The organism is Mycobacterium intermedium (assembly GCF_002086275.1).
In the GTDB taxonomy this organism is placed as follows: domain Bacteria; phylum Actinomycetota; class Actinomycetes; order Mycobacteriales; family Mycobacteriaceae; genus Mycobacterium; species Mycobacterium intermedium.
On record NZ_MVHT01000047.1, the window covers coordinates 1 to 48,988 of the forward strand.

A 48,988-nucleotide genomic window follows, 5' to 3' on the forward strand; every position below is an offset into this window, starting at 1 on the left:
TGTGCGCCGACCAGACGGCTCGGACCTCGGCCCACCCCGGCGCACCTCCCGTAGGGAGGCGCCGGGCTGGGGTCGAGCGCCGAGGTCGGCACGCGCTCGAATGGCCGTCTCATTCGTCCACGTCCCGCGCCGAGGTCGGGACAACTGCGCGATAACCTCTGGCGCCCCGTCGGCCTGACATTTCGATGAACCGTCCGGCGACGACCAGATCCGCGGCAGCGTCTCGGATGGCCTTGTCCTTGATCTGGTGACCTGCCCTGCGGACTTCGGCGTAGAGCAAGTCACTGGAACGGACCTCATGCTCGGGAAGCGCGGCGACGACTTCGTACACCGCGTCGGCCGGCTTGACCGTCGAAGCGTCCGGCCGCTTGTCCTCTTCGGGTTTCGGCGCATAGAGGGTCAGGAAGTCGGGAGTGGTGTCGGTGTCATCGACGACCAGCGTCCCGAGGTACACCGCGCCGCTGTCATTGTCGCTGCCGTGAAGTTCGACTTGACCGTTTCGGTCTTTCGTTGAGTACAGCAGTGCGCGACCGCGCCGGCGCCGGCCGAACCGTTCCTTACGGACCAGCGCGAACCGCACCCCGTCGACCACGTTGCCCTTATGGACCGTGCCGTAGGCGTCTCCACGTAGCGGGTCGGCGCTCAGCGGTAGATGGTCGCATTCGAGCACGGCCGCGCCAACCTCCTTGAACGGCACGATGAGCACACGCCGGACCACCGACCAGCCTTCGAGGTCGATCTTCTGGCCTTGCAGCACCATCGCTTCGTTCACGCCGTCGATGACGACCAGGGTCGGCCGGCGCGTCAGTAGTTCGTCGAGCCAGCCGCGGCGCAGCGGTTTGCTCGGTGCGACGAACATGAGCAGCTGCTCAATCGTGTCTGCGCGCAGCCCGATCTTTCGTAACCGTTCGACAGTCGAGGCAGCGCCCGATTCTTCGAAGTGCAGATATACGACGGGATTGCCGGCGAGAAGTTCGGCGGTCACGCACGCCAGCGCGAACCAGGTCTTGCCGGCGGCAGTGTGCGCGATGACGGCATGTTCAAGACCGGGATAGAGCAGCCGTTGACCGTCAGTGCGGCACGCGCCGACCGACGGCGTGATGGGGTCGACCTCGCCGCGCAGGTACGGCCCGAGGTCGATCGGCTCCCAGGTTGTCGCGGCGTCGGTTTCGTCGCCGGCGGATTCCGACTCGCCGGCGGGCTCAGGCGGGCCAGGGTCGTCGGGATGCCTGCCGTTGCGAACGGCCAGCTGGCGTCGCTGCTGCTCGGCTTCTTCCTCGGCGATCCACTCGGCGTACTCGTCGGAGCGGTCGACGTCGGTCATGGTCGCGGCCATCCATCGGTGCGTTCGCGCGGCGACAGCGGATCCCGCTTGCCGCTAGGCAACGGCGGTAGCCGGCGTGCGGCGTCCTGGCGGCGACGCAACTGCGCCAACAGCGCGGCGCCGCGGCCCTGTCGCTCAGGTGCGTTAGCATGGGCGCAATCCCCCACCAGAGGATTACTGGCCGTCCGGTTCCCCGCCGGGCGGCTTTCTCTTTCTTCGGTCATTGGGCCGTACCACCGGCGGCGCGGCGCTTACGTGCCTGTGCCGACTTGAGCGCCAGCCGTTTGAAATACGCCTTGCGTGCGTTCTCGGCGCGCTTGGCCCGCTCGGCCGGTGGAAGCTCCCCGTTGGGGTCGACTTCGCGTTCGAACCTGTCGAGCGCGGCTTTACGGGCCGCGGCGGTGCGAGCTGGACGGTCACTGGTCTTGGCCCACGATTCGTGGGCCGCGATCTGGCCGCGCATGGTGAGTTCGGAAGGGGTAAGCGGCATTCTGACCTCTTGGAATTACGAGGCGAGCCCTCCCGTCGGGAGTGCTCAGATACCGCCACCGGGTCCGGTGCGCGTACCGGGTCCATTTCTGCCCGGCGCAGATCGGCGCTGTGAGACGTCGACTCAGGTGATGCTAGTACAGCGCTTTGGCGATCTGGTGGTACAGCGCTTCGGTCGCGTGTCGTCGCGCCGGTTCGGCAAGTAGATGAAGCTCTGCCAGTCGCGCACCCTGTTGCGAGACAATGCGTTTGAGGTCATCGACGTCGATCGCGGTTCTGTTGTCGGCGTGCAACGCGTCGCAGATGGTGAAAAGGGTTCGCTTTGGAATGAGCAGGCCGTTCGTGATGCCCTCCGGCAGATCGAAAACAGACCCTTCTGGCGTGTCACGGTCCCAGCGGATCGGTGATTTCGTTTGACTTGCGGCGGAAAGCCTGGCGCCCAGTGACTGCCCGCGAACTTGCTGCTCTCGGCGCCAACCTCGCCACACTTGCCACCGGTGCATCACGTCGACGGCAGTGGGGTCGATCAGGTCGCAGGAGCGCAGTTTGCGCAGCCTGCCGCGTCCGACCGAAGCGGTGATCGTCACCCGGTAGTGAGCGGCCGACTCGCTCATAGCTCCCCCAGACCGAGCCCGCGTGCCTCGGCTGCCGCCCGCTCGGCAGCAGTAGCCCTGGTGTACCGGTCGATCATGTCGCGGGTCGACCATCCGGCGACGGCCATCAGGCCGCCTTCGGATCCGCCGGCGGCCAGCCACCGTGAGGCAGCGGTGTGCCGCAGTAGGTGCGGATGAAAGTTGGTCAGCCCGGCCAGCTGGGCGCGGTATTTCAGCGCGGCATGTAGGCCGTAGTACTCCAAGCTCTTGCCGCGGTCGCCGAGCCAGAGCGCTTCGGTGGCGGCTAGACGGTGAGCGCGCCGAGCGCGGACGTAACGGTCGATGGCGCGAGCTGTCTGGTCGCCGAAAGGCGCGACGCGACCCTTGCCGCCCTTGCCGCGGCGCACAGTGACCAGACCGCGGTTCAGGTCGACATCAGCCACCGTGAGCCCGCACAGCTCCCCGGCGCGCATCCCCGTCTCGGCCATCAGCCGCACAATCGCTTCGTCGCGCCGGTCGCGGAACTCTTTGCCGCCGCACGCCTTGATCAGCTTGCGCAACTCGACCTCGGTCAGCGATTCGGTGACCTTGGTATCCAACTTCGGCGACTTCAGCCCAAGCAGAGGGTCGGTGTCGACCTCGCCTTCTTCCTCAAGCCATGCCGAGAACCGGCGCACACCAAGTTGGCGGGCCCGCGCGGTCGCCGGTTCGGCTCCGGCGTCGAGCAGATCGGCCACGAACCCCTTCACCATGTCCCGACTCAGAGCAGGGGAGTGTCCATTGCTTTCACACCAGCGCACGAACGCGCGGACCCCATCGCCGTAGCTCTTGATGGTCTGCGGCGACTTGCGCTCGGCGCGCAACGCCAACTCCCATGAGGGCAGCAGTGCGGCCAAATCCAGGGCCGGCGGTTTGCGACGCGCCATAGCCGATATCTTGACTGGTAGCGCTGTGCATGTCTACTATTTCTGGACTGACCAGTAAATCCGCTGGTCAGGACGTTAAACCGGAGTGTCGCTCAGTCCAGGTAGTCGCGCAGGACCTGCGAACGGCTGGGGTGGCGCAGCTTCGACATCGTCTTGGACTCGATCTGCCGGATGCGCTCGCGCGTCACCCCGTAGACCTGGCCGATCTCGTCGAGCGTGCGGGGCTGGCCGTCGGTGAGACCGAAACGCAGTCGCACCACGCCGGCCTCGCGCTCCGAGAGCGTGTCCAGCACCGATTGCAGCTGGTCTTGCAGGAGGGTGAACGACACCGCGTCGACGGCCACCACGGCTTCGCTGTCTTCGATGAAGTCGCCCAACTGGCTGTCGCCCTCGTCGCCGATGGTCTGGTCGAGCGAAATGGGCTCTCGGGCGTACTGCTGGATTTCCAGCACCTTCTCCGGCGTGATGTCCATTTCCTTGGCGAGCTCTTCGGGGGTGGGCTCGCGGCCCAGATCCTGTAGCAGCTCGCGCTGAATGCGGCCCAGCTTGTTGATGACCTCGACCATGTGCACGGGGATGCGGATGGTGCGGGCCTGGTCGGCCATGGCGCGGGTGATGGCCTGGCGGATCCACCACGTCGCGTAGGTGGAGAACTTGTAGCCCTTGGTGTAGTCGAACTTCTCCACCGCGCGGATCAGGCCCAGGTTGCCCTCCTGGATCAGGTCGAGGAAGGCCATGCCGCGGCCGGTGTAGCGCTTGGCCAGTGACACCACCAGACGGAGGTTGGCTTCCAGCAGGTGGTTCTTGGCGCGATCACCGTCGCGGCAGATCCACATCATGTCGCGGCGCTGGGCGGCGGGCAGCTTCTCGCCCCGCTCGGCCATCTCGCTCATCAGCTGCGTGGCGTACAGACCCGCCTCGATCCGCTTCGCCAGCTCGACTTCTTCCTCGGCGTTGAGCAGTGCAACCTTGCCGATCTGCTTCAGGTAGGCACGAACCGAGTCGGCGGATGCGGTGAGTTCGGCATCCTTACGCGCCTGGCGCAGCGCCTCGGACTCGTCTTCATCCCAGACGAAATCCCCAGAGGCCTTGTCCTTTTCGGACGGCTCGGAGATCTCCTCGTCCTCGTCGGCAGCGGGGCTGGCGGGAACGACGGCAACGGCTTCTTCCTCGGCGTCCTCGGCGTCCGGCGCTACCCCGTCGTCCTCGAGGTCGTCGAGGACCAGCTCGGTGGCGTCGATGTCCAGATCTTCGACGGCCTCGACTTCAAGGTCGGGATCGGCGTCGAGGTCCTCGGCGCCCTCCAGGCCGGCGTCAGGATCGATGACCAGGTCATCGGCGGGGGCATCCTTGGGTGCCGCCGCTTTGGCGCCTCGGGTCGCTTTTGCGGGCGCCTTGGCCGCTCTGGTCCGCTTGGGGGCGCCGTCGGCCGCCTCCTCTTCGGGCTTGGCGGTGCGGCCGACTGCTTTGCTGGCCCGCTTCGCTGGGGCTGCGCCGTTACCCGCCTTGGCGGCCGTTCGCTTGGCCGCGGCTTTAGTGGCGGTCCGCTTCACCGGCTCATCGGTCGCCGGGCCTGCCTTGATCGCTGCCACTTACACCCTTTCGGTCGTACTCACTTCCGGTGGGTTTGGGCGTGCTGAACCGAAAGTGTCTGCTTATGTCGAATGTCGGCGTTTGATATCAGCGTGAATACTCGCGCGCTATCGGTTGGGCGGTCGCCGACGACCATTGTAACTTCCGTGCGCTGTGGTACTGGCCGAGCGCGAAAAATCAGTGCGTCACGTCGGTGACTGAGGCCATCGCCGCACCGACGATGCCGGCGGCGTTCTGCAGGGTTGCCGGCACCACGGGCGTGCGGTTTTCCAGCAGCGGCACCCACTTGTCGGCCTTGCGGCTGATCCCGCCACCAGCGATGAAGAGGTCCGGCCAGATCGCGTTCTCGATGGCGATCAGGACCGCGGTGACCTCCTTGGTCCACCTCTTGTAGCTCCATTCGTTGCGCTCTTTGACCGACGATGCTGCCCGGTGCTCTGCCTCCATGCCGCCGACCTCGATGTGGCCGAACTCGGTGTTCGGTATCAATGTGCCGTTGTGGATCACCGCAGAGCCGATACCTGTTCCGAACGTGAGCAGCACGACCAAACCCTCGTGACCCTTGCCTGCGCCGTAGCGTTCTTCGGCCAGTCCGGCCGCATCGGCGTCGTTCAGAATCGTGACATCTTGTCCTGGCAGTTCAGCGCTGATGACGTCGTGCGCATTGGTGCCGATCCATGCCTTGTCCACGTTGGCCGCCGTGCGCACCACTCCGTGGGTGACGACGCCGGGATAGGTCACCCCGAGCGGGCCGGTCCAGCCGAACCCATCGACGACTTCGGCGATGGTCTTGGCGACCGCCGACGGTGTGGCGGGCTGTGGTGTCGGCAGCTTGATCCGGTCGCCGATCAGAGCGCCGGTGTCGAGGTCGACAATTGCCCCCTTGATGCCGCTGCCGCCGACGTCGATGCCGAATCCGCGATTTTGTGGTGTGGCAGTTTCGGACGCGGGTTCGGCGCTGGTCATCGAATCTCCTCCGGCGAGAAGTGGGCTGTCGGGACTCACCTTATCCAGCGGAGCAAGCCTTCCGCGCTGGCTGTTGACGCATGTCCAGGAACAAACCTCGGGCGGGTCGCCCGGGACGGGCGAGTCCGGCGGGGAGCGCGGCAGATGTGATGCGATAGACGAGTGACGCGACCCGACGACGAGCCGGCGCGGCTGCGCGCTGTTGCCGAAACGTTGGCCGCGGAGGCGGCGGCGTTTGTCCGAAATCGGCGGGCCGAGGTGTTCGGCGCTGCCCCAGCGGCGGGCACGGGCCCGGCCAACTCGCCTGGCGACGAAGTGGTGCAGTCCAAGACCACCCCGACCGATCCGGTGACGGTGGTCGATACCGACACAGAGCTCCTGTTGCGCGATCGGCTGGCCCAACTGCGGCCCGGCGACCCGATTCTGGGCGAGGAGGGCGGCGGGCCGGAGACGGCGGCTCGGGACGGCGAGATCACCTGGGTGGTGGACCCCATCGACGGCACGGTGAACTTCGTCTACGGCATCCCGGCCTACGCGGTGTCCGTCGCGGCGCAGGTGGCCGGTGTGTCGGTGGCGGGCGCGGTCGCCGACGTCGTCGGCGAGCGGGTGTACTCGGCGGCCGCCGGACTCGGTGCACACGTCACCGACGCCCGGGGGAGCCGGCCGCTGCACTGCACGGGCGTCGACAAGCTGTCAATGACGCTGTTAGGCACCGGCTTTGGCTACTCAGCCCGCCGCCGGACCGCCCAGGCGGCGCTGGTGGCCCGAATGCTGCCGCTGGTACGGGACGTGCGCCGGCTCGGTTCGGCGGCCTTGGACCTGTGCATGGTCGCTGAGGGCCGGCTGGATGCGTACTACGAACACGGCCTGCAGCCGTGGGATCGCGCGGCGGGAGGCCTGATCGCCGCCGAGGCGGGGGCGCGGGTGGTGTTGCCCGCCCCGGACGTGCAGGGCGCCGGGATCACCGTGGCTGTCGCGCCCGGGGTCGCCGAAGAGCTGCTGGCAGTGCTGGAGCGGTTCGGCGGCCTGGAACCGATCGAGGCGTGATCGTCAGCAACTGCTGGCGTGGATCTTGGTCAGCAGTGCGGGATCCGAAGGTTCGGTAGCGCCGGGGCGCAGGGCAGCCAGAGCGGAGTCGATGTTGTCGCTGTGGGCCAGCGCAGTGAATTCGGTGCCGAGCACCAGATCGACGGAGTCATCGGCCCTGCCATCGTGGTAGAGCTCGGTGCACGGCGCCACCAGCCAGACGGCGGCCGCAGCCGCTTGCCCGGCAGTGCCGAACCGGATCTGGCCTTGGCAGGTGAGCCGGGTGCCGGCATAGACAGGGTCGTTGGCCGCGGTCGGCTGGGCGAACCCCAGGTCCTGTAGCGCACCGGCGACGTCGGCGGCTTGCCCGCCACGCCCACTGGCGTTGAGTACGCGGATCTTGGTGTCGGTGAGCTTGGCCGGAGTGACGTCGGTCATCTCTGTGCGGGTGACTTGCTCGCCGAGGCTGGGCGGTGCGGTGGCGCCGGACTGCGGTGGCGGTGGCGGGCACGTCGCGGCCTCGCGAACGTCAGACTTCCGTGTCAGCGCGGCCGTCCAGACCGCTGCCGTCGCCGCAAACAACAGGATCAGGACCACGATCGCCGGGCGCGGGTTGCGCCGGCGGAAGGGTCGGCCGTGCTTGTCGAAGGCAGTGCCTTCTGTGATTTGTGCGACCACACAAGCACTCTAATCGCACCCTGATCTCGCCGTTCCGCGCCGTTTGCCACGGCCAGCGGTAGTCTGTGACGTAAATCACACTCTAATAGCGGCAGATGCGGGCACGAATCATTTGGTGGATGCGTTCGGCACTGGTACAAAGCGTTGCTTGGACTAAAGGCTTTAGGGGATGAGACGGGGAGATGAAGATGCCTACCGACTATGACGCTCCGCGGCGTACCGAAACAGACGACGTCTCGGAAGACTCGCTGGAGGAGCTCAAGGCGCGACGTAACGAGGCCGCTTCGGCGGTGGTGGACGTGGACGAGTCCGAGTCCGCGGAGTCGTTCGAGCTTCCTGGTGCCGACCTCTCCGGTGAGGAACTGTCGGTGCGCGTCATTCCTAAGCAGGCCGACGAGTTCACCTGCTCGAGCTGCTTCCTGGTGCAGCACCGCAGTCGGCTGGCCAGCGAGAAGAATGGCGTGATGATCTGTACCGACTGCGCAGCCTGATCGGTCAGCTGCGTAATGCCGACAGCACCCGCTCTGGGTGGCGGCAACTCACCAACCAGTACGGCGTGGGATCGTCCGGGTCGTCCAGCACTACCAAAACCATGGGGCCGACCCATGCCCGGTGCACGACGAACGCGGCTGGATCCAGTTGTCGGCCCAGTGCCGCCGACTTGGCGCTGCGCGGGATTTCGGCGGAGCGGGCGATAGCCGTGACCGGCAGATGCGCCTCGCCGGCCCACAATTCGACTTCGTCACCCGCGGTGACGCGGATTTCGACGCGGCTCAGCCACAGCAGCACGCCCGCCGCGACCGGCAGCAGGATCGCGTACGGCAGCCAGTCGGGTAGGGCGCGCACACCCAGGTTGACTTCGAAGGCGATGAGCCCGGCCAAGGCGAAAGCCGGGGGCCACCACCACCAGGGCACCCACAGCCGTTCGCGGTATCGCACGTTGTGCGGAGCGACGCGGGTACTGGACATCGGGTCAAGGGTAATCTGTGCCCCCGTGTCGACCACTCTCACCGTTGTCCGTCTCGACCGGGGGCTCCCGATGCCCAGCCGCGCCCACGAGGGCGACGCCGGGGTCGATCTGTTCAGCGCCGAAGACATCGAACTGGCACCGGGACACCGTGCCCTGGTGGGCACCGGCGTCGCGGTGGCCATTCCGTTCGGAATGGTGGGCTTGGTGCATCCACGCTCGGGATTGGCTTCGCGCGTAGGGCTTTCGATTGTCAACAGTCCGGGCACCATCGACGCGGGTTACCGTGGCGAGATCAAGGTCGCGCTGATAAACCTGGACCCGGTGACCCCGATCGTGGTGCATCGCGGCGACCGTATCGCCCAGTTACTGGTGCAGCGGGTCGAGCTCGTCGAGTTGGTTGAGGTCTCGTCCTTCGACGAGGCCGGGCTGGCCCAGACCTCACGTGGCGACGGCGGCCACGGCTCCTCCGGCGGACATGCAAGCTTGTGATGACGACGCGGTGGGGGGTACCGCCCCCTGGCGGAGGACGAAGCGATGAAGAGGAGCGGCGCTGATGGCGGCATTCCGTATACGTAAAGGCAAGGACGACCGCGAATCCGCTTCTGACGAGGCCAAGGAGCCAGAGGTCGCCGAGACTTCAGTCGAAGAGCTCGCCGAAGCCGTCGAAGAAGCCGAAGAGCTGGTGGGCCCGTTCGACATCGAGGATTTTGACGACCCGTCGGTCGCCGAGATTGCGCGACTTGACCTCGGCTCGGTGCTGATACCGATGCCGGCCGCGGGCCAGATGCAGGTGGAGCTCACCGAAACCGGTGTGCCGAGTGCGGTGTGGGTCGTCACGCCCAATGGCCGTTACACGATCGCTGCCTATGCGGCACCGAAGACGAGCGGTCTATGGCGTGAGGTTGCCAGTGAGCTGGCGGAGTCGCTGCGCAAGGACTCGGCGAAAGTGTCGATCAAAGACGGTCCGTGGGGCCGCGAGGTTGTCGGCACCGCGTCAAGCGTGGTGCGTTTCATCGGTGTCGACGGCTACCGCTGGATGATCCGCTGCGTGGTCAACGGCCCGGCCGAAACGATCGACGCGCTGACTGAAGAGGCCCGGGAGGCGTTGGCCGACACCGTCGTTCGCCGTGGCAACACGCCCCTCCCGGTGCGGACACCCTTGCCGGTACAACTGCCCGAACCCATGGTTCAGCAGCTGCGCGAGGTTGCCGCCCAGCAAGCCGCGGCGCAGCAGGAGGAAAACCAGCCGGATGCCCGCCGCGGCGTCGAAGGTTCGGCCATGCAGCAGTTGCGCAGCAGCACCACCGGCGGCTAGCCCCGGATCACTGCCCGCCTTTCGCTGCTTCGTTCAGAGCGGCCAGGCAAGCCGTACCCAGCGCGGCGGCATCGGCGCCGATTTCGTCGAGTGTCACCGTCCGCAGCGCCGCACGCGGGGCGGCGTCCGTCCACTCGACGCCGACCTGCAGCGGGTGAATCGGATCGTCGACCGCCGCGGCCACTCCCATCGGAACCGCCAGCCTGCCCAGTTCGGTTCGGCTCGGTGCGACGTAGGCGGCCGCTTCCTCCATGGCGTCGGGCAACTGTGGCCACTGGCCCCGCCACGACCGAGCGAGTTCGTCGGCCAACCAGGCCGGGCTCGACGCCCGCATCTGCGCTGTCGTTGCCGCCAAGCCGTCACGCCGCAGTTGCGATGCCGTGTAGCGGGCCGCCAGCGCGGCCGGCGCGGATTCGGGTTCGGCGTTCCAGGCCGGCAGTGCGGCCAGCACGGCGACCGCGCGACCGGGATGTGCCAGCGCCCATGCGGTGGCGACCGCGGCGCCGATCGAGACGCCGCCCACGCAGATCGGGCCGTCGGAGCGATCCGCGGAGGCGTCGTCCAACGCCGCCAGGTAGCCGGCCACCAGCCGGTCTGGCTGTGGAGCAGGGGTTATCAACACCGCGCCAACCGCCTCCAAGGGGCGGGAAAACGCTCGGCGAACGTAGTCGTGGTCGGAGCCAGTGCCGGGCAGCAACACGGTCGTGACGCCGCGCAAGTCGATAGCCACCCCTTGATACTGCCCGGGTGTCCAAAAGGGGTCCAAAATCACAGTTTCATCTATATGGCGCACGGGAACCATCAGGTCTACGGTGTCCGTTGTCGTAATAAAAGTTCGCTTAGCAACGTGCTCCGTAAGGACGTCGAATTGTCAGGAGTGGCCATGGGGGCCCAAGGTTATCTGCGCCGGCTCACCCGTCGGTTGACGGAAGACCCGGAACAGCGTGACGTCGAAGAGCTCTCCGACGAGGTGCTCAGCACCGGCGCCCAGCGCGCCATCGACTGTCAGCGGGGCCAAGAAGTCACGATGATAGGCACGTTGCGGAGCGTCGAGACCAATGGCAAGGGCTGCACCGGTGGTGTGCGCGCCGAACTTTTCGACGGCAGTGACACCGTCACCCTGGTCTGGCTGGGGCAGCGGCGTATCCCCGGTATCGACTCGGGCCGCACCTTGCGGGTGCGTGGCCGGCTGGGCAAGCTGGAAAACGGAACCAAGGCAATTTACAACCCGCACTACGAAATTCAGCGTTGACCTCCGATAGTCGAACGAGTGCCGAGCGCCTGCTGGCACAGGCCGGCGGCATCAGCGGGCTTGTCTACTCGACGCTGCCGGTGGTGGTTTTCGTGGCAGCCTCCAGCCTGGCCGGCTTGGTGCCCGCCATCGCCGCTGCGCTGGGCGTAGCGGCCTTGGTCCTGATCTGGCGCCTGATCCGGCGCGACTCGGTGCAACCGGCGGTTTCCGGCTTCTTCGGGGTGGCCATCTGCGCGCTGATCGCCTACCTGGTAGGGCAGTCCAAGGGTTATTTCCTATTGGGTATCTGGACGTCCCTGATATGGGCCGTCGTCTTCGCGGTATCGATTCTGATCCGCCGGCCCGTGGTGGGCTATTTGTGGAGCTGGGCGAGCGGGCGCGACAACGGCTGGCGCGAAGTCTCCCGGGCCGTTTATGCATTCGACATTGCGACGCTGTCCTGGACGCTGGTGTTCGTTGCCCGGTTCGCGGTCCAGGGCCACCTCTACGAACGCGGAGCGACCGGTTGGCTGGGATTCGCGCGCATCGCCATGGGCTGGCCGCTGACCGCGTTGGCGGCCTTCGTGACGTACGGGGCCATCAGAGCCGTCCGGCGCACGCTGGCGGGCGCGGAAGAACCCTCGGTTGACGTGGAAGCCCAAACAAGCGAAACGGCCGCCGCGCGCGAAGAAAGCGCGTCCTAGCGTCTACGCAGGGCCTGGTGACGTCAGGTGCTGGGCAGCAGCAGCTCGCGCAGGGCCTCCTCGGACTCGGCGACCGCGACGAAGAGCAACTCGTCGCCCCCTTCTAGCGGCTCATCGCCCTGCGGCACGATGACGCGTGGTCCGCGCAAAATCGTCACCAGCGAGACATCGCGGGGCAGTTGCAGCTTGCGCACCGGCTTTCCGCCCCAGGGCGTGTCGTCGGGCAGGGTGATCTCGACCAGGTTGGCCTGGCCCCGGCGGAACTCCATCAACCGCACCAGATCGCCGACGGCAACGGCCTCCTCGATCAGGGACGCCAGCATCCGCGGCGTCGACACCGCCACGTCCACGCCCCACGCATCGGTGAACAGCCACTCGTTGCGGGGGTCGTTGACGCGGGCCACCACCCTGGGCACGGCGAATTCGGTCTTGGCCAGCAGACTGAGCACCACGTTGGCCTTGTCGTCGCCGGTTGCGGCAACGACCACATCGAAGTCCTCAAGGTGGATCGACTCGAGCAGGGTCAGCTCACAGGCATCGCCGAGGCGCCAGTACGCACCGGGGATGGCGTCGGCGTCGATGTGTTCGGGATTGCGCTCGATCAGCGTGATCTCGTGCCCGTTCTCGACGAGCTCCCGGGCGACAGAGCGGCCGACGGCGCCGGCCCCGGCTACGGCGACTTTCACTGGCGCCACTCCTCAACCCCGGCTGCGCGCGCGTGTTCGTCGATGACGCGTTTCACTTAACGCCTGCCCGGCGAGTCGAAGTCCCCGCTTGGCGGCAACGCCGCAATGGCCACCGCCTCGGCCGCCCGGCCGGAAATGGCGGCGACGTACACCTGATCACCGGCCTGCAAGATGGTCTTCGGCTCGGGCAGGATACCGGTGCCGAACCGGATCAGGAACGCGACGCGAGCACCGGTGGCCTGCTCCAGATCGGTGGCCCGGTGGCCCACCCAGTCCTCGTGCAAGACGACCTGCGCCACGGCCACGGTGCCGGTGGGATCTCGCCATTTGGCGGTCTCGGTCTCCTGCGTCAGCGCATTGAGCAGGCGATCGGTGGTCCACGGCACGGTCGCGATGGTGGGAATGCCGAGACGTTCGTAGACCTCGGCGCGTTTCGCGTCGTAGATGCGGGCGACCACGCGCTGCACACCGAAAGTTTCCCGGGCCAGTCGCGCGGAGATGATGTTGGAGTTGTCACCCGAGGACACCGCTGCGAACGCATCGGCCTCCTCGATGCCAGCGCGCAGCAGCACATCGCGGTCGAAGCCCAGCCCCTGCACCCGTTCCCCGGCGAATTCGGGACTGAGGCGGTTGAAGGCGGAACTGTCGCGGTCGATGACCGCGACATCGTGGCCGATCCGGGACAACCCGTCGGCGACCGAAGACCCGACGCGGCCGCAGCCCATCACAACTACTCGCACTCGACGTCCTCTCGGCGGTGTCCTGCGCGTCAGTCAATCAGCGACCGACATTGGCCAGCCGATTTCGGCCAAGAAAATTCTCGCGTAGGGAACGCTACCGGCAACCCCGCGTGGGCTTAGTCTTGGCTCTCGTGTCCAAATTATCCACGGCAGCGCGCAGGTTGCTGATCGGACGGCCGTTTCGCAGCGACCGTCTGAGTCACACCCTGCTGCCCAAGCGGATCGCGCTGCCGGTGTTCGCCTCCGACGCGCTGTCCTCGGTGGCCTACGCACCGGAGGAAGTCTTCCTCGTGTTGTCGGTGGGTGGCCTGGCCGCCTACTCGATGGCCCCGTGGATCGGCTTGGCGGTGGCCGCGGTGATGTTGTTGGTGGTGGCCAGCTACCGGCAGAACGTGCACGCCTACCCCTCCGGTGGCGGCGACTACGAGGTGGTGACCACCAATCTGGGTGACACCGCCGGTCTGGTGGTAGCCAGCGCGCTGATGGTGGATTACGTTCTCACCGTTGCTGTTTCGACCGCGTCGGCCATGTCCAACATCGGTTCGGCGGTCCCGCTGGTGGCCCACAACAAGGTGTGGTTCTGCGTGGCCGCGATCCTGGTGGTGACCGCGCTGAACCTGCGCGGCGTGCGCGAGTCGGGGTTTGCCTTCGCCATCCCGACCTACGCCTTCATCATCGGTGTCGTCATCATGGTCGGCTGGGGGTTCATCCGAATCTTCGTGCTGGGTGACCATCTGCGTGCCGAATCCGCGAATTTCCAGATGCATTCCGAACACGGCAAGATCGTCGGATTCGCGCTGGTGTTCCTGATGGCCCGGGCGTTCTCGTCGGGATGCGCGGCGCTGACCGGTGTCGAGGCGATCAGCAACGGCGTGCCCGCATTCGAAAAGCCCAAGTCACGCAACGCGGCTACGACCCTGCTGATGCTGGGCGCCATCGCGGTGACCCTGTTGATGGGTATCACCCTGTTGGCCAAGAAGATCGGCGTTCAGGTGGTCGACGACCCGGCGACGCAACTGACCGGTGCCCCCGCGCACTACTACCAGAAGACGCTGATCACGCAGCTGGCGCACGAGGTCTTCGGCGGCTTCCACATCGGATTCGTGCTGATCACCGCGGTAACGGCGCTGATCCTGGTGCTCGCGGCCAACACCGCGTTCAACGGTTTCCCGGTGTTGGGTTCGGTGCTGGCCCAGCACAGCTACCTGCCACGACAGCTGCACACGCGCGGCGACCGGTTGGCGTTCTCCAACGGAATCGGGTTTCTGTCGGTGTCGGCGTTGCTGGCGATCATCGCTTTTCGCGCCGAACTCTCCGCGCTCATCCAGCTCTACATCGTCGGGGTGTTCATTTCGTTCACCCTGAGCCAGATCGGCATGGTGCGGCATTGGACCCGGCTGCTGCGCACCGAGACCGATCCGTCGGCGCGGCGCAAGATGGTCCGCTCCCGGGTGGTCAACACGATCGGCTTCATCTCCACCGGGACCGTCTTGCTGGTGGTCATGGTGACCAAGTTTGTGGCTGGGGCCTGGATCGCCCTCGTCACGATGGCGTTGCTGTTCGTGCTGATGAAGCTGATCCGGCGCCACTACGACGGCGTGAGCCGGGAGTTGGCCGAGCAAGCCGCCGAGCACGGCACCGAGATGGTGCTGCCCAGCCGCAATCACGCGCTGGTGCTGGTCTCGAAGTTGCATCTGCCGACTTTGCGCGCCTTGGCGTACGCGCGTGCGACCAGGCCCGACGTGCTTGAGGCGATCACCGTCAGCGTCGACGACGGGGAAGCCCGCGAACTGCAGCACCAATGGGAGCAGAGCGATATCAGCGTGCCGCTGAAGGTCATCGCCTCCCCGTACCGCGAAATCACCCGACCCGTGCTCGAGTACGTCAAGCGGATCGGCAAGGAGTCGCCGCGCACGGTGGTGACGGTGTTCATCCCCGAGTACGTTGTCGGCCATTGGTGGGAACAGTTGCTGCACAACCAGAGTGCGTTGCGACTCAAGGGTCGGTTGCTGTTCATGCCCGGGGTGATGGTGACTTCGGTTCCGTGGCAGTTGACTTCGTCGGAGCGGCTGAAGACCTTGCAGCCACATGCGGCGCCCGGGGACGCACGGCGAGGCATTTTCGATTGATTGCCGCGTCCGACTACCGGGAACTGACGCTTGTCACCGACGCCCCGGCGAACGGTGGTAGCTGTGTGGCGCGCCACGAGGGCCGGGTGGTGTTCGTCCGCTATGCATTGCCCGGGGAACGGGTTCGGGTCCGGGTCACAGCTGACCGCGGTTCGTATTGGCACGCCGAGGCCGTCGAAGTCCTCGACGCTTCGCCGGACCGGGTGGAGTCGCTGTGCCCGATCGCCGGGGTGGACGGCGCCGGGTGTTGCGATCTGGCGTTCGCCGAGCCCGGCGCCGCGCGCGCGATCAAGGCGCGGGTGGTGGCGAATCAGCTGCAGCGGCTGGGTGGTCACGAATGGTCGGGGGAGGTGGAACCGCTCTCGGAGGTGGGCCCGACGGGGTGGCGGACGCGGGTCCGACTCGCGGTGGGTGCGGACCGTCGCCCCGGCTTCCACCGCTACCACAGCGACGAGTTGGTGACCGATCTGCGCTGCGGCCAACTGCCCGCTGGCATGCTCGACGGGCTCGGCGGCGCCGACTGGCCGCCGGGCGCGCACCTGCAGGTGGCCCTGGACGACGACGGGCGGCGCCATGTGCTGCGCGCGGTCAAGCAGGGCAAGCGGACCATCCACAAGGTGGTCGAGGGCGAGTCGCGCGCGCAGCACCGGGTGGGCGGACGCAGTTGGCGGGTGCCGGTGAGCGCCTTCTGGCAGTCGCACCGGGACGCCGCCCGCGTCTACAGCGACCTCGTCGCGGACTGGGCGCAACCCGCGGCGGGCATGACGGCCTGGGATCTCTACGGCGGCGTGGGCATATTCGCCGCCGTGCTGGGCGCGGCGGTGGGGGATCGGGGCACGGTGCTCACGGTCGACTCCGCACGCGCGGCGTCCGGGGCCGCCCGGGAAGCGCTCGCGGACCTCCCGCAGGTCGAGGTCGTCACCGACTCGGTGCGACGGGCGCTCGCGGCGCGGTCGGGTCGGGTTCCCGGGGCTGATGTGGCGGTGCTCGACCCGCCCCGGTCCGGAGCCGGACGCGAGGTGGTCGACCTGCTCGCCGGCGCGGAGGTGCCGCGGGTGGTGCATATCGGTTGTGAGGCGGCTTCTTTCGCGCGGGATATCGGCCTGTACCGGGGGCACGGCTATACGGTGGAGAAGATCAGGGTGTTCGACGCTTTCCCGTTGACTCACCACGTGGAATGCGTCGCGTTGCTGATCCGATGATCGGGCCTGTCGCTTCGCGGACACCGGTGTTTTCCGACACGTTCGGTCGGGCAAGAAAGGTTTGAGGCGGCCGTTGTGAGCGAGACCTTGCGCTACGCGTTGATCATCTTGTTCTGCAGCGCCGTCGGTCTGGTCGCGGTATTGGCGAACCGCCTCACTGAGCGGGTGAAGGTCCCGGTCGCCCTGCTCGTGCTGGTCGGAGCGGCGGTGGCAGTGAAGGTGATGCCCGAGATCCAGCCGCCGGCCGAGCGGACGGTGGAGCGACTGTTGACCGTCGCGCTGGTGTTGGTGTTGTTCGACGGCGGAATGCACATCGGGCAGAAGCGTTTTCGCGAGGCCGTCGCCCCCATTCTGTCGGTCGGTGTCATCGGCACCTTCCTCACCGCCGCCGGCGCGACGCTGATGCTCCACTACGCGTGCGGAATCGACTGGTACCCAGCGGTTCTCGTCGCTACGGCGGTGGCCCCCACCGACCCGGCCGTCGTCTTCTCCGTGCTGGGCAAACGGGAGATCGCCGGACGCAGCAGCACAATTCTGGAGGGGGAGTCCGGCGCCAACGATCCCGTGGGTATCTCCCTGATGACCAGCCTGATCGCCGCCGGTGGCTTCACCGCGGCCGGCTTCGCCGGCGTGGGAACGCAATTCGCGCTGCAGATGCTGGTCGGGGCGGCCGTCGGGTTGCTCGGCGGGCGCGCCCTGCTGGTGTTCATGCGCCGAGTGGCCCTGCCCAGCGAAGGCCTCTACCCACTGCGAACGCTGGCTTGCTGCCTGATGCTGTACGGCATCGCCACGCTCGCCCACGGCTCCGGATTCCTGGCGGTGTTCGCCGCCGGCATCGTGATCGGCGACGCTCGCGCGCCCTTCCATCCTGAGATCAAACGCTTCCACGGGGCGCTGGCCGGTTTGGCCGAGATCGTTGCCTTCGCCGTCTTGGGTTTGACGGTAGACCTGCGCGTGCTCGCCCATCCCGACGTCTGGATTCCCGGAGTGGCCCTCGGCGTCGCCCTGACGGTACTGATTCGGCCGGTAGCGGTCGGCGCCAGCCTCATCGGTGTGGACCTACGGCGAAACGAACGCGCCTTCATCCTCTTCGCGGGCCTCAAAGGTGCGGTGCCGATCTTGCTGGGCGAGTTCTTGCGCGCCGCCCACATCGCCGACGCCGAACGCCTCTACGGCATCGTGGTCGTCGTCGTCATCTACAGCGTGCTGGTCCAGGCCACCGCGGTGCCTGGTGTTGCCCAACTCTTGCGCCTGCCGATGCGCACCGTGGAAACCCAGCCGTGGGCGGTCGGCGTCCGGCTCGCGGACGAGCCCGACGGGGTGCACCGATTCAGCGTCGCCTCGGGGTCCTTCGCAGATGGTTGCTCCGTTGCGGGTCTCGGTGACCGAGTCGGCGACATCTGGGTGAGCATTGTGGTGCGCACCACCGGCCTGGTGCCGGTGCGGGGGGACACCGAATTTCAACCCGGGGACGAGGTCGTCGTCCTGGCCGACCCCGAGCTTCACGGCACCCTCGCCGAATTGTTCGGCGCTGGGTAGCGGTCTTACTTCCGCGCGTTCCGTAGACTGGCCTGATGCTGGAACAGATCCGCGGGCCTGCTGATCTGCAGCACCTTTCCCAAGCGCAGCTTCGTGACCTGGCGCAAGAGATTCGGGAGTTCCTGATCCACAAGGTGGCCGCCACCGGTGGGCACCTGGGACCGAACCTCGGTGTGGTCGAGCTGACGCTGGCGCTGCACCGGGTATTCGATTCGCCGCACGATCCGATCATCTTCGACACCGGCCACCAGGCCTATGTCCACAAGATGCTGACCGGGCGTGCCCAGGAATTCGAAGGCCTGCGGAAAAGGGGTGGTCTGTCGGGATACCCGTCGCGCGCCGAGAGCGAGCACGACTGGGTGGAGTCGAGCCATGCCAGCGCCGCACTGTCGTATGCCGACGGCCTGGCAAAGGCGTTCGAGCTGACCGGGCACCGCAACCGGCACGTGGTGGCGGTGGTTGGTGACGGTGCGCTCACCGGCGGAATGTGCTGGGAGGCGTTGAACAACATCGCTGGGTCGCACCGGCCGGTGATCATCGTGGTGAACGACAACGGGCGCAGCTACGCGCCGACCATCGGCGGTGTCGCCGACCACCTGGCCACGCTGCGGCTGCAGCCGGCCTACGAACATTTGCTGGAGCGCAGCCGCAACATCATGCGCTCGGTGCCGCTGGTCGGCAAGGCCACCTACCGCTTCATGCACAGCGTGAAGGCGGGCATCAAGGATTCCCTGTCGCCGCAGCTGCTGTTCACCGACCTCGGGCTCAAGTACGTCGGCCCGGTCGACGGTCACGACGAACGCGCGGTGGAGGTCGCCCTGCGCAGCGCCCGTGGCTTCGGCGCCCCGGTGATCGTGCATGTCGTCACGCGCAAGGGGATGGGTTACCCGCCCGCCGAGGCCGACGAGGCCGAACAGATGCACTCCACGGTTCCGATCAATCCCGCCACCGGCATTGCCACCAAGGTGGCCGGCCCGGGCTGGACCAGCACGTTCGCCGAGGCGCTGATCGCCTACGGCCGCCAGCGCCGCGACATCGTGGCCATCACCGCGGCCATGCCCGGCCCCACCGGTTTGTCGGCCTTCGGGGAGGCGTTCCCGGATCGGCTGTTCGATGTCGGTATCGCCGAGCAACATGCCATGACGTCGGCGGCCGGCCTGGCCATGGGTGGGATGCATCCGGTGGTCGCGATCTATTCGACCTTCCTGAACCGGGCGTTCGACCAGATCATGATGGACGTTGCACTGCACAAACTTCCCGTCACCATGGTGCTCGACCGCGCGGGTGTCACCGGTTCCGACGGCCCCAGCCACAACGGCATGTGGGACTTGTCGATGCTCGGCATCGTGCCCGGTATTCGAGTGGCCGCACCCCGCGACGGCACGCGGCTACGCGAGGAACTCGGCGAGGCGCTCGACGTCAACGACGGCCCGACGGCGTTGCGGTTCCCCAAGGGGGACGTGGGCGAAGACATTCCGGCCGTGGAGCGACGTGGCGAGGGGCTGACGGCGCTCGACGTACTGGCGGTGCCGGCGGCGGGTCTGAACCACGATGTGCTGCTGGTTGCGGTCGGTGCCTTTGCTCCGATGGCGCTCGCGGTGGCCAAGCGGCTGCACAACCAGGGCATCGGAGTGACGGTGATCGACCCCCGCTGGGTGCTGCCGGTTTCCGACGGGGTGCGCGAACTTGCGGTGCAGCACAAGTTGGTGGTGACGCTGGAAGACAACGGCGTCAACGGCGGGGTGGGTTCGGCGGTGTCGGCCGCGCTACGGCGCGCGGAGATCGACGTGCCCTGCCGAGACGTGGGTCTGCCGCAGGAGTTCTACGAGCATGCGTCGCGTGGTGAGGTGCTGGCCGACCTCGGACTGACGGACCAGGACGTGGCCCGTCGGATTACCGGGTGGGTCGCCGCGCTGGGCGCCGCCACTCCGAGCGAGTCGGAGATCAGCGAGCGTCTGGACTAGGGTCGGCGGTCTGCCGCTCGGCGTTCGGCGGCACCTGCGCCCGCGCTAGGGCCCGGGCCAGCGCCGTCACCACGAGTTCGCGCTGCCACGCCCGTGCCTGACCGGCGCGCAGCTGTTCTTCGACAGCACTCACCGGATCTGCTGGGTCCTCCCACTCCCAACACAGCCGTCGCACCAGTTCGGGCGACAGCAGGTTTTCCGTCGGCACCTTCACCCGCTGCGACACCTCGGCCAATGCGGCCCGAGCCGCTTCCAGGCGCGCCGCGGCCTCCGGTTTGCGGCGGGTCCAGCGTGCCGGCGGCGGTGGTCCGTTGGACGTGTCGGACACTTCGGGCAGGTCCTGGTTGTCCCGGGCCGCTTCTAGGGCGGCCAGCCACATCGAGGCGTTGCGGCGCTGGTTACGCCCGCCGAACACCGGCAACGCGACGAGGTCGTCCACCGTTTTCGGGTCCTCGATGGCGGCGTCGATGATGGCCGAGTCGGGCAGGATGCGTCGCGGCGCGATGTCGCGGCGCTGGGCGATCGTGTCGCGCACCGTCCACAACTCGCGAACCGCCGCCAGACCCCGCCGGTCACGGACCCGGTGGATGCCCGAGGTGCGCCGCCAGCGCTCCCGCCGCGACGCGGCCGACGGCGTCCTGGTCTCGTATTCCCGCAGATACTCGAATTCTTGTGCGGCCCAATCGGTTTTGCCCTGTTCAGCGAGCACCGCGGAGATCGCCGCGCGCAATTCGATGAGCAGTTCCACGTCCAGCGCGGCGTAGTTGAGCCAGTCGCGCGGCAGGGGACGCTTGGACCAGTCCGCCGCGCCGTGCCCCTTGACCAAGCCCTGACCCAACAGGCGCTGGACCATGGTGGCCAGGTTCACCCGGTCGAAGCCGGCCAACCGCCCGGCGAGCTCGGTGTCGTACAGCGCGGACGGTCGCATGCCTACCTCGGCCAGGCAGGGCAGATCCTGATCCGCCGAATGCAGGATCCATTCGTCCGTGCCGAGCACCTCGGCGACCGGTCGCAGCACGGTCAGCGGGTCGCCGCCGTGGCTGACCGGGTCGATGAGCACGGTGCCGGCGCCGGCGCGTCGGACCTGGATCAGGTAGGCGCGGTTGGAGTAGCGGAAACCCGATGCCCGCTCGGCATCGACGGCGAACGGTCCGCTACCGCGGTCCAACTGCTCGGCCGCCGCCTCGATCTGGCGCGCGGACACCGACAACTCCGGCAGTCCCTCCGCCGGATGCAGCAGCGGCACGTGCTCCGGCTCCGCGCCGCCCTGCGACTCTGCCTCAGGGCACATATCAGGCGCGTGACCGGGAGCCCAAGTCGATGACCCCAGCGGGAGGCAGACCCGCCGCGTGCTCCAGGACGTCGCAGAACGCTTCGACGTGGCTGCCGACATCGGGTTCGGTCGCCGTCCATGAAGCACGAAGCTCGAGTTGGTGGGCGCGCGGCGGGCCGGAGATGTCGCCGTAGCGCACCGAGGTGGTTGCGGTGACGGTGCCGCCCAGGGCGGTCATGTGGTTGGTCCGTGCGTCCAGCGCTTCGACCAGCCAACTCCATGCGACTTCGGGCAGCAGCGGGTCGACGGCTTCGTGCGAATCCAGGTCGGCTTGCACGTAGGCGACCAAGCGGATGGTGCCGTCCCATGCGTCGGAACCCTCCGGGTCGTACAACAGGATCAGCCGGCCGAACGCGTCGCCGTCGGACAACTCCGGCACGGTGTCCTGATCCGGGTGTTTGATCTCGGCACCCAAGGCGTAGCTGTACGGGGCCAGCCGCTGAGGTGGTCGAATGGGGCCGAGCTCGATTTCCGGGCGCACGGTGACGGCGTTCATCGCCGCTACCGCCTCACGGAAAGGCGTCGGTTCGGCTGAGGTCACGAGGCGGCTCCTTCTTCACCGCTGCGCGCCTCCTCGGCGCGGGTCACGGTTTCGACGGTAGCCCCATCCGCCGACACGCGGGTACAGGCGCGCCGGTTATGCCTCGGGGGGCGCGCCAAACCTCGCCGGGCGCTTCTCGCGATGCGCGGCCAGGCCTTCCCGGACGTCGGGGCCGCCGAAACCGATGAATTCCAGGCCAAGGGACGTTTCGAAGGCGGGTCCGAACGTGCGGTACCAGTGATTCAGGCTGCGTTTGGTCCAGCGGATGGCGTCTTGGGCGCCATTGGCCAGGTTCTCGGCGAGACGGGTCGCGGTGGCCAGCACCTCGTCGTCTTCGACGCAGGTGGAGACCAAGCCGATGCGTTCGGCTTCCTCCCCGGACAGCACCTCGCAGGTCAGCAGGTAGTACTTGGCCTTGGCCATCCCCACCAGCAGCGGCCAGCAGATGGCGGCGTGATCGCCGGCGGCGACGCCCAGTTTGGTGTGGCCGTCGATGATCTTCGCGGTCCGCCCCGCGACCGAGATGTCGGCGAGCAGTGCGACCACCAGGCCCGCGCCGACCGCCGGGCCCCTGATCGCCGACACCACCGGTTTGTCGAGGTTGACCAGGTTCATCACCAGGTCGCGGGCCTCCCGCAGGATGCGGATGCGGCCCTGGTAGTCGTTGATCGTCTCGTCGATCAGGTCGAAGCTGCCGCCGGAGGAGAAGGCCTTGCCTTCGCCGCGGACCAGCACCACCTTTACCGCGGGGTCGCGGTCGATTACCGGCCAGATGTCGGCCAGGTCCCGGTGCATCTGGGGCCCGACGGAATTCAGTCCGGGTGCGTCCAGAACCAGATTGAGCACCCCGTTGTCGGTGGTTTCACAACGCAGGCTGGGGAAGTCGTCATAGGAGACGGGCGGGATCTTCGGCGTCTTCGGCATCGGAGGTGATGTTACGCAAGCGCGTATCCGCGCCCGTGGCAGCATTGACACCGATGAATACCCGTCGCGAGCTTGACCAGTCTCCGTATCTGGCAGCGGTTGCCGGCCGCAAGCCCAGCCGCGTGCCGGTGTGGTTCATGCGTCAGGCCGGCCGTTCGCTGCCCGAATACCGAGCTCTGCGTGAACACCACACCATGCTGGGCGCGTGTTTCCAGCCGGAAGTGGCCTGCGAGATCACGTTGCAGCCGATTCGCCGCTACGGCGTCGATGCGGCGATCCTGTTCTCCGACATCGTGGTGCCGCTGCGCGCCGCCGGTATCGACCTGGACATCGTCGCGGACGTCGGGCCGGTTATCGCGCACCCGGTGCGGACCGCGTCCGACATCGATGCGATCAAACCCCTTGACCCCGAAGCGATTACGCCGATCCTGTCGGCTGTCACGCTGTTGGTGGCCGAGTTGGGCGAGGTTCCGCTGATCGGTTTCGCCGGGGCGCCGTTCACGCTGGCGTCGTACCTGGTCGAGGGCGGGCCGAGCCGCCATCACGCCCGCACGAAGGCGATGATGCTGGCCGCGACGGGGGACTGGCATGCGCTGATGACCAAGCTCACCGACCTGACCATCGCGTTCCTGCGCGGCCAGATCGAGGCCGGGGTGGACGCGATTCAACTCTTCGACTCGTGGGCGGGGACGCTGTCGCTGTCCGACTATCGGCAGTACGTGCTGCCGCACAGCTCGCGGATTTTCGGCGCGCTAGCCGAGTACGGGGTGCCCATGACGCACTTCGGCGTCGGCACCGCTGAGTTGTTGGGGGTCATGTCAGAAGCGGGCGCAACCGTCGTCGGCGTCGACTGGCGCACCTCGCTGAGCGACGCCGCGACCAGGGTCGCCCCCGGCACGGCGCTGCAGGGCAACCTCGATCCGGTCGTGGTGCTGGCCGGCTGGGAGGTGGTGGAGAAAGCGGCCCGTGCGGTGGTGGACGACGGACGTCGCGCTGTCGACGCCGGCGCGACCGGGCACGTGTTCAACCTCGGTCATGGGGTGCTGCCGGAGACGGACCCTGGTGTGTTGACCGATCTGGTGGCGCTGGTCCACTCGCTATGACGACCTCGTTCTGCATCGTCGGGGGCGGCATTTCGGGGTTGGCGGCCGCGTACCGGTTGCGGCTCGCGGCCGGTGACGACGCGCGCATAACGCTGTTCGACCCGGCGGATCGGCTCGGTGGGATCCTGCGCACCGAGGAGGTCGGGGGGCAGCCGATGGATGTCGGCGCCGAGGCGTTCGTGCTGCGCCGACCCGAGATGCCGGCGCTGCTGGCCGAACTGGGCCTGTCGGACCTGCAGCGGACCCCCACCGGCGTCCGGCCGCTGATCTACAGCGCGGGCACGACGCATCCGTTGCCGACGGGCACGGTGATGGGAATCCCGGCGTCGGCGGAGTCCGTTGCCGGGCTTGTGGACGAGGAGACCGTGGCGCGGATCTCGTCCGAGCCCGCTCGCCCATTCAGTTGGAAACCGGGCAGCGACCCGACGGTGGCCGAGTTGGTGGCCGACCGGTTCGGCGAGCAGGTGGTGTCGAGGTCGGTGGACCCCTTGCTCAGCGGGGTCTACGCGGGTTCGGCCGCGACGATCGGGCTGCGCGCGGCCGTGCCGAGTGTGGCGGCGGCGCTGGACCGCGGCGCCGCGAATCTGACCCAGGCGGTTCGGCAGGGGATGCCGCCCGCCAGTAACGCGCCGATATTCGGTGCGGTGGCCGGCGGCTATCAGGTGCTGGTCGACGAACTCGTTTCGCGCAGCCGGGTGCACTGGGTTCGGGCCGCGGTCTCAGCTTTGCAACCGGGCTGGGAGTTGCGCGACGACACCGGGTCCCGTTGGGACGCCGACGCGGTGGTCCTCGCGCTCCCGGCGGCCCGGATGGCGCATCTGGTCGGCGATGTTGCGCCGGGCGCCGCGGCGGCGGCTGGGCGAGTCGTCAGTGCGTCCTCGGCGGTGGTCGCGCTGGCCGTACCCGCCGACACACCCTTCCCGCAGTGTTCGGGCGTGTTGGTGGCATCGGGTGAGCCGTTGCACGCCAAGGCGGTCACGCTGTCGTCGCGCAAGTGGGGCGGTGCAGGCGGCGGCGTGCAGCTGTTGCGATTGTCGTTCGGACGATTCGGCGACGACCTGGCGTGTCGCGCTTCCGACGACGAGTTGCTGACCTGGGCCCGGGCCGATCTGGCCGAGATATTCGGGTTCGCGGTCGATGTGGCCGACGCGCGGGTGCAGCGTTGGATCGATGCGATGCCGCAGTACGGGCCCGGGCACGCGGAACTGGTCGCGGAGTTGCGCGCCGGGCTGCCGCCGGGTCTCACCGTGGCCGGCAGCTACCTCGACGGCATCGGCGTCCCGGCGTGTGTCGGTGCGGCGGGGCGCGCGATCGAGGCGCTCGGAGTGGAAGTGGCACGATAGGTTTCATGGCCAAGCTCGACTTCGACGCTCTGAACGCGACGATTCGCTACCTGATGTTCTCCGTTTTTTCGGTGCGGCCCGGTGAGCTGGGCGACCAGCGGGATGCCGTGATCGACGACACCGCCACGTTCCTCAAGCAGCAGGAAGAACGCGGCGTGGTGGTGCGCGGTCTGTATGACGTGGCGGGTCTGCGTGCGGACGCGGATTTCATGATCTGGACCCACGCCGAGCGCGTCGAGGACCTGCAAGCCACCTACGCCGACTTTCGGCGGACCACGACCCTGGGGCGGGCTTGCACGCCGGTGTGGAGCAGCGTGGCGCTGCATCGCCCGGCGGAGTTCAACAAAAGCCACATCCCGGCGTTCCTTGCCGGCGAGGAACCCGGCGCCTACATCTGCGTGTATCCATTTGTGCGGTCCTACGAGTGGTATCTGCTGCCCGATGAGGAACGCCGCCGCATGCTCGCCGAGCACGGCATGGCCGCGCGGGAGTACAAGGACGTGCGAGCCAACACCGTGCCGGCCTTCGCGCTGGGCGACTACGAGTGGTTGCTGGCCTTCGAGGCCCCGGAATTGCACCGGATCGTCGACCTGATGCGGGAGCTGCGGGCCACCGACGCCCGCCGGCACACCCGCGAGGAGACGCCGTTCTTCACCGGGCCGCGGGTACCGGTTGAGCAGCTGATCAACGGGCTGCCGTGACACACGCGGCCGATCCCAACGATCCGACAGACCCGACCCGGTTCGAGGAGCGGTACCGAGACGAGCGGCTGGCCCACGGCCTGCCCGCAGCCACGCCGTGGGACATCGGCGGGCCGCAGCCGGTGGTGCAGCAACTCGTGGCGGTGGGTGCGATCAAGGGCGACGTGCTCGATCCGGGGACCGGGCCCGGGCACCACGCGATCTACTACGCCACCCAGGGCTATTCGGCGGTAGGCATCGACGGGTCCGCCACGGCCATCGAGCGCGCCCGGGAGAATGCGCGCAAAGCCGGAGTATCGGTCGATTTCCAGGTGGCCGACGCGACCAAATTGGACGGGCTGGACGGCCGGTTCGACACGGTCGTCGACTGCGCCTTCTACCACACCTTCAGCACCGCCCCGGAGCTGCAGAGGTCTTACGTGGAGGCGCTGCATCGGGCCACCAAGCCGGGCGCACGGCTCTACATGTACGAGTTCGGTGAGCACAACATCAACGGCTTCAAAATGCTTCGGACGCTGCCCGAGAGCGCCTTTCGCGACGTACTTCCCCTTGGTGGTTGGGAGATCACCTATGTCGGGACTACCACCTATCAGGTGAACATGAGCGCCGAGGCGATCGAGTTGATGGCCGAACGGAACCCAGAGGTGGCCGATCAGGTCCAGGACGTGTTGGGGCGGTTCCGGGCGATGGAGCCGTGGCTCGTCGATGGTCGGGTACACGCGCCGTTCTGGGAAGTGCACGCGACGCGGGTGGATTGAGCGGGCGTTGCGGAGGCCGGCTTCGTCATCGGCTTCGTCACATCCGTCACTCTGATCGCTAGCCCAGGAATGTGGCTCGCTGCCCGGCTTTGAGCGACTATCGCTTTACGTCGAAATGTCCCGCCTGCGTTGCCATTTTGTCGCTACAAGCAGGGCGGAGATCATGCCGCCCGGAGCGGAGGCTGCTGTGGCGGTTGCGCCCAGTGTGGCAGTTGTGACGCAGCTGCCCGGCTTGGACGGTTAGGAACCCTCGGGTACCAACCGCAACGAGATCGAGTTGATGCAGTAGCGCTGATCCGTCGGCGTGGGGTAACCCTCACCCTCGAACACGTGCCCCAAGTGGCTGTGACAGTTGGCGCAGAGCACCTCGGTGCGCGTCATCCCCATCGAGTGGTCGGCGCGCAAGATCACCGCGTCGCTGCTCGACGGATCGTAGAACGACGGCCACCCGCAGTGCGACTCGAATTTCTCTGTGCTGCGGAACAATTCGGCTCCGCAGGCCCGACACTGATAGATGCCCTGGGTCTTGGTGTCGGTGTACTCACCGGTGAATGGACGCTCGGTGCCCGCACGGCGCAGCACGTGGAATTCCTCGGGAGTGAGCCGCTTGCGCCACTCGTCGTCGGTGAGTTCCAGCTTCGGTTTGGTCATCTTTCCACGCTAGCTTTCTCCTGCTCAGCGTGCTCAGCACGGTTCTCCCGCTCAGCCCTCAGCCAGGCCGGATCAATGCCGTCATCCAGTCGGTTCTCGGCCTTGGCGTCCAGGTAGCGGAAGTAGAGCACGGTGAAGATCACGATCAACAGCAGGGACCAACCGTAGGTGATCTTCAGGTATTCCAGCGCACGTCCCCATCTCATCCACCGGAAGATCAGCCAGCGGTCCAGCGTCATGAAGCCGTAAATCGCCAGCCACGCCGGCCAATTGCGGATCACCGAGTTGGGCAGCACCACCGTCATCAGGAACGGGAACAGCATCATCGAGTAGTAGCCCTGAGCCAGGGACAACACGAGCCACGACCACAGCAGCAGCACGCCGGACGACGTGGTCACCCAGAACAGCGGGTCACGGGTGCGGTAGTAGCGGTACAGGAGCCACAGGGCCCCGATCGCGATCGCGGTGAACAGCACGCGCAGCCCGATGATCATCCACGTCGGCAATCCAAAGTAGAGGCCGTTGCCCAGGATCGAGCTGTTGAAGTAATCCCGGGTGCCCAGGATGTAGGGCAGTGTCCGGGTGAAGAAGTCGGTCGCGTTGGGCACCAGCGGCAGCGCAACCAGGTTCATAACAACCGGAATGACCAGTGCGGTCACCCATGCCCGCCACTGCCGGTTGACCAACGGCAGCAGCAACAGCGGGCCCAGCAGCGGTTTGAGAACCAAGGTCAGCCCGATCGCTGCGCCGGCCCACCACTGGCGACTGGTTCGCCCGTCCAGCAACCACCGCAGAAACAGCACCTCCAACAGCAGGATGCAGCCGTTGATGTTGGTGAAGACCAGGGTGTTGGTCACGGTCTCGGTGCAGAACATGGCCAGAATGAGGGCCGGGGCGGCCACCGAGGACAGCGTGAAGTTGAACATCCGCAGCAGCAGGTAGGCGGCGACGAGGATGGCCGCGGTGTTGATCGAGATGAACAGGTAGCGCGACGGCGCGAACGGCAAATAGCCGAACGGCGCCATCAGCAGGGTGCCGCCGGGGGGATAGAGATAGTGCGGGTCGACGTAGTCGAAGTGCTCGTTGTAGATGTCCCAGCCGTGCCGGAAGTTCAGCACCGCCCGGTACACGGGCTTGAAGTCGTCGGTGATGTTGCCGTTGATCGTCAGCACGATGCTGCGGTGCAACACCGACAAAATGGCTATCGGCCACAGCGCCGACCGCAGGATGGTGGCGGTGCTTTTGGGGCCGGGACGAAATGCGGCCTGCAGGGATTCGCGAATGCCGGTTCTGGTCGAGTCAGCTGCCGTCACCAGCGCACCGTACACCGGCGCGAGTCGTCGCGAACGGTCAGGCGGGACAATAAGTGTCGGTGCCGGGCAGCTTCCCGCTGTCCAAGTAGTCGGCCAACGGCGGCACCGCGCAGGATGAGTAGATGCTGGCGCCGTGGCCGATACCCTGCCACATCACCCGCTTGCTGGCCGCGTTCGCGTTGATGATGGTGGCCGCCGTCTGGGCGACCCCCTCGTTGCCGACGATCGGGTCGTTCTGCACGCCCAGCAACAGCACGTCAAGCTTGAGCTGCTTCGGTGCTTGCGCGGGCGTGCTACTGGGCCAATGGATGCACTTGACCAGGTTGAGCGCGGCGACCGTGCCGAACTGCGGATAGAGCTTGCCCCATGCGACCACCAACTCGCGGACCCGGTCGGGCGTCGGGCGGTTGACCGCGTCGCTGCAGGTACTGACGAACTGGCCGTCGGTGTCCCGGGTGGCCTCGGCGCGGTTGATCAGGTTGTTCAGCCCGTTCATGTCACCCGAGCGCGCTGCGGCCAGCGCATTGGCCAGGTTCGTGGTGTTGCTCACCCGGTCGCCCGTGGGGAAGCCCAGCGCGGTGGTGATCGCCCCGACGATGGAGGCCACCGAGGGGCTGGCGGGGCCCTGGTCGGCCCGAGCTGCCGTCAGCAACGCGCTGACCGCACCCTTCGGGTCCGCGCCTAGGGCGCAGTTGACCGCAACGCACTGCGCGGCGAACGCGTCCAGGCTCGCCTGCTGGCCTTTGACCTGCTGTTCGGCGGCGGCCTCGGCGTTGACCCCCAGCGCGACGGGGGAATCGAGGATTAGCCTGGCCACCTTGTCGGGGCGCGACCCGGCATAGGCCATCGCCACCTGGGTGCCGTTGCCGACACCGATCAGTGCGACCGCGGGCACATCCCAGATGTTGCGCAGTCGTTCGATGTCGTCAGCGGCGTGCGAGTTGTCGTAGGCGGAATCACCCGGCGCGATGGCGTCGGTGCAATTGGTGGTGGCGGTATTGGAAATATCGGACAGATTGGCCACCGGGTCGTCACCGGATCGGTACTGGGCTTGATCGCGCATGTCGTCGCGGTCGTAGTGATCGCGGCAGTCGATCGGGCTCGACATTCCCAGGCCGCGGCGGTCGATGGCGACGATCGGGTGGGACTTGAGCACGTCGGCGCCGGCGTGAGATAGCCAGACCGGCAGCTGGGTCGACGACGGGATGTCCGAACCGGTGGTGAAGACGAGCGGGCCCGCATCCTTGGGGGTCTGACCGGATCGGGCGCGGACGACGCCGATGCTCAACGACCCGGACCCGCCGTTGAGCGGGTCGAGGGCGGAGTCGAAGGTCGCGCATTCCAGCTTGACGCCCGCCGCGCCCGTCACACCGGCGTCCGAGTTGACCTGTGAGGTGCAGTCCCGCCACGACAGGTCGTTCTTGGGTGCGGCGATCGGTTGCGGGCCGCTCGGTGGTTTCGAAGTGGTGGGTACGCCCTGCGGTTTGGCGCCCGAATCGGTGGCGAAACGCGGGTCGGCGCCGAAGACGGGCACGCAGCCGGCGACCACCGCGCAGACCGCGACCAGGATCGTGGCGGACCTGAAGTGCCGACTCATGCCGACCACAGTAGCTGGACCCGCCGATTACTCCCGGACGTAGCGGGTGTACAGATAGCCCGCATCGTCGGTGATCACGTGCGCACAACGCATCTGGGTCATCACCTGACCCGGGCCGGTCACGATCCGGGGGGATGACCCGCCGACGATGCACGGCGCGATGGTCAGGCACAACTCGTCGAGCAAGCCGCGGTCGATGAATGCGCCGAGCAGCATGGGTCCGCCCTCGGTCAGGACCCGCCGCAACCCCCTTGCCCGCAGGTGAGCCAAGATCGCGGCCGCGTCGACGCTGGTCGGATCATCGGCGGAACAGTCGATCACCTCCGCAGGCAGCCCCGACAGCCGGTGGCGCGTGTCGTCGGCGGCCGCGGTGCAGGTGAGCACCAACACCGGCACTTCGGTGCGGGTGAACACGCCCAGGTCCTTGTCCAGGTGGCCGGCGTTGGTGACGATCGCCAGCGGCGGAATCTCGGCTTGGTGCCGAGCCTGACGCCGCTGGCGCGCGCCGATGCCCAGCCGCACTCCCGAGTAGCCCTCTATCCGCACGGTGCCCGCCCCGACCACGACGACGTCGGCGAGCTCACGAAGCATCGAAAAGATGGCGCGGTCGCCGGACCCGCCCAGGCCCCCGGTGAGGCCCGCCGCCGTGGCGCCGCCGTCCAGGCTGGCGATGAAGTTCGCCCGCAACCAACTGCCGTCCGCAATGTCCGGGTAGTCGTAAAAGACGGGCAGTTCGTCTTCAGCGATACCGCGGTCCGCGCCGAGCAGCGTCAGGAAGTCGGGCATGAGCTCGATTCCAGCACGCCGCTACAGTGCCTGCATGGACGGGCCCATATCGCGTCTGGTCGATCGCCATCCGTCGGTGTCCCCGGAGCGGCTGATCGCCCAATTGGACCCGCCGCCGACCTTCGCCGAGGTGAGCTTCGCGACGTACCGGCCAGACCCGAACGAACCCTCCCAAGCCGCCGCCGTCGAGGCCTGCCAGGACTTCTGTCGGCAAGCTGTGGAGCGGCGCTCGGGACGCAAGAAATGGTTCGGCAAACGGGAGGTGCTGCCCGGCGTCGGCCTGTACCTGGACGGCGGGTTCGGCGTGGGCAAGACCCACCTGCTGGCGTCGGCCTATTACGCATTGCCTGGCTCCGGGCCGGGTACCTCTCCGAACCCCAAGGCGTTCGCCACCTTTGGTGAGTTGACCCAGCTGGCCGGGGTGTTCGGCTTCGCCGAATGCATCGAACTGCTGTCCGACTACACCGCGGTGTGCATCGACGAATTCGAGCTCGACGACCCCGGCAACACCACCCTCATCTCGCGGATGCTGTCATCGTTGGTCGAACGGGGCGTGTCGATAGCCGCGACATCCAACACGCTGCCCGAGCAGCTGGGCGAGGGACGCTTCGCCGCCCAGGACTTTCTGCGCGAGATCAACACGCTGGCAAGCATTTTCACCACCGTCCGGATCGAAGGCCCGGACTACCGGCACCGCGACCTACCGCCGGCGCCTACCCCGTTGACGGACCAGGAGGTCGCCGCGCGTGCCGCTGCCGTGGAGGGAGCGACACTGGACGATTTCGATTCGCTTTGCGCCCACCTGGCCACCATGCACCCATCGCGGTACCTGACCCTGATCGAGGGTGTGCGGGCGGTGTTTCTGACCGGGGTGCACTGCATCGAGGACCAGAGCGTCGCGTTGCGGTTGGTGGCGCTCACCGATCGCCTGTACGACGCCGGCATTCCGGTCGTCGCCTCCGGGGCCAAGCTCGACACCATCTTCAGCGAGGAAATGCTGGCCGGCGGTTACCGCAAGAAATATCTGCGGGCCACCTCGCGGCTTTTGGCGCTCACGGCCGGCTGATCGCGCGCGCCATCAGGTAGTCGCTCTCAAGCTGGTCGCCGAGCCGAAAAGTTCTGGTACCGCTGACTTCAAAGCCGCATTTGGTGTAGAAGCGTTGCGCCCGAACGTTTTGCCGGTTGACCCCCAGCCACACGCGGCGCACACCCTGCCGGGCGGCCCGGTCCAGTACGGCGTCCATCAACTTTCCCGCCACGCCGCGGCCGTGGAAGTCGGGCAGCACGTAGATCTTCGATAGTTCGGCGCTGCTGTCGGATTCGGGGATGTCGCGAATCAGCATGGCGTACCCGATGATTCGTTCGTCGTGGTGCGCGGCCAAGATCGCTCGTCGTGGGTCGCTCAGATACTCGGCGAAGCGGGCCGCCGACAGGTTTGCCGCGATGAAGGAGGCGACGTTAGTGGCCGTCACCGAGGGCGGGCAGGCCAGCGGAAAGGTGGCCGCGGCCACGTTGGCCAGCTCCCCGGCCGAAGCCGCCGCGGCGATGTCTATGTGCAGGTCAGAGATTCCACTGCGCAAGGTGCTCGCCGGTCTTGCGGTCCAGCAGCACGACCACGGAAATCGGGTCGCGGTAGGCGTCCCAATACACGCCGCCCCGCACGATCGAACCTTGCGGCGCGTTGCCGAGCGCGGCGTCCAGCCAGTCGGGCGCGTCGCAGGCCCGCGGCTTGTAGGCGTCGGCGAACGGTGTCACGCCGTCGAAGCTGAAGTTGGTCGCCATGATGAACGAGGTCGGGACCCGGACCGCGTGGACGGTGACATCGGCGCGGTTGACCGAGCTGCCGGGGAAGCTTTTCACCGGAACGCCGCTGCGCGTGTAACCGAACCCGGGCGGCGGGTCGACGGGGGTCACGCTGCTGACGGTGACATCGGCGACGTAGGTGCCGGTGTCCACCCGCAGCGTGTCCCCGATGTGGCCGATCGGAGCGTCACCGGCCCGTGCGCGGGGAGCCGTGACCCCCGCCGCGGTGATGCTCGCGACCGCGATCAGCAAGGTGGACAAGGCGATCAGCCAGCGATGCATCTTCGCATGATTGCACACGCGGTAATGCGAAGGGGAGGGGTTAGCTGGGTTCCTTGGGGACGGCCAGTGATTGCAGGGCGTCCGCCAGGTCGGTCTCGACCCGCTGCTTGTCGACACCGGCTTGGTGCAGCGGTCCGGCGCCGTCTTCCAGTTCGAGCAACGCCAGCAGCAGGTGCTCGGTGCCGATGTAGTTGTGGCCTAAGCGAAGTGCCTCGCGGAAGGTCAATTCGAGCACCTTGCGCGCCGGTCCGCTGAATGGGATCAGATTGGGTGTCTCCGCTGCGGCGGGCGGCAGTTTGACGGCGGCACGCAGCTTTTCGGTGTCGACGTTTCGTTTTTGCAGCAGCAGGGTCGCCAGTGCCGCCGGGTCGCTGAGCATGCCGAGCAGCAGGTGGTCCGGCGTGATCTCGCTGTTGGCCGCGTCGTGGGCGGCGTTCTGGGCCGCGACCACGGCGTTTCGTGCCCGGGGGGTGAAACGGCTGAAGCCTTGATCGGGGTCCAAGGTGGTGGCCTCGGGTTTCGGGACGAATCTCTTTTGCGCCGCCTGTTTGGTGACGCCCATGGCTTTGCCGATCTCGGTCCAGGAGGCGCCCGAGCGACGCGCCTGATCGACGAAGTGCCCGATCAGGTGATCGGCGATCTCGCCGAGGCTTTCGGCGGCCAAGACGGCGTCCTGGAGTTGGTCCAGGGCGTCGGTGTGCACCGTCTTGATCACGTTGATCAGGTCGTCGAGGCGGACGGGATAAGCGATCTTGGTTGGTTCCACCATGGCGTCAACGCTAGGTTGACGATTGGGCGGTGTCAACCTTGGGTTGACGATGCCCGCTCGATTTGTTCGAGATGCGGCAGCGCCGTGCCTCTGGGACCATCTCTGAGCTATGAGAACCCTGCTGACGATGACCTGCCTCGTGGTGGCGATCGGCATGGCCGCGCCGGCCCAGGCTGACGCGGGCCAAGACCAAGCTTTCATCGTTTCGCTCAATGCTGCCGGTATCACCTACAAGGATCCCGAGAGCGCGATTGCGGCCGGAAAGAGCGTTTGCAACATGGCCAATCAGGGCAAGACCGGGGCCGAGGTGGTCGAGATCCTGCAAGCCGGAAATCCCGGGCTGACCCAGGAAAACGCCGCACGGTTCACGGCGATCTCAGCGGGTGTCTACTGCCCTGCGAAACTTCCGCCGAAACAGGGCACGTAGCCGGGGGTTCGCCGGGCACGCCGTCCATCCCACCACGGTAGGCCTGCGGCGACGCCCGATGCTCAGTGTGCGACCGGGCACCCGCCGGCGTAGTCCACCTGCCAATGCTTGATGCCGTTGAGCCAGCCCGATCGCAACCGGTCGGGAGCCGACAGCGGCACCAGGTCCGGCATGTGGTCTGCGATGGCGCCGAACATCAGGTTCAGCGTCATCCGGGCCAGGTTCGCGCCGATGCAGTAGTGCGCGCCGTGACCACCAAAGCCCAGGTGTGGGTTGTGATTTCGGGTGATGTCAGTCGAAGTTGGCCGAGCGGTACAGCATGACGACCCGCTGGCCCTTCTTGATGGTCACACCGGACAGTTCGACGTCCTGCAGTGCGGTGCGTTGGAAGGACGTGACCGGAGTGCCCCAGCGCACGATCTCGTCGGCCGCGGTTTCCGGGCGCCCCCGCTTGAACAGTTCCCACTGGTCGGGGAATTCGGTGAAGGCCATCATGCCCTGGGTGATCGAATTGCGCGTGGTCTCGTTGCCGGCCACCGCCAACATGAGCGCAAACCAGCCGAACTCGTCGTCGGACAACTTTTCGCCGTCGATGTCGGCCTCGAAGCCGACATGTCAAACCTCCTGCGTCGACGGTGCCGGGACGACATCTGCAGCCATCGCTTCGATCGCAAGGAACGCGAAAGTCATCGCCGGAGCGAGTGTTCCACCCGCCCCGGGATAAGACGGACCCATCACGCTGACCGTCGTGTTGCCCGCCGCGTACAGGTCGGCGATCGGATGCCCGACGGCGTCGAGGACACGTCCGCTGGTGTCGGTGCGCAGCCCGGACTTGGTGCCGAGGTCGCCGGGCACCACCTGGACCGCATAGAAGGGTGCGGTGTCGACCGGGCCGAGCGATGGATTGGGCTTGACCCGAGGGTCGGTGTAGTGGACGTCGTTGAGCGTCTCGCCGCGATGGAAGTCGGGATCGGTTCCACGGCTTGCGAATTCGTTGAACCGCTGCACGGTCTGTTCGAGGTTGGCGACGGGCACGTCGATGTCGGTGGCCAAGCTGGCCAGCGTGTCCGCCTTGTGCAGCCAGCCCCGGCCGGGCCGCAGCCGCTGTGCGACCCGGCTGTCCGGTTGCAGCATGCCGGGTTCGATCGGGCCGATCGGAAACTTCTTGCGGTACTTGGCGTCGAAGATCATCCAGGCCGGAATCGCCTTGCCCGTCTGAGCGTGTGCGGCGTACATCGCCTTGCCGATGTTGTTGTAGTTGCTCGCCTCGTTGACGAAGCGGCGGCCGTCGCGATCGACGAAGAAGCTCCACGGCAGGCTTTTCTCGATCACCAGCACCCACGCCGTCGGTTCGCCCGGCGGCAGCACCGCCGGTGTCCACCAGCAGTTGTCCATCGTCGCGGTGTCGAGGTCGGCGCCCGTCGTCGTGCGCGTCGGGCAGGCGGTGATGGTTCCGGCCGGGATTCCCCACGGAATCCGAAACGTCGGGACGCAGCGTTGCTCCTACCTGGCCGTGACCGGCCCCGGTGAATACCAGAAGGTGCTGGTGGACAAGGGAAGTCAGGCATGAGCACCGGCAGGACCGTCGTCGTCACCGGCAGTTTGTCCGGGCTGGGGCGCGCAACCAAGGAGGCGCTTGAGGCCGAGGGGGTACACGTGATCGGGGTGGACCTGCGGGACGCCGATATCATCGCCGATTTGTCCGAGCCGGCTGTAGTCGGCTCATGGTGCTGATGTGACCATTGAGACTGGCCAGCCACAAGGCGCAAGCATGCACCATGCGTCTTTCAGTTTTGATGGCGTATGCGCTATCAGGCGGCGTCGCAGGGCGATCGGTAACGTGAGAACCCAGTAACCGGGAGGTCGCGTTGAAGGCAAGGTTGGCCGCGGGAGCGGCACTCGTCGGTGCGTTGGGCTGGGGTGGCCTGCGCGCGTTGGTCGCATGGATCGAGCAGAACCCCGATCCGCTGACGCGCGAACAGCTTCTCGCCGAACCCCAGGGCGACGAGGTCACGATCGCCCGCCCGGACGGGACGTTGCTACGCGTGGTGACCGCCGGCGAAGGACCCACGGTGGTTCTGGTTCACGGCTACACCGTCACCGTCGCCGAATGGAACGTCGTCTGGGATGAGCTGCTGGCCCGGGGTTACCGCGTCATCGGCCTCGACCAACGAGGCCACGGGCGTTCCACACTCGGCTCCGAGGGGATCGGATCAAAGCCCATGGCCGCCGACATCGCCGCGCTGCTGGAACATTTCGACGTTCGTGACGCCGTGCTCGTCGGGCACTCGATGGGCGGATTCGTCAGCATCCGAGCGCTATTGGACCATCCCCACCTGGCGTCGAGGTTGCGGGGATTGGTGTTGTTTGCGACGTGGGCGGGCCGCGTGATGGATGGAGCGCCGCAGAACAAGGTGCAGATCCCGCTGCTCGAGTACGGCATTCTGCAACGACTGATTCGGAACAAGACGGTTGCAACGCTGTTCGGGGCGGCCCAGTGTGGGGCGCGTCCCTCGCCGGCGATGGTCCGGGTGCTTACCGAAGGGTTTCAGCAGCACGTCGAAGAACACGGGCCCCACCTGGAGATTGTGCGGGCCTTCTCCCGCGAGGACCGCTACCCGCGGTTGGGCGAGATCATGGTTCCGACGGTGGTCATGGTGGGGGCGGCCGACCGCACCACGCCGCCCAACCACTCGCGTCGGATGGCCGCCGGAATTCCGGGTGCACGTCTGGTGACGGTGCCTGCTGCGGGGCATGGGCTCAATTGGGAGGCGCCTGACGAATTGGTCAAAGTCATCGAATCGTTTGGGGTGCAGCAGGATTCGCTTTCCGGATAGACCGGCCAGCGGCCACTGGCTCGGCATGTCTGAAATTGCCTGATGTGCGGGGGCGTCAAATTCGCTATGTTGCTGAGACGCGCGGCAAATCGTGCCCACACCCTTAAGGAGCCAAATGGCAATGAAGGTTTCGATGATGGCAGCCGCGGTCGCGGCGACCGCACTGGTAGCGGGTGGGGCACTCGCGGGGTGCGGGGGTGACAAAGAGTCACATCCCGCGTCGTCAACAACATCCTCAGCGGCTTCGTCCGCGTCTGCGTCTGGGTCGCCGACGTCGAGCACCCCCGCGGCGCAGCCGGGGGATTACAGCGGTCTGCTGCTCAAGACCGATGACATCGGCGTGCCCGGCAACACCTGGACTCTCACGCAGAAGCCCGGCACCAACCCGCCGGGCGTTGAAGGTGTCTACCTCAACCAGGACAACACTCGCAAGATCGAGATCTCGATCTACGTCTACGCCAACCCCGGCGAGGCCGCCCAGGCGCTGGACCAGAACTCGAAGATGATTCCGGAGCTGAGCACCAAAGCGACGCCGGAGCCGACCGACGTGGGCGACGCCAGCGTGGTTGCCGTCGGACCGTCGCCCGACGGTGCGAAGGCGAAGGGGATCGTGATGTTCACCCAGGGCAAGGTGTTCACCGTCGTTGAACTCGAGAGTGCCCCCGACGACCCGGTGAGCCAAGACTTCATCCTGGAGCTCAGCAAGAAGCAGGACGCCGCGATCAAGTCCGGGTTGCCTCAGTGACCGCGGGTTAGGCGCGGATCGACCGCGGCCGGCGCGACCGGGTGGCTTACAGGCTGCCCGGCGTGCCGACGGGAACCTGCACGCCCAGCCAGTTGCAGGGCAGCCAGGTTTGCCACGCGACAAGCCCGCATTGCTGTTCGGGCGTCAGTGGGCTGGGCCCGGCGCAGGGCGGAGTGGCGGGACCGCCGCAAACATTGGGATCGGCTGATGCCACGCCCAAATTTGCGAAAGTAGTTGCGCCGATCGCCAATGTGATGGCGGCGGCGGCCGAACAATATCGAATGCGATTCATGGCGAGCTCGAATCTGTCGAAGATTGACGAATCTTAACGCTGACGCCGGACAGCGGTAACCCCGTTTTTCGGTACGGGCTAGGGCCTGCCTAGTGCATCTGTCTGGTTGCCGACGTCCACTGCTGGCCGTCGAAATACCGCAGCACGTTGGGGTCGCGGGTGTCGGGGTACCAACCGGGTTCGGTCGTGGGCTGCCATCCGTGGGGGACGTACGGCTCGGACTTGGATGAATCCGCCAGCCGAACTACCAGCAGGATGATGCCGGTGATGACGGCGGCCGCGAAGAGACCCACGAGGAGCAAAAGCAACAAGGCGGCCACGAACCCATCATCCCCGATCCGAACTGGTCGTTGACGACGGTTCTCGGTCGTGACGTGAATATGCGTTGTCGGCAGCGCCGCTCAACGGATGGCAGCCGGGGGAGAGCGGAGGTGCGTACAACACCGTGTCGCATTCGAGGCACCGCCAGGTCATGTGGCCGCCACGGCGCGCGCAGTCGCACGGTTGATGTCCAACCTGCGCACGGTGTCCGCCGAGTAGATGGCCGTGGGGACAGCGCTCGGGCGGACGCACCATCCACGTGCCGGTGGTGCAGCGGACCAAGTCGCCGACGGCAGCCATGTGCTGACCGTAGATCGTGGCTACGACGGTTCCGGCGTCATCTGCTGGAAAAGGGGGCTGCTGGACCGGATACCTCGCGCGCGCCTAATCAAAAGTCGTGTAGATCAACGAATTCGTGACGCGACGTGCGCCTCGCCAAGCCCGGCCAGATGACTGACTGGTCGTGTGGATCCCGAACGGATGCCACCACGGCGCGGGGAGGTGGCTTACCCCACGGAAGTTTGGCTGAGCCGAGGCTCTGCAACGGGCCGTTCCCAGCTGACTCGCCAAACAGATTGTTAATAAACGGGATTCGTTGCGATCTGCCGCCGCTTCCGGTATGAGACTCCATTGTGGGAACAAGTTCTGAGACTCTGCGACGTGGCAATTAGGTGCTTGCAGCAGGTCCCGTAGGCCGTCTCAGTTCTTTAGTTTTGCGACGTTAGCTCGCGACTAAAAAGTCCCGTCCGTCGGGCGCTGCCAGACTCTAGGGCCGGAGCGGGTTCAACCCGGTACAACATGCGACCTCTAGGGAACGGATCAAATCGAAGAATTGGCACGTCGTGACGACGCGTGCTTAATCAAATTGGGAAGCCTCGGGGATAAGGATTGTCACGCGCGCCCGGATGATCCCGTCGTCGCTCTTCGCCCAGATCCTCGCCTCACCTGTTGCCAGACTGCCCTGCCGCGCGATGCGCAGGAGGCCATCGGTGTACGAGGCAGCAAGGTCGGCGTCGAGGTAGCCGACGTGGTTCTGCCCGACCATCACGGCGACGGCGTTGGGGTCGTGCTCATTCCATGGCTCGGGAACGAGGATGCAGCGGACCGACTTTAGGGTCACACCACCGTCGGTGATCGGCATACCGGCTTCCTTGAAAACCCGGCGGATGTCTTTGGCGCGGTAAGTCTCACCGACAACCTCGACCTGCTCTTCGAGGGGATGGCGCGGCTCCTCAAGCGTCGCGGTAGCGACGACATCCGCAAGTGGAGTCTTTGGGTTTCGGCCGTTCGCCCTTGTCGGGGGCGTTGCCTGGCGCGTGTAGGCAGTGACCAACGATGAATTGTGCGTGGCAGGTAGAGCGGGTACAGCCGACTCGGCCGGCTCTGGCGCGGGAATTCGCGTGTAGTGATCGGTCCACCTGGCGCCGTCCCACCAGCGGAGCTGGTTGGTGCCTGCGGGGTCCGGGCACCACATAGGCGGAGGCAACGACTGCGGGTACTGGCCGGGTTCCACATCGCCTCCTAAGCGTTTGGCTAACTAATGCTACGAGCAGTCACGAAATTGTGTGGGCGGTATGGCGGGACTTTCGGAGGTCCCTTCCCGCGTGGTCCCGGCGTATACCGCCGCGACTATTCGTGTTGCAAGGGATCTATCCGGGGACGACTGCGATTAGATATAGGGGTTGGAGGTTCAAGTTGAGGGGACCGCAGTGCGAGGGCGTGCGCGATGGCTGGGCATGGTGGAATCGTCACGCGACGAATGCCTTAACGCAGTCGAGTTCTACAACCGCCCTGGAAGCCGCCGTCCGCTTGAAGCGTTCCTCGTGCACATGCACATCGCGTGGCTTTATCTATTGCAGGCGGAATTTGAGCAAGCCGGGATCAACTACTCGTACCTTGTTAGCACTAAGCCTCGCCGGTACATGAAGGTCGACGGGGAAAGGAAGTCGTGGGACCTGTACCGAAGTGTCGCTGAGCGTTGGCCCGATCCGCAGCACCCCGTTCGCAAGAACTTGGAACTCACGATCCGGTTAAGGAACAAGATTGAGCATCGGCATGAGCACGGTCTAGTGGTCGCGTCTGCTGGCTTCTGCCAGGCGCTGGTCCTCAACTACGAGGCCGAGATGACGGAGAAGTTCGGCTCGCGCATGTCCGTCGCTTCGCTGGTGCATCTTCCAGTCTCGCTCAGCACTTTCAACGAGGAAGGAGTAAAGACTCTCGTTGCCGCGCAACTATCGCTACCAAAGAGGTTGAGAAACTTTTTCATCGACTTCCGCAGCGGTCTCGGCGAAGACGTCTTGAATGACCGCCGGTTCGAATTTCGGGTCGAGTTAGTTCAGAAGCGCGCACCGAGCGGGGACGCTGATTTAGCAGTTAGTTTCGTTCGCGAAGCCGACCTGTCGGAGGGTGAACGAAAGGCATACGAGGCGCTGGAAAAGACCGGTCGGGTCATCGTGCGTGATAAGTTTCGCCCTGTTACGAACCTTGGCCGGTTTCGGCCTAGCGACGTGTGTAGGCGCGTCGAGGCTGCGATCCCGTTCAGGTTCAGTGCCTCAGCAGAGTTCCCCCAGGCATGGAAGAACCTCAAACTTCGTCCTTCCAGCACGGCTCGGGGAGATGCGAAGAAGATTACGGACGAACGCTACTGCTTCTACGACGAAGTGCATCGCGACTACGTCTATACGCAGGCATGCGTTGATCTGTTGATCAGAAAGTGCGGGACCGAGGCTGGCTTCATCGAGGTTATCGGCCGCAAACCGCGCCTAAAGGCTACACAGGAGCTACTTTCGTCGTAGCTCTGCGGCAGAAATTGTCGCTGACCACGTCAGAGAGCGAACTCAGAGTCACCGGAATCTGGGACGGGGTCACGCCAATCGTCGGGCATTTCAATTTTTGCCTTCATATCTGCGTGTTCTTCTAATAGATAAAGCAAATTACCGCCGTCGATGAGTTCGATCGGCTTGTTCTGCGCGAACTCGAACGAGGCTTTGCCGTATCCGCTCGTTGTTACAAGTATTCCCTTCGACGCGCCTTCGTTTTGCAAGGTGCCGAATAGGTCCCGTACCGCAGACACCCCAACAGTGTGCTTGTACCGCTTGGCTTGGATCACGACCTTGCCGCCGAATATGGGCCGGGTGTCGTAGGCTACACAGTCCACCCCGCCATCTCGTGAAGACCGTGTTTGCTTGGCCTCTAGCCCCATGTTGGTGAACAAATTTTGAATCAGGGATTCGAATTCGGCAGGGGTGAGCTCCATAAGGTTGGGGCGGTCATCCATTGCTCCCAAAGTGTCGGTTTCGGCGATAAATCGCGGGTCCACCATAGAGAATTCAAGCAACGGGCGGACTGGGAGCAACTCAGCGGGACTGCGGGACACGCTGGCGGACAAATGTTTTAGGCAAGCACCTGGATCGACATGGGCAAGCTCGAATTCGGTGAATACGTCCCGAGTTACACGCACTGTGAGCAAACATGGACGAACAGGTCGACCGCTTCGCGGATCGAGGGTTTCTACGATACCGTTGAATACGACGACGTCGATGTTGCCTCCCGTATCTGAGGCAAATACGTGGGCTAGGCATAACAAGCTTAATTGCGCTATCACGCTGGCGTACATTGATTTTATCTGCGTTGCTGGCCGGGCCGCCTTTGTGATACTGTCCCGACTCTTCACGTAGCGATAGGACTTCACCTCGGGCACCACTTTGACTGTCGGTAATTCAAACTCGACTACCAACTGCCGCGAATCGCGCGAGTAGGCAACCTTGGCGCTGGGTTGGATGCCAGCCGGAAGCACCATCGAATCAAGGACCGCGGTGGCATAGGCGGTTACTCCATCTGGGTCACCTTCGCGTGCTTGCAGGTAAGTCCACTCTGGCGGTGTTTGGCGCATATGCGCGAGACCATCGGCAAGGAGGTTGGTGAGGTCCCGTATGCATGCTTCGATGCGTCTGTTCTCGGCCTCTACTTGAGGTACCAGCCCGGCGGCGGCAGCGACCACGCGAGCAACTTCCAGTTCGTCAAAATTGGCGCCCTCCGCCCAGCGCTGCCTTTCATAGGCCATCCTGCGAGCCTCTGCGGCTTCCCTCTCTCTTTTGGCGGCGATAGCCGCAGCTTCGGCGGCTTTGCGTGCCTGTGTTTCTTCTGCGATCCTCGCCTTTTCTGCCTGCTCGACAGCGAGTGCTCGGGCTTCCTGCTCCCGCTTGGATTTGGCCCGCGCATTCAGCGCCGCACCGACGAATACCGCTACCGCGACTGGCAAAACTACAAACCAGTACTTAACTAAGAGGGCGGCGACTACGAGGATGGCAATGATGGCCAGAACGGCTTGCATGAGCAGTAGGTTACGTCGCGGCTAGGACAGCGAGAAGGGATTAGACAACGCCTCAAGGAGGTGCGTGCCGCGGTCCGGTTGCCAACGGCGTCGTTGTCTTGGTGCGCACCTCCGAGCTGAAAGCCGCGTTGCGCTTTAGCTACGCGCTCACCGTAAGCGAGCTACGCCGCAACTGACCACCTGGCCGTCAAATGTGACGCTGTCGTGATAACCGGTCTCGTCGGTCTTGAAGGCAACCCCCCATACGAACGGCTGGAGCAGATACGGGTCCCTATCGGCGGTAGCTGCGGCCTGAGCTCGTTACAGCCAGGGTGCTGACGGTGGTCATCACGTAACCCATGCCAATTCGCGCTTTCAAATGTCACACTGTGCTGACCCATATCGGAAAGATGCAGGTCAGCACGATATATGCGGGTTCGATTCCTGGCAGCTCCGCTTGGTCTGGCGCTGACAAACATGAGCCGCCCCGGCTCTAGAGATGGCCTGACCGCGGATGTTGGCCCAGGTCAAGGTGGCACAAGGGGAACGATGGGCCTGGCAGGCGCGGCATATTGCATGTATGTTGCATGAGATTTCCCTAGCGGAGCTAGGTACATGCTTCGAACTGCGCAAACTGTGGTGCGCGATACTGGGATTGAACCAGTGACCTCTTCCGTGTCAGGGAAGCGCTCTCCCGCTGAGCTAATCGCGCTGGGAGCTGAAAATGGAGGTGGAGACGGGAATCGAACCCGTGTGCACGGCTTTGCAGGCCGTTGCCTCACCACTCGGCCACTCCACCGCTGGGGTTGATGCCACTTGCACCTTCGAGCGGACGACGGGATTCGAACCCGCGACCCTCACCTTGGCAAGGTGATGCGCTACCAACTGCGCTACGTCCGCGCGCAACGGGCGAGATCGTCGCCCGGTGCGAAGCACGACGATAGTCCAGTGAGCGTGTGCACACAAATTCCTTGGTCACGGCGTGTCTCGGGTGGTCCAGGACCCGCTTTTGAGCCCCTGGCGTGCCCGCCCGACACACGAAGCGTGCTAGTCTTCGACGTCGTTCGCCTCTCGGCGCCGGTCCCGTGGCTCAGTGGAAGAGCGTCCGCTTCACACGCGGAAGGTCGCTGGTTCGATCCCAGCCGGGACCACAAGGTCAGAGCGTTATTCTCCTATGTCGCACAACAACCGCACAACATCGGTTGGGCTTGACGTGACACCTCTTGAGCGAAAATCAATCCGGCGGTTCGCGCATGGCTCCCGTTCTACTGCCCAATAGGAAGCCATAGACTTGCCTCGGCAGATGACCCCCCATTTGCCCTTGGAACGCCGAGGCCCTGCCAGAGCGGACTCCAGCAGGGCTCGCGTTGCACCATAGGGCGACGTCACGGTCCTACGCGATGCCGGGTTGTGCAGTATGCGCTGACAACCCAATTTGCCGCTGCGAGTTAGCTTGTGGCGATTGCTGAAGCGTCCACGCCCCTGAGAGACAACTATCGGGACACCCTTGTATAAGACAGCGACTGAACGGCTCCTTGAGTCTGGCGCTTTCGACCTGAAGGGCTGTGGTGTCGACCTGGCAGCTGATATCCGCGCTGCAAACGACGACGACCCGCAAATCTGGTCTGATATCAAGGCGACGATCAGGGCGATTCAGGCCGGGACGTGCAGACGCAAAGAAGCCGGTGACATCCCCCCAGATGGCGACTGGGATGCACCCATGGCGAAGCGCAAGAATGAGGATATCGGCGAGATTCGTCGCGCCATCGATAGTACGGGCCGTCTCTATCGGCTATACGTCCACGCGCCGTCAAAACCGCCTGGAACACTGCTGCTCCTGCATCTTGCCTGGAAGCCGTCGAACAACTTGGGCGGTATCGGCGTTCAGGACACCCAGATCGACGAGGCGGCTAGGCGCCTACAACAGTGGTACTCGCAACAGACCACATGAGTATCACCCGCCTTGCTGGCCAAATGATGTTGCGGTTAACCTCAACATTGTGTGGGACTTGGATGACATCGAACGTTCTGCCGGTCTGGATCCAGACAGCGCGGACTATCGCCTGCGCGAAGCCCTTGCGCAGGAGGACTCCGAACTCCTCGAAAAGCTTGTGCAGTTGCGCAAGGACAAAGGTCTGACACAGCAGGCGGTTGCGGAGAGGATGCACCGCGATAAGGCTGCGGTTTCGAATTTCGAGCGGCTAAGTTCAGACCCACATTTGTCGACGATCAGGCGTTACGCTGCGGCGATTGGTGCCATTGTTACTCATGGAGTTGCCGACTTCGAGGTTCTAGAGTCTAGCGATTACACGATGACCGCGACCCGGCAGATCGCAAGCGAATTTGCGCAACTCATTGACACTCTAGGCGGCGAAGTCGGGTGGGACTCGCCGGAGACGGCTGCGCGTAGCAATGTCATCCCGATTCGCCGATCCATTCGCAGACGTCAGGCACCCCGACAGAGCAACCCGATTCCGCAGTCTTGTTATGGCTGCTGAAGAAACGGACCTCTTCAAGCCTTCGTCTGGCAGCGAACTCCGCGATGAGATTGCGACATTGCGGATGCGGACTTTCAACCGTGTGTCCGCCACTGCGCCAGGCGATTTTCTAATGACCCTGATGGGCTACGAAGTTTCCAACGATAGCGAGGCGCCTGCCGATCAGGAGGACGGCAACGACCAAGAACCAAGACAGGACGGCAAGTCCAGGCAGATCCACCTTCTAGTTTTCGTGTCAGTGCGGCCCACAGTGTTCGGTGTCAGGGCGGGACTTCGCGTGGAGGATACGAAGCACTTGATTGCCGCCGACAGCGCGGTTGAGTACAGCTGGAAGCGCCCGGTGGAATACAACCCCACCGTGGTGCGTGAGTTTCTCACGATAGAGGCCGTCCCGCGTTTGATTACATACGTGTGGACCGTCATCAATGAGCTAGCCCAGACCCAAGGCTTTAACGTGCAGTATCACCCCCTGCGGATGCCGGAGTCTGACGTTGTGGAGATGGTGATGAAGCAGTTCGAGGCGGGCCGCGAGTCAGGTTCCTACGCAATGCCGAACTGATTGCGCCTGCTCCGGGCGTGCTCTGCCAGCAAGGCGCGAGTCGAGCGCTGCTTCATAGGGAAGCCGCGTCAGTTCAAAGTGGCCGTCGCCGGAACATGTATTCGACGACTTGGCCGTAGCCCTGCTTGCCTTCGAGGTCGCTGGGCCGTAGGTGGGCGATGCCCGGCAGGTCATTGACCTTGCTGACCCACACTCCGCTAGGGAGCTGGCGGGCGGCGTGCGAGCATCCATCGAGGTCGGGCCATTGATACAGGGCGATCTTCTCGATTCCCGGCTCCGGCGAGGGGTCGAATGCGCACAGCCGGTAGCCCACCGTCTCGAAGGCGGCGATGTAGGTGGTCATCGAATGTGCGTAGTCGGCCAGTGGCCAGAAGCAGTGGTCAGGCAGGCCGTGGGCGGCACACCGGCGGCCGGCGGCCCTGGCGGCGAAAGGGTGCCACCATCGGGTCTGGTCGCCGGCGGCCCAGGCGATGCAGTTGTATTGCTCGGTTTTGGGTAGCACGATCCGGTAGTTGATGCGCTTGAGTACCGGGAGCGCGGTTTCCAGCATTGCTTCGGCGATGCGGCCCCGGGTGCCGGCCCGGTAGCCGTACCGTCCGGGGCGCGGTCCCAGAGAGTAGGGGCCGCTCATCAGGCGGTCGATCGGGTAGTCGACGTAGGTCATGTCAGAACGGGGCGGAGGGTCGGTCGTGGATACGCCAGCGGGTCGTAACCGCTGGGCTTCACCGATCGGGACAAGTAGCTCCGATGCGGGGCGGCGGTGGTCAGTTGGTCGGGACTTGTGCGCCCGTTCAGGATCCTTCGGGTCATCCACTCCGGCGGCTGACTCTGCGGCCGGTGCCAGGGGCCGACGATGGTTGTCTGTCCACCGGCGACCGGTGCCAGCACGTCGAACGCGATCACCGCGGCGGCAATGCAGTCGGGTTGATGCTGTCCGGCCTGCCAGCGCACGGCCGCGGTCTCGAAATCGGGCAGGTTGCCCGCGATGACGCACCGGCCCGTTTCGAGGGCTTGCAGCATTGCCGCGGAGCGGGTGACGGCATCGCCCTTGCGGGGATGCCCCTTTGGTGGCCATCCGCGCACGGAGATGTGCCTGGCACCCTCGCTGCGTGCGAGGGCTTCACGCACGATTCGGACGTAGGTCGCGCCGCTCGCGAAGGCTTCAACGTGTATCTCGGACGCGCCGACGTCGAGCGCCAGGGCGATAGCGGCTCGCGCCCATTCGTCGCTGGTCATCTTGCCGGTGGCGTCGGCGATCAGGTGGACCCGACCGTTAGCGGCCAAGGTGGCGGCGATGATGCCTGCGGCGTCACGCTCGCCGCTGTCGGCGGGGTCCACCGCCACGACGGTCCGAACGGGGTGAGGCGGTGCGGCGGGTAGGCGCCAGTGATCAAGCCAGTCTTGCTTGATCAGGCCGCCTTCGGGGCTGCTTGGTACTCCTTGGAAGAGTGCGTACCAGGCTCGCTCGCCGACTGACCTGCGTAGGTCGGTGAACTGGTCACGGGTGCGGCCCAGTGCGGAGGTCATCGCCGCACCCGGTAAGCGGCCCAGCGCATCAGGGATGCCAGCTTCGGCAACGGCCGGGATGTTGATATGCCGCCACCTGTCGGGTTCCTCGCGCAACAGTGAGCCGATCAGGTCAGTTTCGTGCCAGCGCGTACCGATAATGACCACCGACCCGCCGGGGTGAACACGGGTCATGAGGGTTGCGCGGAACTCGGCGAGCACGCGGGCGCGACTGGCCGCGCTGTCGGCTTCGGCGGCGTTCTTGGTGGCGTCGTCGACGAGCAAGAGTCCGGCTCCGAAGCCGGTGACACCTGATGTGATCCCGACTGCGAGAAGGCCGCCGGACCGGCCGGCCACGGCCCACCTGGCCGCGCTGGTCTTGTCGGCCGAGAGCCGAAAGCCCAGCACGTCGTGATGTTCCTCGACCAGCGCGCGTGCGGTACGGGAATGCTCCCACGCTAATGAGTCGGCGTAGGACGCCAGGATCACTCGTTCGTCGGGGTTATTCATCAGCGCGAATAGCGTGCCGACCACCGCCACGGTGGTCGACTTCGATTCCCGTGGAGGGCACGTGATGATGACGCGGCGATCCGGTTGGGTGATGGCGTCGAGTAGGGCGTCAGAGATCAGTGCCACCGCTGGGGTCACGCGGTAATTGAGGACTACCCGCCGCCCTAGCTCGGCGGGGCTTGCTGGTCGTTGGCGTTGGCGGTGTTCGGCTAGGGCGCGAGCGGCCACCAGTGCACGCGGCGTCACGACACCGCCCGCAGCCCTGATCGGATGCACGCCAGTTCGACGCTGCCGGGGCCGCCGTCATCGGTCAGGTGAAGCGCGGCGCAGACGTCGCGGTGCCCGGCGGTCCCGGTGGTGAACAGCTTTCCGGCGACGGTCAGCACGGCGGGCCAGCATCGCTCGAGTATCGGGACAACGCCGTGTGCGGCTTCCGGGCCGCCGGTGGCGATGAGTATTTTCCAGTCGGCGCAGTTGGTCGGTAGCACGTGCTGCATGTCGCGCGGGCCGGGGGCTGTGTATCGACCGGCCAAACGGGCGAGGGCGCGTGCTTCACACCAGGGGCCGGCGTAGGCGATCGGCCCGACTGCGCTTGAGGGCGGTTCGTCGTATTCGGTGCGCGCCGGTCCGGTGTCAAGCACCGCCTGATGTATCCGCCCGCCGAGCACCACCGCGGCAACGGCGTGGCCGGCTTCGTGAAACGCCGATGCCAGGCGATCCTGCTCGGCGGCGTCGGTCCGCAATTGCGCTGCGATGCTGGCCCAGGTGGTCCTGGTCAGGTCGTTACTCATCGGCGAGGCTCCTGCTGCTCGTCACGGGTGTTGGGTCGTCGTGGGTCGTGGGGGGGGGGGGGGGGGGGGGGGGCGGGCCCCCCCCCCCCCCCCCCCCCCCCCCCCCCCCCCCCCCCCCCGGGGGGGGGGGGGGGGGGGGGGCCGGGGGGGGCGGGGGGGGCGGGGGGGGGGGGGGGGGGGGGGGGGGGGGGGGGGGGGGGGGGGGGGGGGG

Annotated in this window: 52 protein-coding genes, 4 tRNA genes and 3 pseudogenes; 26 read left to right on the forward strand and 33 right to left on the reverse strand. The window is 66.0% G+C overall.

Annotation, left to right across the window (positions count from 1 at the left end; all coding sequences use genetic code 11):
- Nucleotides 1-109: 109 nt before the first annotated feature.
- The 6 genes from BST27_RS17065 to ppgK form a co-directional block, all read right to left on the reverse strand.
- Complete coding sequence (locus BST27_RS17065) at nt 110-1,336, reverse strand: P-loop NTPase family protein (protein WP_079219697.1); 1,227 nt, start codon at nt 1,334-1,336, stop codon at nt 110-112.
- Nucleotides 1,337-1,544: 208 nt separating this feature from the next.
- The gene (locus BST27_RS17070; protein ID WP_232007299.1) at nt 1,545-1,814 is read right to left on the reverse strand and encodes a hypothetical protein; all 270 of its coding nucleotides are present in this window, start codon (nt 1,812-1,814) and stop codon (nt 1,545-1,547) included.
- A gap of 133 nt (nt 1,815-1,947) precedes the next feature.
- Nucleotides 1,948-2,427, reverse strand: coding sequence for a hypothetical protein (locus BST27_RS17075; protein WP_069419677.1), 480 nt, complete (start codon nt 2,425-2,427; stop codon nt 1,948-1,950).
- Complete coding sequence (locus tag BST27_RS17080; RefSeq protein ID WP_079219696.1) at nt 2,424-3,332, reverse strand: tyrosine-type recombinase/integrase; 909 nt, start codon at nt 3,330-3,332, stop codon at nt 2,424-2,426. The genes BST27_RS17075 and BST27_RS17080 overlap by 4 nt, the downstream gene beginning before the upstream one ends.
- A 92-nt stretch (nt 3,333-3,424) precedes the next feature.
- Entirely contained in the window at nt 3,425-4,924 is a 1,500-nt protein-coding gene (locus BST27_RS17085) for an RNA polymerase sigma factor (RefSeq protein WP_069419676.1), read from the reverse strand.
- 178 nt (nt 4,925-5,102) lie between these two features.
- Entirely contained in the window at nt 5,103-5,891 is a 789-nt protein-coding gene (gene ppgK / locus BST27_RS17090) for a polyphosphate--glucose phosphotransferase (protein WP_069419675.1), read from the reverse strand.
- A 162-nt stretch (nt 5,892-6,053) separates the two neighbouring features.
- On the opposite strand from ppgK, the gene BST27_RS17095 reads away from it, so the two are divergent.
- Nucleotides 6,054-6,938, forward strand: coding sequence for an inositol monophosphatase family protein (locus BST27_RS17095; protein WP_069419674.1), 885 nt, complete (start codon nt 6,054-6,056; stop codon nt 6,936-6,938).
- A gap of 3 nt (nt 6,939-6,941) precedes the next feature.
- Here BST27_RS17095 and cei read toward each other — a convergent pair whose 3' ends face one another.
- Nucleotides 6,942-7,595, reverse strand: a complete 654-nt coding sequence (gene cei / locus BST27_RS17100) for an envelope integrity protein Cei (RefSeq protein ID WP_069419673.1) — start codon at nt 7,593-7,595, stop codon at nt 6,942-6,944.
- 188 nt (nt 7,596-7,783) lie between these two features.
- Here cei and BST27_RS17105 point away from each other — a divergent pair, with 188 nt between their 5' ends.
- Entirely contained in the window at nt 7,784-8,086 is a 303-nt protein-coding gene (locus BST27_RS17105; RefSeq protein ID WP_003919098.1) for a DUF4193 domain-containing protein, read from the forward strand.
- Between the two features lie 4 nt (nt 8,087-8,090).
- On the opposite strand, the gene BST27_RS17110 is transcribed toward BST27_RS17105, so the two are convergent.
- On the reverse strand, nt 8,091-8,564 hold the full coding sequence (locus BST27_RS17110; protein WP_069419672.1) for a DUF3093 domain-containing protein: 474 nt from the start codon (nt 8,562-8,564) through the stop codon (nt 8,091-8,093).
- A 25-nt stretch (nt 8,565-8,589) separates the two neighbouring features.
- On the opposite strand from BST27_RS17110, the gene dut reads away from it, so the two are divergent.
- Entirely contained in the window at nt 8,590-9,054 is a 465-nt protein-coding gene (dut, locus tag BST27_RS17115; protein WP_069419671.1) for a dUTP diphosphatase, read from the forward strand.
- Nucleotides 9,055-9,118: 64 nt separating this feature from the next.
- Nucleotides 9,119-9,880, forward strand: coding sequence for a DUF3710 domain-containing protein (locus BST27_RS17120; protein WP_069419670.1), 762 nt, complete (start codon nt 9,119-9,121; stop codon nt 9,878-9,880).
- A gap of 7 nt (nt 9,881-9,887) precedes the next feature.
- Here BST27_RS17120 and BST27_RS17125 read toward each other — a convergent pair whose 3' ends face one another.
- A complete protein-coding gene (locus BST27_RS17125; RefSeq protein WP_069419669.1) occupies nt 9,888-10,610 on the reverse strand; it encodes a hypothetical protein in 723 nt (240 codons plus the stop codon).
- A gap of 153 nt (nt 10,611-10,763) precedes the next feature.
- On the opposite strand from BST27_RS17125, the gene BST27_RS17130 reads away from it, so the two are divergent.
- Together BST27_RS17130 and BST27_RS17135 are read left to right on the forward strand one after the other, a co-directional pair.
- Nucleotides 10,764-11,132, forward strand: a complete 369-nt coding sequence (locus tag BST27_RS17130; protein WP_069419668.1) for an OB-fold nucleic acid binding domain-containing protein — start codon at nt 10,764-10,766, stop codon at nt 11,130-11,132.
- A complete protein-coding gene (locus BST27_RS17135) occupies nt 11,129-11,815 on the forward strand; it encodes a DUF3159 domain-containing protein (protein ID WP_069419667.1) in 687 nt (228 codons plus the stop codon). Before BST27_RS17130 ends, BST27_RS17135 begins: the two co-directional genes overlap by 4 nt.
- Before the next feature lie 23 nt (nt 11,816-11,838).
- Here BST27_RS17135 and BST27_RS17140 read toward each other — a convergent pair whose 3' ends face one another.
- Both BST27_RS17140 and BST27_RS17145 read right to left on the reverse strand, forming a co-directional pair.
- A complete protein-coding gene (locus BST27_RS17140; RefSeq protein ID WP_069419688.1) occupies nt 11,839-12,501 on the reverse strand; it encodes a potassium channel family protein in 663 nt (220 codons plus the stop codon).
- A 56-nt stretch (nt 12,502-12,557) separates the two neighbouring features.
- Nucleotides 12,558-13,241 (reverse strand): potassium channel family protein, encoded by a 684-nt coding sequence (locus tag BST27_RS17145; protein WP_139805204.1) that lies wholly within the window; start codon nt 13,239-13,241, stop codon nt 12,558-12,560.
- Between the two features lie 131 nt (nt 13,242-13,372).
- On the opposite strand from BST27_RS17145, the gene BST27_RS17150 reads away from it, so the two are divergent.
- The 4 genes from BST27_RS17150 to dxs all read left to right on the forward strand — a co-directional run bounded on the left by BST27_RS17150 (nt 13,373) and on the right by dxs (nt 20,075).
- Entirely contained in the window at nt 13,373-15,370 is a 1,998-nt protein-coding gene (locus BST27_RS17150) for an APC family permease (protein ID WP_069419665.1), read from the forward strand.
- The gene (locus tag BST27_RS17155) at nt 15,367-16,572 is read left to right on the forward strand and encodes a class I SAM-dependent RNA methyltransferase (RefSeq protein ID WP_139805205.1); all 1,206 of its coding nucleotides are present in this window, start codon (nt 15,367-15,369) and stop codon (nt 16,570-16,572) included. Before BST27_RS17150 ends, BST27_RS17155 begins: the two co-directional genes overlap by 4 nt.
- A 75-nt stretch (nt 16,573-16,647) precedes the next feature.
- Nucleotides 16,648-18,111 (forward strand): cation:proton antiporter domain-containing protein, encoded by a 1,464-nt coding sequence (locus BST27_RS17160; RefSeq protein WP_069419664.1) that lies wholly within the window; start codon nt 16,648-16,650, stop codon nt 18,109-18,111.
- A 35-nt stretch (nt 18,112-18,146) separates the two neighbouring features.
- A complete protein-coding gene (dxs, locus tag BST27_RS17165; RefSeq protein WP_069419663.1) occupies nt 18,147-20,075 on the forward strand; it encodes a 1-deoxy-D-xylulose-5-phosphate synthase in 1,929 nt (642 codons plus the stop codon).
- Here dxs and BST27_RS17170 read toward each other — a convergent pair.
- The 3 genes from BST27_RS17170 to BST27_RS17180 all read right to left on the reverse strand — a co-directional run bounded on the left by BST27_RS17170 (nt 20,056) and on the right by BST27_RS17180 (nt 22,873).
- Nucleotides 20,056-21,366: an HRDC domain-containing protein gene (locus BST27_RS17170; protein WP_069419662.1), complete on the reverse strand. Its 1,311-nt coding sequence runs from the start codon at nt 21,364-21,366 to the stop codon at nt 20,056-20,058. The two genes, dxs and BST27_RS17170, sit on opposite strands and share 20 nt — an antisense overlap.
- A gap of 1 nt (nt 21,367) precedes the next feature.
- Nucleotides 21,368-21,904 (reverse strand): DUF3000 domain-containing protein, encoded by a 537-nt coding sequence (locus tag BST27_RS17175; protein WP_232007302.1) that lies wholly within the window; start codon nt 21,902-21,904, stop codon nt 21,368-21,370.
- Nucleotides 21,905-22,045: 141 nt separating this feature from the next.
- Nucleotides 22,046-22,873 carry an enoyl-CoA hydratase/isomerase family protein gene (locus tag BST27_RS17180; RefSeq protein ID WP_069419660.1) on the reverse strand — a complete coding sequence of 276 codons (828 nt, stop codon included), beginning with the start codon at nt 22,871-22,873 and terminating at the stop codon, nt 22,046-22,048.
- Between the two features lie 53 nt (nt 22,874-22,926).
- Here BST27_RS17180 and hemE point away from each other — a divergent pair, with 53 nt between their 5' ends.
- From hemE to BST27_RS17200, 4 genes are read left to right on the forward strand one after another with little or no spacing between them, the layout of a single operon-like run.
- A complete protein-coding gene (gene hemE, locus BST27_RS17185) occupies nt 22,927-23,976 on the forward strand; it encodes a uroporphyrinogen decarboxylase (RefSeq protein WP_069419659.1) in 1,050 nt (349 codons plus the stop codon).
- The gene (locus tag BST27_RS17190) at nt 23,973-25,319 is read left to right on the forward strand and encodes a protoporphyrinogen oxidase (RefSeq protein WP_069419658.1); all 1,347 of its coding nucleotides are present in this window, start codon (nt 23,973-23,975) and stop codon (nt 25,317-25,319) included. The genes hemE and BST27_RS17190 overlap by 4 nt, the downstream gene beginning before the upstream one ends.
- 5 nt (nt 25,320-25,324) lie before the next feature.
- A complete protein-coding gene (gene hemQ / locus BST27_RS17195) occupies nt 25,325-26,020 on the forward strand; it encodes a hydrogen peroxide-dependent heme synthase (protein WP_069419657.1) in 696 nt (231 codons plus the stop codon).
- Nucleotides 26,017-26,778, forward strand: coding sequence for a class I SAM-dependent methyltransferase (locus BST27_RS17200; RefSeq protein ID WP_069419656.1), 762 nt, complete (start codon nt 26,017-26,019; stop codon nt 26,776-26,778). The genes hemQ and BST27_RS17200 overlap by 4 nt, the downstream gene beginning before the upstream one ends.
- Before the next feature lie 240 nt (nt 26,779-27,018).
- On the opposite strand, the gene msrB is transcribed toward BST27_RS17200, so the two are convergent.
- The 4 genes from msrB to BST27_RS17220 are packed head-to-tail and all read right to left on the reverse strand — an operon-like array spanning nt 27,019 to nt 31,125.
- Nucleotides 27,019-27,429 (reverse strand): peptide-methionine (R)-S-oxide reductase MsrB, encoded by a 411-nt coding sequence (gene msrB / locus BST27_RS17205; protein ID WP_069419655.1) that lies wholly within the window; start codon nt 27,427-27,429, stop codon nt 27,019-27,021.
- Nucleotides 27,426-28,757 (reverse strand): arabinofuranan 3-O-arabinosyltransferase, encoded by a 1,332-nt coding sequence (aftC, locus tag BST27_RS17210; RefSeq protein WP_069419654.1) that lies wholly within the window; start codon nt 28,755-28,757, stop codon nt 27,426-27,428. The genes msrB and aftC overlap by 4 nt, the downstream gene beginning before the upstream one ends.
- A 22-nt stretch (nt 28,758-28,779) precedes the next feature.
- Nucleotides 28,780-30,339 carry an alpha/beta fold hydrolase gene (locus BST27_RS17215; RefSeq protein ID WP_069419653.1) on the reverse strand — a complete coding sequence of 520 codons (1,560 nt, stop codon included), beginning with the start codon at nt 30,337-30,339 and terminating at the stop codon, nt 28,780-28,782.
- Nucleotides 30,340-30,366: 27 nt separating this feature from the next.
- The gene (locus BST27_RS17220) at nt 30,367-31,125 is read right to left on the reverse strand and encodes a pyrimidine reductase family protein (RefSeq protein ID WP_069419652.1); all 759 of its coding nucleotides are present in this window, start codon (nt 31,123-31,125) and stop codon (nt 30,367-30,369) included.
- On the opposite strand from BST27_RS17220, the gene zapE reads away from it, so the two are divergent.
- The gene (gene zapE / locus BST27_RS17225; protein WP_069419651.1) at nt 31,124-32,191 is read left to right on the forward strand and encodes a cell division protein ZapE; all 1,068 of its coding nucleotides are present in this window, start codon (nt 31,124-31,126) and stop codon (nt 32,189-32,191) included. The genes BST27_RS17220 and zapE overlap by 2 nt on opposite strands.
- Here zapE and BST27_RS17230 read toward each other — a convergent pair.
- The 3 genes from BST27_RS17230 to BST27_RS17240 are packed head-to-tail and all read right to left on the reverse strand — an operon-like array spanning nt 32,178 to nt 33,979.
- Entirely contained in the window at nt 32,178-32,705 is a 528-nt protein-coding gene (locus BST27_RS17230) for a GNAT family N-acetyltransferase (protein ID WP_069419650.1), read from the reverse strand. The genes zapE and BST27_RS17230 overlap by 14 nt on opposite strands.
- Complete coding sequence (locus tag BST27_RS17235; protein ID WP_069419649.1) at nt 32,686-33,210, reverse strand: hypothetical protein; 525 nt, start codon at nt 33,208-33,210, stop codon at nt 32,686-32,688. The genes BST27_RS17230 and BST27_RS17235 overlap by 20 nt, the downstream gene beginning before the upstream one ends.
- Nucleotides 33,211-33,250: 40 nt before the next feature.
- Nucleotides 33,251-33,979: a Clp protease N-terminal domain-containing protein gene (locus tag BST27_RS17240; RefSeq protein WP_069419648.1), complete on the reverse strand. Its 729-nt coding sequence runs from the start codon at nt 33,977-33,979 to the stop codon at nt 33,251-33,253.
- A gap of 109 nt (nt 33,980-34,088) precedes the next feature.
- On the opposite strand from BST27_RS17240, the gene BST27_RS17245 reads away from it, so the two are divergent.
- The gene (locus BST27_RS17245; protein ID WP_069419647.1) at nt 34,089-34,406 is read left to right on the forward strand and encodes a DUF732 domain-containing protein; all 318 of its coding nucleotides are present in this window, start codon (nt 34,089-34,091) and stop codon (nt 34,404-34,406) included.
- Between the two features lie 62 nt (nt 34,407-34,468).
- On the opposite strand, the pseudogene BST27_RS33155 reads toward BST27_RS17245, so the two are convergent.
- A pseudogene (locus tag BST27_RS33155) lies at nt 34,469-35,009 on the reverse strand (cytochrome P450); the annotation flags it as partial.
- Between the two features lie 12 nt (nt 35,010-35,021).
- Nucleotides 35,022-35,801, reverse strand: a complete 780-nt coding sequence (locus BST27_RS33160) for an FAD-binding protein (RefSeq protein WP_069419646.1) — start codon at nt 35,799-35,801, stop codon at nt 35,022-35,024.
- Between BST27_RS33160 and BST27_RS31420 the strand changes: the two genes are divergently transcribed.
- From BST27_RS31420 to BST27_RS33165, 5 genes and pseudogenes are all read left to right on the forward strand, one after another.
- Nucleotides 35,794-35,976, forward strand: a complete 183-nt coding sequence (locus BST27_RS31420) for a cupin domain-containing protein (RefSeq protein ID WP_139805207.1) — start codon at nt 35,794-35,796, stop codon at nt 35,974-35,976. The two genes, BST27_RS33160 and BST27_RS31420, sit on opposite strands and share 8 nt — an antisense overlap.
- Nucleotides 35,973-36,116: pseudogene (locus BST27_RS31425) on the forward strand (SDR family oxidoreductase); the annotation flags it as partial. The gene BST27_RS31420 and the pseudogene BST27_RS31425, both read left to right, overlap by 4 nt.
- Nucleotides 36,117-36,274: 158 nt before the next feature.
- Nucleotides 36,275-37,243, forward strand: a complete 969-nt coding sequence (locus BST27_RS17255) for an alpha/beta fold hydrolase (RefSeq protein ID WP_069419645.1) — start codon at nt 36,275-36,277, stop codon at nt 37,241-37,243.
- Nucleotides 37,244-37,358: 115 nt separating this feature from the next.
- Nucleotides 37,359-37,988 (forward strand): hypothetical protein, encoded by a 630-nt coding sequence (locus tag BST27_RS17260; protein ID WP_139805208.1) that lies wholly within the window; start codon nt 37,359-37,361, stop codon nt 37,986-37,988.
- A 62-nt stretch (nt 37,989-38,050) separates the two neighbouring features.
- Nucleotides 38,051-38,317 (forward strand): hypothetical protein, encoded by a 267-nt coding sequence (locus BST27_RS33165; protein ID WP_156789269.1) that lies wholly within the window; start codon nt 38,051-38,053, stop codon nt 38,315-38,317.
- Nucleotides 38,318-38,369: 52 nt separating this feature from the next.
- Here the strand turns inward: BST27_RS33165 and BST27_RS17270 are convergent, their stop codons facing one another.
- From BST27_RS17270 to BST27_RS35070, 3 genes and pseudogenes are all read right to left on the reverse strand, one after another.
- On the reverse strand, nt 38,370-38,600 hold the full coding sequence (locus BST27_RS17270) for a DUF2510 domain-containing protein (RefSeq protein WP_069419642.1): 231 nt from the start codon (nt 38,598-38,600) through the stop codon (nt 38,370-38,372).
- Between the two features lie 857 nt (nt 38,601-39,457).
- Nucleotides 39,458-39,934 carry an HIRAN domain-containing protein gene (locus BST27_RS31430; protein ID WP_069419641.1) on the reverse strand — a complete coding sequence of 159 codons (477 nt, stop codon included), beginning with the start codon at nt 39,932-39,934 and terminating at the stop codon, nt 39,458-39,460.
- Between the two features lie 54 nt (nt 39,935-39,988).
- A pseudogene (locus BST27_RS35070) lies at nt 39,989-40,075 on the reverse strand (DUF2510 domain-containing protein); the annotation flags it as partial.
- A 262-nt stretch (nt 40,076-40,337) separates the two neighbouring features.
- Between BST27_RS35070 and BST27_RS17280 the strand changes: the two are divergent.
- A complete protein-coding gene (locus BST27_RS17280; protein ID WP_079219694.1) occupies nt 40,338-41,396 on the forward strand; it encodes a DUF3644 domain-containing protein in 1,059 nt (352 codons plus the stop codon).
- 29 nt (nt 41,397-41,425) lie between these two features.
- Here BST27_RS17280 and BST27_RS17285 read toward each other — a convergent pair whose 3' ends face one another.
- The 4 genes from BST27_RS17285 to BST27_RS17300 form a co-directional block, all read right to left on the reverse strand.
- Nucleotides 41,426-42,934, reverse strand: coding sequence for a restriction endonuclease (locus BST27_RS17285; RefSeq protein ID WP_079219693.1), 1,509 nt, complete (start codon nt 42,932-42,934; stop codon nt 41,426-41,428).
- Nucleotides 42,935-43,550: 616 nt separating this feature from the next.
- Nucleotides 43,551-43,625 (reverse strand) — tRNA-Val (locus BST27_RS17290).
- Nucleotides 43,626-43,638: 13 nt separating this feature from the next.
- A tRNA-Cys gene (locus BST27_RS17295) sits at nt 43,639-43,712 on the reverse strand.
- Nucleotides 43,713-43,740: 28 nt separating this feature from the next.
- Nucleotides 43,741-43,813 (reverse strand) — tRNA-Gly (locus BST27_RS17300).
- A gap of 179 nt (nt 43,814-43,992) precedes the next feature.
- On the opposite strand from BST27_RS17300, the gene BST27_RS17305 reads away from it, so the two are divergent.
- The 4 genes from BST27_RS17305 (at nt 43,993) to BST27_RS17320 (ending at nt 45,970) form a co-directional block, all read left to right on the forward strand.
- Nucleotides 43,993-44,064, forward strand: a tRNA-Val gene (locus BST27_RS17305).
- Between the two features lie 356 nt (nt 44,065-44,420).
- Complete coding sequence (locus BST27_RS17310; protein ID WP_069419637.1) at nt 44,421-44,864, forward strand: hypothetical protein; 444 nt, start codon at nt 44,421-44,423, stop codon at nt 44,862-44,864.
- Nucleotides 44,865-44,913: 49 nt separating this feature from the next.
- Nucleotides 44,914-45,411 (forward strand): helix-turn-helix domain-containing protein, encoded by a 498-nt coding sequence (locus BST27_RS17315; RefSeq protein ID WP_069419636.1) that lies wholly within the window; start codon nt 44,914-44,916, stop codon nt 45,409-45,411.
- The gene (locus BST27_RS17320) at nt 45,401-45,970 is read left to right on the forward strand and encodes a hypothetical protein (RefSeq protein ID WP_069419635.1); all 570 of its coding nucleotides are present in this window, start codon (nt 45,401-45,403) and stop codon (nt 45,968-45,970) included. Before BST27_RS17315 ends, BST27_RS17320 begins: the two co-directional genes overlap by 11 nt.
- Nucleotides 45,971-46,043: 73 nt before the next feature.
- Here BST27_RS17320 and BST27_RS17325 read toward each other — a convergent pair whose 3' ends face one another.
- The 3 genes from BST27_RS17325 to BST27_RS17335 all read right to left on the reverse strand — a co-directional run bounded on the left by BST27_RS17325 (nt 46,044) and on the right by BST27_RS17335 (nt 48,777).
- Nucleotides 46,044-46,634 (reverse strand): DUF7689 domain-containing protein, encoded by a 591-nt coding sequence (locus BST27_RS17325; RefSeq protein ID WP_069419634.1) that lies wholly within the window; start codon nt 46,632-46,634, stop codon nt 46,044-46,046.
- Nucleotides 46,631-48,124 (reverse strand): terminase large subunit domain-containing protein, encoded by a 1,494-nt coding sequence (locus BST27_RS17330; RefSeq protein WP_197518115.1) that lies wholly within the window; start codon nt 48,122-48,124, stop codon nt 46,631-46,633. Before BST27_RS17330 ends, BST27_RS17325 begins: the two co-directional genes overlap by 4 nt.
- 104 nt (nt 48,125-48,228) lie before the next feature.
- On the reverse strand, nt 48,229-48,777 hold the full coding sequence (locus BST27_RS17335; RefSeq protein WP_079219692.1) for a hypothetical protein: 549 nt from the start codon (nt 48,775-48,777) through the stop codon (nt 48,229-48,231).
- Nucleotides 48,778-48,988 lie beyond the last annotated feature (211 nt).

Bases quoted from the DNA above. Each gene is read 5' to 3' on its own strand.
- BST27_RS17325 (WP_069419634.1), bottom strand. From the start codon at position 46,634: ATGACCTACGTCGACTACCCGATCGACCGCCTGATGAGCGGCCCCTAC.
- BST27_RS17070 (WP_232007299.1), bottom strand. From the start codon at position 1,814: ATGCCGCTTACCCCTTCCGAACTCACCATGCGCGGCCAGATCGCGGCC.
- BST27_RS17105 (WP_003919098.1), top strand. From the start codon at position 7,784: ATGCCTACCGACTATGACGCTCCGCGGCGTACCGAAACAGACGACGTC.
- BST27_RS33160 (WP_069419646.1), bottom strand. From the start codon at position 35,801: ATGGACAACTGCTGGTGGACACCGGCGGTGCTGCCGCCGGGCGAACCG.
- BST27_RS17180 (WP_069419660.1), bottom strand. From the start codon at position 22,873: ATGCCGAAGACGCCGAAGATCCCGCCCGTCTCCTATGACGACTTCCCC.
- msrB (WP_069419655.1), bottom strand. From the start codon at position 27,429: ATGACCAAACCGAAGCTGGAACTCACCGACGACGAGTGGCGCAAGCGG.
- dxs (WP_069419663.1), top strand. From the start codon at position 18,147: ATGCTGGAACAGATCCGCGGGCCTGCTGATCTGCAGCACCTTTCCCAA.
- BST27_RS17110 (WP_069419672.1), bottom strand. From the start codon at position 8,564: ATGTCCAGTACCCGCGTCGCTCCGCACAACGTGCGATACCGCGAACGG.
- BST27_RS17220 (WP_069419652.1), bottom strand. From the start codon at position 31,125: ATGCCCGACTTCCTGACGCTGCTCGGCGCGGACCGCGGTATCGCTGAA.
- hemQ (WP_069419657.1), top strand. From the start codon at position 25,325: ATGGCCAAGCTCGACTTCGACGCTCTGAACGCGACGATTCGCTACCTG.
- BST27_RS17170 (WP_069419662.1), bottom strand. From the start codon at position 21,366: ATGTGCCCTGAGGCAGAGTCGCAGGGCGGCGCGGAGCCGGAGCACGTG.
- BST27_RS17260 (WP_139805208.1), top strand. From the start codon at position 37,359: ATGGCAATGAAGGTTTCGATGATGGCAGCCGCGGTCGCGGCGACCGCA.
- BST27_RS17175 (WP_232007302.1), bottom strand. From the start codon at position 21,904: ATGAACGCCGTCACCGTGCGCCCGGAAATCGAGCTCGGCCCCATTCGA.
- BST27_RS17240 (WP_069419648.1), bottom strand. From the start codon at position 33,979: ATGGTGGAACCAACCAAGATCGCTTATCCCGTCCGCCTCGACGACCTG.
- BST27_RS17280 (WP_079219694.1), top strand. From the start codon at position 40,338: ATGGTGGAATCGTCACGCGACGAATGCCTTAACGCAGTCGAGTTCTAC.
- zapE (WP_069419651.1), top strand. From the start codon at position 31,124: ATGAGCTCGATTCCAGCACGCCGCTACAGTGCCTGCATGGACGGGCCC.
- BST27_RS17130 (WP_069419668.1), top strand. From the start codon at position 10,764: ATGGGGGCCCAAGGTTATCTGCGCCGGCTCACCCGTCGGTTGACGGAA.
- BST27_RS17335 (WP_079219692.1), bottom strand. From the start codon at position 48,777: ATGAGTAACGACCTGACCAGGACCACCTGGGCCAGCATCGCAGCGCAA.
- BST27_RS17320 (WP_069419635.1), top strand. From the start codon at position 45,401: ATGGCTGCTGAAGAAACGGACCTCTTCAAGCCTTCGTCTGGCAGCGAA.
- BST27_RS17245 (WP_069419647.1), top strand. From the start codon at position 34,089: ATGAGAACCCTGCTGACGATGACCTGCCTCGTGGTGGCGATCGGCATG.
- BST27_RS17065 (WP_079219697.1), bottom strand. From the start codon at position 1,336: ATGGCCGCGACCATGACCGACGTCGACCGCTCCGACGAGTACGCCGAG.
- ppgK (WP_069419675.1), bottom strand. From the start codon at position 5,891: ATGACCAGCGCCGAACCCGCGTCCGAAACTGCCACACCACAAAATCGC.
- BST27_RS17235 (WP_069419649.1), bottom strand. From the start codon at position 33,210: ATGCATCGCTGGCTGATCGCCTTGTCCACCTTGCTGATCGCGGTCGCG.
- BST27_RS17080 (WP_079219696.1), bottom strand. From the start codon at position 3,332: ATGGCGCGTCGCAAACCGCCGGCCCTGGATTTGGCCGCACTGCTGCCC.
- BST27_RS17190 (WP_069419658.1), top strand. From the start codon at position 23,973: ATGACGACCTCGTTCTGCATCGTCGGGGGCGGCATTTCGGGGTTGGCG.
- BST27_RS17285 (WP_079219693.1), bottom strand. From the start codon at position 42,934: ATGCAAGCCGTTCTGGCCATCATTGCCATCCTCGTAGTCGCCGCCCTC.
- BST27_RS17120 (WP_069419670.1), top strand. From the start codon at position 9,119: ATGGCGGCATTCCGTATACGTAAAGGCAAGGACGACCGCGAATCCGCT.
- BST27_RS17075 (WP_069419677.1), bottom strand. From the start codon at position 2,427: ATGAGCGAGTCGGCCGCTCACTACCGGGTGACGATCACCGCTTCGGTC.
- hemE (WP_069419659.1), top strand. From the start codon at position 22,927: ATGAATACCCGTCGCGAGCTTGACCAGTCTCCGTATCTGGCAGCGGTT.
- BST27_RS17215 (WP_069419653.1), bottom strand. From the start codon at position 30,339: ATGAGTCGGCACTTCAGGTCCGCCACGATCCTGGTCGCGGTCTGCGCG.